General features: G+C 71.8%; 51 protein-coding genes, 3 pseudogenes and 1 riboswitch (1 of these 55 running past the window's edge). Of the genes and pseudogenes, 21 read left to right on the top strand and 33 right to left on the bottom strand.

The annotated features are described in order from the left end of the window. A protein-coding gene (locus B9S58_RS30340; protein WP_018957883.1) for a hypothetical protein crosses the window boundary here: on the top strand, positions 1-201 show its 3' portion. The gene continues 171 nt to the left of window position 1, outside the view; only the last 201 of its 372 coding nucleotides appear in the window; its start codon lies beyond the left edge, outside the window; the stop codon is at positions 199-201. 79 nt (positions 202-280) lie between these two features. Here B9S58_RS30340 and B9S58_RS30335 read toward each other — a convergent pair whose 3' ends face one another. The 4 genes from B9S58_RS30335 to bioB all read right to left on the bottom strand — a co-directional run bounded on the left by B9S58_RS30335 (position 281) and on the right by bioB (position 4423). Next, complete coding sequence (locus B9S58_RS30335) at positions 281-958, bottom strand: class I SAM-dependent methyltransferase (RefSeq protein WP_103535148.1); 678 nt, start codon at positions 956-958, stop codon at positions 281-283. Between the two features lie 110 nt (positions 959-1068). After that, the gene (bioD, locus tag B9S58_RS30330; protein WP_103535147.1) at positions 1069-1761 is read right to left on the bottom strand and encodes a dethiobiotin synthase; all 693 of its coding nucleotides are present in this window, start codon (positions 1759-1761) and stop codon (positions 1069-1071) included. A gap of 6 nt (positions 1762-1767) precedes the next feature. Continuing rightward, entirely contained in the window at positions 1768-3120 is a 1353-nt protein-coding gene (locus B9S58_RS30325) for an adenosylmethionine--8-amino-7-oxononanoate transaminase (protein WP_103535146.1), read from the bottom strand. Continuing rightward, on the bottom strand, positions 3113-4423 hold the full coding sequence (bioB, locus tag B9S58_RS30320) for a biotin synthase BioB (protein ID WP_103535145.1): 1311 nt from the start codon (positions 4421-4423) through the stop codon (positions 3113-3115). Before bioB ends, B9S58_RS30325 begins: the two co-directional genes overlap by 8 nt. Positions 4424-4625: 202 nt before the next feature. On the opposite strand from bioB, the gene B9S58_RS30315 reads away from it, so the two are divergent. Further along, on the top strand, positions 4626-5786 hold the full coding sequence (locus tag B9S58_RS30315) for an 8-amino-7-oxononanoate synthase (protein WP_103535144.1): 1161 nt from the start codon (positions 4626-4628) through the stop codon (positions 5784-5786). Here the strand turns inward: B9S58_RS30315 and B9S58_RS30310 are convergent, their stop codons facing one another. Continuing rightward, complete coding sequence (locus B9S58_RS30310; RefSeq protein WP_103535143.1) at positions 5787-6053, bottom strand: DUF397 domain-containing protein; 267 nt, start codon at positions 6051-6053, stop codon at positions 5787-5789. It lies immediately after the preceding gene. Between the two features lie 56 nt (positions 6054-6109). Then, positions 6110-6967 carry a helix-turn-helix transcriptional regulator gene (locus tag B9S58_RS30305; protein ID WP_103535142.1) on the bottom strand — a complete coding sequence of 286 codons (858 nt, stop codon included), beginning with the start codon at positions 6965-6967 and terminating at the stop codon, positions 6110-6112. Positions 6968-7201: 234 nt separating this feature from the next. On the opposite strand from B9S58_RS30305, the gene B9S58_RS30300 reads away from it, so the two are divergent. Continuing rightward, positions 7202-7633, top strand: a complete 432-nt coding sequence (locus tag B9S58_RS30300) for an ATP-binding protein (protein ID WP_103535141.1) — start codon at positions 7202-7204, stop codon at positions 7631-7633. An 88-nt stretch (positions 7634-7721) separates the two neighbouring features. Here B9S58_RS30300 and B9S58_RS30295 read toward each other — a convergent pair whose 3' ends face one another. After that, on the bottom strand, positions 7722-8663 hold the full coding sequence (locus B9S58_RS30295; RefSeq protein ID WP_103535140.1) for a LysR family transcriptional regulator: 942 nt from the start codon (positions 8661-8663) through the stop codon (positions 7722-7724). 74 nt (positions 8664-8737) lie between these two features. Here B9S58_RS30295 and B9S58_RS30290 point away from each other — a divergent pair, with 74 nt between their 5' ends. Beyond that, positions 8738-9385 carry a LysE family translocator gene (locus tag B9S58_RS30290; RefSeq protein WP_103535139.1) on the top strand — a complete coding sequence of 216 codons (648 nt, stop codon included), beginning with the start codon at positions 8738-8740 and terminating at the stop codon, positions 9383-9385. Between the two features lie 111 nt (positions 9386-9496). On the opposite strand, the gene B9S58_RS30285 is transcribed toward B9S58_RS30290, so the two are convergent. The 3 genes from B9S58_RS30285 to B9S58_RS39620 form a co-directional block, all read right to left on the bottom strand. Continuing rightward, a complete protein-coding gene (locus tag B9S58_RS30285) occupies positions 9497-9967 on the bottom strand; it encodes a C40 family peptidase (protein WP_103535138.1) in 471 nt (156 codons plus the stop codon). 3 nt (positions 9968-9970) lie between these two features. Then, a riboswitch (cyclic di-AMP (ydaO/yuaA leader) is annotated at positions 9971-10154 on the bottom strand. 353 nt (positions 10155-10507) lie between these two features. Continuing rightward, entirely contained in the window at positions 10508-10813 is a 306-nt protein-coding gene (locus tag B9S58_RS30280) for a hypothetical protein (protein ID WP_103535137.1), read from the bottom strand. A 39-nt stretch (positions 10814-10852) separates the two neighbouring features. Continuing rightward, positions 10853-11476, bottom strand: coding sequence for a ClpP family protease (locus B9S58_RS39620; protein WP_103535136.1), 624 nt, complete (start codon positions 11474-11476; stop codon positions 10853-10855). Between the two features lie 136 nt (positions 11477-11612). Here B9S58_RS39620 and B9S58_RS30270 point away from each other — a divergent pair, with 136 nt between their 5' ends. The 7 genes from B9S58_RS30270 to B9S58_RS30240 all read left to right on the top strand — a co-directional run bounded on the left by B9S58_RS30270 (position 11613) and on the right by B9S58_RS30240 (position 17048). After that, a complete protein-coding gene (locus tag B9S58_RS30270) occupies positions 11613-12233 on the top strand; it encodes a TetR/AcrR family transcriptional regulator (protein ID WP_103535135.1) in 621 nt (206 codons plus the stop codon). A gap of 137 nt (positions 12234-12370) precedes the next feature. Beyond that, on the top strand, positions 12371-12673 hold the full coding sequence (locus B9S58_RS30265; RefSeq protein ID WP_096626738.1) for an urease subunit gamma: 303 nt from the start codon (positions 12371-12373) through the stop codon (positions 12671-12673). Positions 12674-12687: 14 nt separating this feature from the next. Next, positions 12688-12999, top strand: a complete 312-nt coding sequence (locus B9S58_RS30260) for an urease subunit beta (protein ID WP_103535134.1) — start codon at positions 12688-12690, stop codon at positions 12997-12999. Next, on the top strand, positions 12992-14713 hold the full coding sequence (locus B9S58_RS30255) for an urease subunit alpha (protein WP_103535133.1): 1722 nt from the start codon (positions 12992-12994) through the stop codon (positions 14711-14713). Before B9S58_RS30260 ends, B9S58_RS30255 begins: the two co-directional genes overlap by 8 nt. Positions 14714-14730: 17 nt before the next feature. Next, a complete protein-coding gene (locus B9S58_RS30250; RefSeq protein ID WP_103535132.1) occupies positions 14731-15393 on the top strand; it encodes an urease accessory protein UreF in 663 nt (220 codons plus the stop codon). A 120-nt stretch (positions 15394-15513) separates the two neighbouring features. Then, positions 15514-16191 carry an urease accessory protein UreG gene (gene ureG, locus B9S58_RS30245; RefSeq protein ID WP_103535131.1) on the top strand — a complete coding sequence of 226 codons (678 nt, stop codon included), beginning with the start codon at positions 15514-15516 and terminating at the stop codon, positions 16189-16191. Next, entirely contained in the window at positions 16188-17048 is an 861-nt protein-coding gene (locus tag B9S58_RS30240; RefSeq protein WP_258045137.1) for an urease accessory protein UreD, read from the top strand. Before ureG ends, B9S58_RS30240 begins: the two co-directional genes overlap by 4 nt. Here the strand turns inward: B9S58_RS30240 and B9S58_RS30235 are convergent. From B9S58_RS30235 to B9S58_RS30210, 7 genes are all read right to left on the bottom strand, one after another. Next, positions 16997-18049: an NAD(P)-dependent oxidoreductase gene (locus B9S58_RS30235; protein ID WP_258045136.1), complete on the bottom strand. Its 1053-nt coding sequence runs from the start codon at positions 18047-18049 to the stop codon at positions 16997-16999. The genes B9S58_RS30240 and B9S58_RS30235 overlap by 52 nt on opposite strands. 64 nt (positions 18050-18113) lie before the next feature. Next, positions 18114-18830 carry a 1-acyl-sn-glycerol-3-phosphate acyltransferase gene (locus B9S58_RS30230; protein WP_103535129.1) on the bottom strand — a complete coding sequence of 239 codons (717 nt, stop codon included), beginning with the start codon at positions 18828-18830 and terminating at the stop codon, positions 18114-18116. A gap of 211 nt (positions 18831-19041) precedes the next feature. Beyond that, positions 19042-19200: a hypothetical protein gene (locus B9S58_RS38275; RefSeq protein ID WP_181009511.1), complete on the bottom strand. Its 159-nt coding sequence runs from the start codon at positions 19198-19200 to the stop codon at positions 19042-19044. A 66-nt stretch (positions 19201-19266) separates the two neighbouring features. Beyond that, positions 19267-20217, bottom strand: coding sequence for a cytochrome c oxidase assembly protein (locus B9S58_RS30225; RefSeq protein ID WP_103535128.1), 951 nt, complete (start codon positions 20215-20217; stop codon positions 19267-19269). A 122-nt stretch (positions 20218-20339) separates the two neighbouring features. Continuing rightward, positions 20340-21365, bottom strand: coding sequence for a 6-phosphofructokinase (locus B9S58_RS30220; protein ID WP_103535127.1), 1026 nt, complete (start codon positions 21363-21365; stop codon positions 20340-20342). 174 nt (positions 21366-21539) lie between these two features. Beyond that, positions 21540-22268: a type 1 glutamine amidotransferase gene (locus B9S58_RS30215; RefSeq protein ID WP_103535126.1), complete on the bottom strand. Its 729-nt coding sequence runs from the start codon at positions 22266-22268 to the stop codon at positions 21540-21542. Between the two features lie 34 nt (positions 22269-22302). Beyond that, positions 22303-23541 carry a MurT ligase domain-containing protein gene (locus B9S58_RS30210; RefSeq protein WP_103535125.1) on the bottom strand — a complete coding sequence of 413 codons (1239 nt, stop codon included), beginning with the start codon at positions 23539-23541 and terminating at the stop codon, positions 22303-22305. Between the two features lie 114 nt (positions 23542-23655). Between B9S58_RS30210 and def the strand changes: the two genes are divergently transcribed. Then, on the top strand, positions 23656-24201 hold the full coding sequence (def, locus tag B9S58_RS30205; protein ID WP_103535124.1) for a peptide deformylase: 546 nt from the start codon (positions 23656-23658) through the stop codon (positions 24199-24201). 48 nt (positions 24202-24249) lie between these two features. On the opposite strand, the gene B9S58_RS30200 is transcribed toward def, so the two are convergent. Continuing rightward, positions 24250-24912 (bottom strand): TetR family transcriptional regulator, encoded by a 663-nt coding sequence (locus tag B9S58_RS30200; RefSeq protein WP_103535123.1) that lies wholly within the window; start codon positions 24910-24912, stop codon positions 24250-24252. 184 nt (positions 24913-25096) lie between these two features. Here B9S58_RS30200 and B9S58_RS30195 point away from each other — a divergent pair, with 184 nt between their 5' ends. Next, a complete protein-coding gene (locus B9S58_RS30195; RefSeq protein WP_103535122.1) occupies positions 25097-26362 on the top strand; it encodes an acyl-CoA dehydrogenase family protein in 1266 nt (421 codons plus the stop codon). A 58-nt stretch (positions 26363-26420) separates the two neighbouring features. Here B9S58_RS30195 and B9S58_RS30190 read toward each other — a convergent pair whose 3' ends face one another. The 5 genes from B9S58_RS30190 to B9S58_RS30170 all read right to left on the bottom strand — a co-directional run bounded on the left by B9S58_RS30190 (position 26421) and on the right by B9S58_RS30170 (position 30339). After that, positions 26421-26909: a glutathione peroxidase gene (locus tag B9S58_RS30190; RefSeq protein WP_103535182.1), complete on the bottom strand. Its 489-nt coding sequence runs from the start codon at positions 26907-26909 to the stop codon at positions 26421-26423. A gap of 50 nt (positions 26910-26959) precedes the next feature. Continuing rightward, positions 26960-27484 (bottom strand): GNAT family N-acetyltransferase, encoded by a 525-nt coding sequence (locus B9S58_RS30185; RefSeq protein WP_103535121.1) that lies wholly within the window; start codon positions 27482-27484, stop codon positions 26960-26962. Between the two features lie 57 nt (positions 27485-27541). After that, positions 27542-28879: a chloride channel protein gene (locus tag B9S58_RS30180; protein ID WP_103535120.1), complete on the bottom strand. Its 1338-nt coding sequence runs from the start codon at positions 28877-28879 to the stop codon at positions 27542-27544. Between the two features lie 140 nt (positions 28880-29019). Continuing rightward, positions 29020-29271 carry a DUF2252 family protein gene (locus tag B9S58_RS40340; RefSeq protein WP_374935720.1) on the bottom strand — a complete coding sequence of 84 codons (252 nt, stop codon included), beginning with the start codon at positions 29269-29271 and terminating at the stop codon, positions 29020-29022. 102 nt (positions 29272-29373) lie between these two features. Further along, complete coding sequence (locus tag B9S58_RS30170) at positions 29374-30339, bottom strand: DUF389 domain-containing protein (protein ID WP_103535119.1); 966 nt, start codon at positions 30337-30339, stop codon at positions 29374-29376. A 227-nt stretch (positions 30340-30566) separates the two neighbouring features. Between B9S58_RS30170 and B9S58_RS30165 the strand changes: the two genes are divergently transcribed. Then, positions 30567-30821, top strand: a complete 255-nt coding sequence (locus B9S58_RS30165; protein WP_181009510.1) for a DUF6011 domain-containing protein — start codon at positions 30567-30569, stop codon at positions 30819-30821. 12 nt (positions 30822-30833) lie between these two features. Here B9S58_RS30165 and B9S58_RS30160 read toward each other — a convergent pair whose 3' ends face one another. Next, positions 30834-31706, bottom strand: a complete 873-nt coding sequence (locus tag B9S58_RS30160; RefSeq protein ID WP_103535118.1) for an acyl-CoA thioesterase II — start codon at positions 31704-31706, stop codon at positions 30834-30836. A gap of 34 nt (positions 31707-31740) precedes the next feature. Further along, positions 31741-34254 (bottom strand): RNA helicase, encoded by a 2514-nt coding sequence (locus B9S58_RS30155; protein WP_103535117.1) that lies wholly within the window; start codon positions 34252-34254, stop codon positions 31741-31743. Positions 34255-34410: 156 nt separating this feature from the next. Between B9S58_RS30155 and B9S58_RS30150 the strand changes: the two genes are divergently transcribed. Together B9S58_RS30150 and B9S58_RS30145 are read left to right on the top strand one after the other, a co-directional pair. Beyond that, entirely contained in the window at positions 34411-35202 is a 792-nt protein-coding gene (locus B9S58_RS30150) for a metal-dependent hydrolase (protein ID WP_103535116.1), read from the top strand. A gap of 56 nt (positions 35203-35258) precedes the next feature. After that, entirely contained in the window at positions 35259-36794 is a 1536-nt protein-coding gene (locus tag B9S58_RS30145) for an ATP-dependent DNA ligase (RefSeq protein WP_103535115.1), read from the top strand. Between the two features lie 45 nt (positions 36795-36839). Here the strand turns inward: B9S58_RS30145 and B9S58_RS30140 are convergent, their stop codons facing one another. Then, on the bottom strand, positions 36840-38201 hold the full coding sequence (locus tag B9S58_RS30140; protein WP_103535114.1) for an NAD(P)/FAD-dependent oxidoreductase: 1362 nt from the start codon (positions 38199-38201) through the stop codon (positions 36840-36842). Positions 38202-38843: 642 nt separating this feature from the next. Between B9S58_RS30140 and B9S58_RS30130 the strand changes: the two genes are divergently transcribed. Next, positions 38844-40400, top strand: a complete 1557-nt coding sequence (locus B9S58_RS30130) for a fused MFS/spermidine synthase (RefSeq protein WP_103535113.1) — start codon at positions 38844-38846, stop codon at positions 40398-40400. Between the two features lie 24 nt (positions 40401-40424). On the opposite strand, the gene B9S58_RS30125 is transcribed toward B9S58_RS30130, so the two are convergent. The 5 genes and pseudogenes from B9S58_RS30125 to B9S58_RS30105 form a co-directional block, all read right to left on the bottom strand. Then, positions 40425-42206: an ABC transporter ATP-binding protein gene (locus B9S58_RS30125; RefSeq protein WP_103535112.1), complete on the bottom strand. Its 1782-nt coding sequence runs from the start codon at positions 42204-42206 to the stop codon at positions 40425-40427. Next, positions 42203-44053: an ABC transporter ATP-binding protein gene (locus tag B9S58_RS30120; RefSeq protein WP_103535111.1), complete on the bottom strand. Its 1851-nt coding sequence runs from the start codon at positions 44051-44053 to the stop codon at positions 42203-42205. The genes B9S58_RS30125 and B9S58_RS30120 overlap by 4 nt, the downstream gene beginning before the upstream one ends. 159 nt (positions 44054-44212) lie before the next feature. Beyond that, positions 44213-45635: pseudogene (locus B9S58_RS30115) on the bottom strand (Gfo/Idh/MocA family protein). Positions 45636-45921: 286 nt separating this feature from the next. Further along, positions 45922-48659, bottom strand: a pseudogene (locus tag B9S58_RS30110) (FAD-binding and (Fe-S)-binding domain-containing protein). A gap of 56 nt (positions 48660-48715) precedes the next feature. Then, positions 48716-49222 carry a MarR family winged helix-turn-helix transcriptional regulator gene (locus B9S58_RS30105; protein WP_181009509.1) on the bottom strand — a complete coding sequence of 169 codons (507 nt, stop codon included), beginning with the start codon at positions 49220-49222 and terminating at the stop codon, positions 48716-48718. Between the two features lie 111 nt (positions 49223-49333). Here B9S58_RS30105 and B9S58_RS30100 point away from each other — a divergent pair, with 111 nt between their 5' ends. The 3 genes and pseudogenes from B9S58_RS30100 to mltG all read left to right on the top strand — a co-directional run bounded on the left by B9S58_RS30100 (position 49334) and on the right by mltG (position 52766). Next, positions 49334-51151, top strand: a complete 1818-nt coding sequence (locus B9S58_RS30100) for an ABC transporter ATP-binding protein (RefSeq protein ID WP_103535109.1) — start codon at positions 49334-49336, stop codon at positions 51149-51151. A gap of 95 nt (positions 51152-51246) precedes the next feature. Then, positions 51247-51494 (top strand): annotated as a pseudogene (locus B9S58_RS39615) (hypothetical protein); the annotation flags it as partial. 411 nt (positions 51495-51905) lie between these two features. Further along, positions 51906-52766 (top strand): endolytic transglycosylase MltG, encoded by an 861-nt coding sequence (mltG, locus tag B9S58_RS30090; RefSeq protein ID WP_103535108.1) that lies wholly within the window; start codon positions 51906-51908, stop codon positions 52764-52766. A gap of 13 nt (positions 52767-52779) precedes the next feature. Here the strand turns inward: mltG and B9S58_RS30085 are convergent, their stop codons facing one another. Next, a complete protein-coding gene (locus B9S58_RS30085; protein ID WP_103535107.1) occupies positions 52780-53910 on the bottom strand; it encodes an NAD(P)-binding domain-containing protein in 1131 nt (376 codons plus the stop codon). Positions 53911-54242: 332 nt separating this feature from the next. On the opposite strand from B9S58_RS30085, the gene B9S58_RS30080 reads away from it, so the two are divergent. Beyond that, positions 54243-54665 (top strand): secondary thiamine-phosphate synthase enzyme YjbQ, encoded by a 423-nt coding sequence (locus tag B9S58_RS30080; RefSeq protein ID WP_103535106.1) that lies wholly within the window; start codon positions 54243-54245, stop codon positions 54663-54665. 77 nt (positions 54666-54742) lie between these two features. Here the strand turns inward: B9S58_RS30080 and B9S58_RS30075 are convergent. Next, the coding region (locus B9S58_RS30075; protein ID WP_103535105.1) for an IS3 family transposase at positions 54743-55646 on the bottom strand (904 nt) is incomplete at its 5' end.

Raw genomic sequence — 55646 nt, 5'->3', positions numbered from 1 at the left:
TTGCAGTTGCTGCTGCATGTGCCCGCACTCGAACACTCCAACGCGATGTTCGCCTCGGCCGTCGCGTACGGCTATCTCGTCGCTTCCGGGCTCAAGGTCATCACCTCGCCCGAGCAGGTCCGCGATCTGGCGCTGCTGGTGAAGCAGGGCAAGGCGGACGTGCGGGCCATCGCCGACGAGCTGCGTCAGTGGAGCGTGTGAGGACCCACCCCCGCACGACCCCCGGGCATCAGTTCCGGCCACGTCCCCCGGCCACGTCCCCCGGCCCGGGGACGCCGGCTCAGTCCTCCGTGAACGGCTTGCGGGCCACGCCCAGGACGCAGGGGGAGGACGGCAGCTGGATGCCAGTCTCCGGGATCCGCAGCCTGCGGTACGTGCCCAGCTCGAAGCCCGCAGCCTCGATCGCGGCCAGCGGGTTCCGGGCGGTGTGACAGCCGCCGAAGAGCAGCGGCCACACGGTCCGGTCGGCCGCCCGCTGAGCCGTGGCGAGTGCCCCGCCCGGCGCCAGCCCGTGCTCGAAGAACCGCAGTTCGCCGCCGGGGCGCAGGACCCGCCTGATCTCGGCGAGCGCCCGGGGCAGATCCCGTACGGTGCACAGGACCAGGGACGCCACCGCCCCGTCGAAGGCCTCGCTCTTGACCGGCAGTGCTTCGGCCGCCCCCGGCACCACGTCCACCGGCACCTCGGCGCGCAGGGCGGATCGGGCGGCGAGCTGCCGCAGCGAGCGTTCCGGCTCCAGCGCCACGACCTCCGATACGGCGCCCGGGTAGTGGGCGAAGTTCAGCCCGTTCCCCGCGCCGATCTCGATGACCCGGCCGGAGAGCCCCGACAGCAGCTCCTCGCGGTACGCGGCGATGCCGCCCTTCAGGTCGGCGGTCACGCTCACGCGTGCGTAGAAGCGGGCGAAGACCGGGTGGTGCACGGCGTCCCGGGGGAGCTTCCTGCTGCGCAGCTGCATGACGGACCTCCGTTGAGGAGTGGACGTGACGCTCCTCCATGATTCTCCCCCGGATCGCCCCGGCGGGAATCTCCCCGAGGACCGCCCGACGCCTTCTGCGGTGCGGTCCGTCAGCGGGGGGCCCAGGTCCCTCCGAGCTCCGGCGCCAGCCAACCCGGCGCGCGTGCCGCGAAGGCGGCGCCCGACAGGGAACCGGCGCCGGCCGGTACCGCGCCCAGCAGCGGCGCACCGGCAGCCTCCGGCAGGTCCTCGATGTTGCAGCGGGCCGCGAGGTCCGGCTCCGCGGGCATGCTGCCGATCACGACGCCCCGGCAGCTCAGCCCCCGGTTCCGCAGCGCCTCGGCGGTCAGCGTGGTGGCGTTCAGCGTGCCCAGGCCCGCGGGGGCCACCACCAGTACCGGCGCGGACAGCAGCCGGGCCGCGTCCGCGAGCGTGCCGCCCTCGTCGTCGAACCGCACGAGCAGCCCGCCCGCACCCTCCACCAGTACGAGGTCGTGCTCGGTGGCCAGCTTCTCCGCCGCCTCGGCGACCTCGTACGGCCGCACGGGCACGAGCCCTGCCCGCCGGGCGGCCGTGGCCGGGGCCAACGGCTCGGGGAACCGGGCCAGTTCGACGGCTGTGGCATGGCTTCCCGCCAGGCGCGCGACTTCGGCCGCGTCCCCCGGCTCCCCGGGGGCGAGCCCGGTCTGCGCGGGCTTGAGCACCGCGACCCGGCAGCCCCGCGCGGCGGCCGCCACCGCGGCGGTCACGACGGTCTTGCCGATCTCCGTGCCCGTGCCGGACACCACCAGAATCGTCGACACGTCGGCTCAGCCCTCCCGCGCCGCTGCGCACACGGCCCGGCAGATCCGTGCCACGTCCTCGTCGCCCGTGACGTACGGCGGCATCGTGTAGACGAGGTCGCGGAACGGCCGCAGCCACACGCCCTCGCGCACGGCCGCACGCGCCGCCGCCGCCATGTCCACCTCGTGGTCGAGCTGGACGACCCCGATCGCGCCCAGGACGCGTACGTCCACCACTCCGGCGATGCCGGAGGCGGGAGCGAGTCCGGCACGCAGGCCCGCGCCGATCCGCGCCACCTCGCCCTCCCAGTCCTGCCCGAGCAGCAGGTCCACGGAGGCCGAGGCCACCGAGGCGGCCAGCGGATTGCCCATGAACGTCGGCCCGTGTGCCAGCACCGGCACCTCGCCGCTGGAGATGCCCTCGGCCACCCGCGTGGTGCACAGCGTCGCGGCCATCGTGAGATAGCCGCCGGTCAGCGCCTTGCCGAGGCACATGACGTCCGGCGAGATCCCGGCGTGCCCGGCGGCGAACAGCTTGCCCGTACGTCCGAAACCGGTCGCGATCTCGTCGAGGACCAGCAGGACGTCGTGCTCGTCGCAGGCCTCGCGCAGCACGCGCAGATAGGCGGGGGAGTGGAACCGCATCCCGCCGGCCCCCTGTACCACCGGTTCCACGATGACCGCCGCGAGCTCGTCGGCGTGCGCGGCGATCAGCTCCCGCAGATGCCGTACGTAGGCGGCGTCCGGCTCGGCGTCGAAGCCGGCCGGCGGGGCTTCGGCGAAGACCTGGCGGGGCAGGGACCCCGACCACAGCTCGTGCATCCCGCCCTCCGGGTCGCACACCGACATCGGCTGCCAGGTGTCCCCGTGGTAGCCCCCGCGCCAGGTCAGCAGCCGTTGCTTGGCCGGACGCCCGGCCGAACGCCAGTACTGGAGGCACATCTTGACCGCGACCTCCACGGAGACGGACCCCGAGTCGGCGAGGAAGACGTGCTGGAGCGGCCCGGGGGTGATCTCCACCAGCCGGGTCGCCAGCCGGACGGCGGGCTCGTGGGTGAGCCCGCCGAACATCACATGGCTCATCCGGTCCAGCTGGCCGCGTGCGGCCTCGTTGAGGACCGGGTGGCTGTAGCCGTGCACCGCCGACCACCAGGAGGACATGCCGTCCACCAACTCGCGCTGCCCCTCGACGGGTTCCGCGAGCCGGAGCCGTACGCCGGAGGCCGACTCCACGATCAGCGGCTCCTGGCGGCCCGGCATCGGTCCGTACGGATGCCAGACGTGCGCGCGGTCCAGCGCCCGTAGTTCGTCGGGCGCGTACGGCTTCGGCGCGGCGGGTCCGGAGTGCCCGGTGGATCCTGTGGTGTGCGGTTCAGGCATTGGGAGCGAGTTCCGTTCCCGCGCCGCGACGGCGGACCGCCACCAGATCCGTACGCGCCGGACCGTTGGCGTCCGTGCGTGAGGCCGTCACGCTCTCCCCGGCGTCCGTGGCGGCCACCGGTTCCTGCTCCGCGTGGCCACCGCACGGCCCGCAGCCCCCGCCGCCACCGTGGGAACCGCAGCCACCGGCTGCGGAAGCCTCCGGCGAACCGTTGTCCCCTGCCCCACCGGTGCCGTGCGATCCGCAGCCGGCCCCCGCCGTGGCGTCCTGCGTACCGCAGCCGCCGGCCAGGGCGTCGGCCCGGTGGCGCGGCAGCGTCGTCGTGCCCGCGCCCTCCACCTCGAAACCGGCGTCCGCGATCATGTCCAGGTCGGTCTGGCCGGCCTGGCCCTCACTCGTGAGGTAGTCGCCCAGGAAGATGGAGTTGACCAGGTGCAGTGCCAGCGGCTGCATCGACCGCAGATGCACCTCACGGCCTCCCGCGAGCCGCACTTCGACATCGGGGCAGACGAAGCGGACCATCGCCAGAATGCGCAGGCAGCGCTGCGGGGTGAGGTTCCACTCCTTGGCGAGCGGCGTTCCCTCGAACGGGATCAGGAAGTTCACCGGCACCGAGTCCGGGTCCAGGTCCCGCAGCGCGAACACCACGTCGACCAGGTCCTTGTCGCTCTCGCCCATCCCGGCGATCAGCCCGGAACACGCCGAGAGTCCGGCGGCCTGGGCCTGCTGCACGGTCTCGACCCGGTCCGCGTACGTGTGCGTGGTGGTGATCGCCCCGTACGTCTCCTCAGACGTGTTGAGGTTGTGGTTGTACGCGTCGGCGCCCGCCGAACGCAGCCGGTCGGCCTGTCCGTCGGTGAGCAGACCGAGGCAGGCACAGACCTCGACGCCGTCGTTCTCCTCCTTGATCGCCTCGATGGTCTTCGAGACCCGGTCGACGTCCCGGTCCGTCGGACCGCGCCCGCTCGCCACCAGGCAGACCCTCTTGGCGCCGCCCGCCACCCCGGCGGCGGCGGCCTTGGACGCCTCGTCCGGCTTCAGCCAGGTGTACTTGAGGATCCCGGCCTTCGAGCCGAGCCGCTGCGAGCAGTAGGAGCAGTCCTCGGGGCAGAGCCCCGACTTCAGGTTGACCAGATAGTTGAGCTTGACGCGCCGCCCGAACCACTGACGGCGCACCTTCCCGGCGGCGGCCACCACGTCGAGCAGCTCGTCGTCGGAGGTCGCCAGTACGGCGAGCGCTTCTTCGCGGGTCGGCAGTTCGCGCCGCAGCCCCTTGTCCACCAGCGTGTTCAGCAGGTCCATGGAAGATGATCCTCGCTTACGGCACCGCCTCCAGCCAAGGAGGAACCAGACAGGAGACCCGGGCAAGGGTGTGTGTATTGCCACACCCTGACCTGCTGCGCACCCGGCTAGGGTCTGTTGGCTGCCTACAAAGGGACCGTCCGTACCGGACCGTCCGCGCGGAGCCGCCCGCCGAGGGCCCGCCTACCCAAGGGACCGCCCCATGTCCTTCGCCCCGTTCGACTGGATCGACGCCGAGGCCTGCCGCCGGGCCGCCGCCGGACTCGTACGCACCCTGCGTCCGCGCGGCGCCGACCCGGAGCTGCTGGACCTCGCGAGCAACGACTACCTGGGCCTCACCCGGCACCCGGAGGTCACCGCCGCCGCGGCCGCCGCCGCCCATCGCTGGGGGGCGGGGGCGACGGGGTCCCGGCTGGTCACCGGCTCCACCGCCCTGCACGCCGAACTGGAACGGGACCTCGCCGCTTTCTGCGGTTTCGAGGCGGCCCTCGTGCTCTCCTCCGGGTACGCGGCCAACCTCGCCGCGCTGACCGCACTGGCCGGGCGCGGCTCGCTCATCGTCTCCGACGCGGGCAACCACGCCTCGATCGTGGACGGTTGCCGGCTCTCCCGCGCCGAGACCGCCGTCGTTCCCCACGCCGACCCGGACGCGGTCGCCAAGGCGCTGGGGGCACACGAAGGGCGGACCCTCGCCGTCACCGACTCGGTCTTCTCCGTCGACGGCGACGCCGCCCCGCTCCCCGCACTGGCCGAGGTCTGCCGCTCCGCGAACGCCGCGCTGCTGGTCGACGACGCCCATGGCCTCGGCGTTCTGGGTGACGGCGGCCGCGGCGCACTCGCCGCGGCCGGGCTGGCGGGCGGCGACGGGGCCGTGGCGACGCTCACCCTCTCCAAGTCCCTGGGCAGCCAGGGCGGAGCGGTCCTGGGGCCCGCCCGGGTCATCGAGCACCTCGTCAACACGGCCCGTACGTTCATCTTCGACACCGGACTCGCCCCGGCGGCGGCCGGTGGTGCGCTCGGCGCCCTCGGGGTGCTGCGCCGGGAGCCCGAACGGGCGGCCCGCGCACGTGAGGTCGCCCGTTTGCTGTACGGAGAGCTCACCGCCGCCGGTCTGACCGCGGTCCGGCCCGACGCGGCCGTCGTCTCCGTCCGCGCACCCTCGGCGGACGCGGCGGTGCGCTGGGCGGCCGACTGCCGCGCGGCCGGAATGGCGGTGGGCTGCTTCCGCCCGCCGTCGGTACCTGACGGCGTCTCCCGGCTGCGGCTGACGGCCCGGGCCGATCTGACCGAGGAGCAGATCACGACCGCGGTGGCCACGATCGTCGCGACCGCTCCCCGGCAGGCGAACGGCCGGGTCGGCTGATCAGCCGACCCGGTGCGGGTCGGCTCCGTGCGGGCCGAGTCCGGTCACGAACGTGCTCCAGGCCGCCGCCGTGAAGCGCAGCGGCGGCCGGTCCACGTCCTTCGAATCGCGTACGGCGAGGAACGCGCCGCCGAGCCGAGCGGTCTCCACGCAGTTGTTCATCCCGGTCGAGCGGCTGCTGCGCCGCCATTGCGGGACGGGCGGCGCCACGAAGGACGGCGGCGGCGCGACGGACGATGTGACGGGCGGTGCGGGACGGTCGGGCATGGTGCCCCCTCGGGCAGTCGGACGGTCCGGCGGAACCCGACCGGACGGCCCGGCTCCTACTGGCCGCGGCTGATCGCGGTGATGTGGTCCAGCGAGCGCTCGGGCGACAGCGCGTGCGCCTGCGAGGTACGGAAGGCCGAGCTGTACGCCTCAAGGTCTTCTTTCCGTTCCAGATAGAGGCTACTCGTCAAGTGGTCAAGAACGACCACATCCAGATCGGAAATGTTCGGGAAGGAGAAGATAACGAAAGGGCCGGTGAGTCCGACGTAGCCGCCGACCGAGAACGGCAGCAACTGCAGTTGTACATGTGGAAGTTGGGACACCTGTCGTAGATGCTGCAACTGATCCCTCATCACCTCCGGTCCGCCCACCTCGCGATGGAGCACCGCCTCGTCCAGCACGGCGGTGAAGCGCAGCGGCGGGCTCGCGCGCAGCACCCGCTGGCGGGTCAGCCGGACCTCGACCAGGGAGTCGAGCCGGCCGTCCGGTAACCCGTCCAAGGAGGCGCGGGTCACGGCCCGTGCGTAACCGGCGGTCTGGAGCAGTCCCGGCACCACCGAGGTCTCCAGCGTCCGGACCGTACTGGCCTGCGACTCCAGACTGATGAAATCGCGGTACTGCGGTGGGATCAGCCCCCGGTAGGCATGCCACCAGCCCGAACCGCCGCCGCCCGCCGACCCCGCGAGGACTTCGAGCAGGTAGCGCAACTGGGAGTCGCGCACCGCGTAGACGTCCAGCAGCCGTGACACGTCGGCAGGCGTCACCCCGCTCGCGCCCGTCTCGATACGGCTCACCTTCGACTGGTGCCAGCCGAGCAGCCGCGCCGCGTCCCGGCTGGTCAGCCCGGAGGCGCGGCGCAGGCTCCGCAGCTCCTCACCGAGCTTGCGCCGCCGGACGACGGGGCCGTGCGGCATGCCGGTCTCCTTCTGCTGTCGGGGAGGGCCGGTCCGTCACCGGAGCGGCCCGCAGAGGGGCCAGTGTGCCGTCCGTCCACGCCGTACGGGTCCCGAATTCACCGCTTCGAGCGACAGATATATGCATATCTTGGCCGAACGTCGTTACAGGGAGCTGCATCAATGGCAATCTGGCGCGAAGCACAATCCTGGCCGACCGCCGGTCGGCCGGGGCGGGAAAGGGGCGGCGTCGCCATGGCAGACCATCAGGAAGCAACCGTCACTCTGCCGAGCGATCCGGTCTCGGTCTCCTCGGCCCGCAGACATGTCGCCAGGACCCTGGCCCAATGGGGCCTGCCCGACGACACCGAGTTCGCCGACACCCTCCGGCTGATCATCTCGGAGCTGGCCACCAACGCCGTCCAGCACACGTTCGGCCAGTCGCCCACCTTCACCGTGGACCTGCGCCTCGAACGCGACGAGGAGCTGTACCTCGGCGTCACGGACAGTCACCCCCGCTGGCCCCAGCGACTGCCCGCCGCCGTACGGCAGGACAACGGCCGGGGCATGGTCATCATCCGGTCGCTGGCCAAGGAGCGCGGCGGGCGGCTCCAGGTCACACCGACCGCCGAGGGTGGCAAGACGGTCTGGATCGTTCTCCCGTGGGTCGTTCCGGTCCAGGGCTGACCCCACAGGTCCGGGGCCGGCCCGCAGGGCTGAACAGCCGGGGAGGATCAGCCCGCTGACATCCTCGGGGCCGGTCCGGTCGGGCGGTTCAGCCCTGCGGGGGCCGGTTCGCGGCCGGGGCCGTGTTCCTCCGGCCGAATCCGCCGCGCAGCAGCGCCAGCAGCGTCGCGGCCGCGGCGGTCGACCGGTCGCCCCGGTGCACGACCGAGATGGTCCGGCGGAACGACGCGGGCTCCAGCCGCCGGACCGCCAGCGGAGCCGCCGCCATCGAGGCGACCATCTCCGGCACCACCGCCACCCCGAGCCCCGCGCTGACCAGCGCGCACACCAGCGCGTACCCCGGCGACTCGCAGACCACCGCGGGGGTCGCCCCGGCCTCGGCGAGCGCGTTCTCGACCCCGCGCCGGGGCGGATGCGTGGGTGCGCTGCTGATCAGCGGTCGCCCGGCCAGTTCGGTGACCGGCAGCCGGCCGGTGCCCTCGGAGAGCCGGTGGCCCACCGAGGTGACCAGCACCAGTTCCTCGACCAGCAGGGGTTCGACGAGCACGCCCACCGGCAAAGGGCCCGCAGTCGCCGGTTCGTAGGCGTGCGTCAGGGCGAGGTCCACCTCGCCCGCGACCACCGCGGCGACCCCGCCGGGCGGTTCGTAGTCGGCGACGGCCAGCTCGACCTCCGGATGGGCCCGCCGGAAAGCGTTCAGGACCGGCGGCAGCAGATGGATCCCGGCCGTCGTGAACGTCCCCACCCGCAGCCTGCCGCCCGAGAGCCCGGCCAGCTGCGCCAGCTCGTGGCGTGCCTGGTCCAGTTCGTCCAGGACTCGCCGGGCCCGGCCCGCCAGCAGCTCGCCCGCAGCCGTCAGACGTGCCCCGCGATGGTGGCGCACCAGCAGCGTCGCCCCGGCCTCCCGTTCCAGCTTGGCCAGCTGCTGGGAGAGCGCGGGCGCCGTGTAGCCCAGGCGGGCGGCGGCCCGGGTGATCGATCCGGCCTCCGCGACCGCCACGAGTGCCGCGAGCCGTGTCGGGTCGTACATGAAAGCGTTCCTTTAGGCAGACCCAGAAGATTGCAAGTACACGCTAAAGGCTCCGCCGGTCCAAGGTGGACCTCATGGACGCACAACTGATCGCCTTCACGGGGGTCGCCGCCGGTATGGTCGCGCTGCCCGGCGCCGATTTCACCGTCGTCGTACGCAACGCCCTGGCCTCGCGCACCGCCGGTCTGGCCACCGCGCTCGGCGTCGCCGGAGGGCTGCTGGTGCACACCGCGCTCGCGGTCGCCGGACTCGCCGCGGTGCTGGTGACGATGCCGGTGCTCTTCCGTACCGTCCAGTTGCTCGGCGGTGCGTACGTGCTCCACCTCGGGATCAGCGCGCTGTGCGCGGTCCGGCGTCGCGGCCCGGAGGACGGCGACGGAACATCCGAGGACGTGCCGGGGCGGCCCGTGCCCAAGGAGTTCGGACGCGCGCTGCGCCAGGGGTTCCTGACCAACGCGCTCAACCCGAAGGCCCCGGTCCTCTTCCTCAGCCTGCTGCCGCAGTTCGTGCCCCACGGGCAGCCGCCGCTGCCCCGGACCCTGCTCCTCGCGGCCCTCGTGGTGGTGCTGGCGCTGATCTGGTTCCCGGCCGTGGCCCTGCTCGTGGACCGGCTGGGCCGGTGGCTGCGCCGCCCGCGCACCGCCCGCGCCATCGAGGGCGGCAGCGGTGTGGCGCTCACCGGTCTGGGTCTCGCGCTGGTCACCGGCCCGCTGCTGCGCTGAGAACGCCGTGGGCGTACCCGGCGGCACCAGCAGACCCGCCGGCCCGGGCAGCCCGGGCTGCCCCGAAGAGGGCCGGGGCCGCCCCAACGGAAAGAGCGTCCGGCCGACGGGTCAGCGGACCCGTCCGTACCAGACGCTCTTGGACCAGATTTTCGCCAGTCGCACCACGTCCCCCGATTTGGGGGAGTGCCAGATCTTCCCGGCCCCGGCGTAGATGCCAACGTGGTAGACGCTGCGCCCCGAATGGAAGAAGACGAGGTCGCCGCGTTTGCGCTGCGACTTCGCGATGTGGCGGGTCTTGTTGTACTGCTGCTGTGCCGTGCGGGGAAGCCTCTTCCCGGCCTTCTTGAACGAATACAGCGTCAGCCCCGAACAGTCGAAGCGACGGGGGCCGGATGCTCCGTACTTGTAGGGAGCCCCCTTCTTCGACGCGGCCACCTTCAGGGCCTTCGTCGAGTGGGTGGCGGCCTCGGCGCCACTCACCAGGCCGGGCGTCAGCATCGTGGACGTCACGGCCAGGGTGAGTACCGAGGCCGTACCGACCCGGGCGAACAGAGACGGGACATGAACCTGCGCAGACATGCGCAACCCTTCGTCAGCCGCCTGTGAAGGATGACCTGTCGGGTTCGGGCTGGCGAAGTTGCCCGGCCGCGTCGCGGCTTCACCCCGAGGGATTCCGGTCTCCCGGTCGGCCCGTTGTGCTCGGGTCCTCCACTCCTGCCGATCCACTTCTGTCGACCAGTCATCCGGGAGGCGGCAGGACTCGGCGTCCGCCCGGACCGCCCCGCCGCGGTGGCGGGGGCTTGTCGTCCCAGGGATCTTGACTCACTCGGTGCCGGATTTCCGAGCTGAAACAGTGGTTTGTGAGTCTCCTCACCACTGATCCATTCAGGTGGACAGGTCGGATTCACGCTCGCCCACGAGCCCGGCGCACACCCTCGTACCAGCGACGAAAGAGCACAATTCGAGTACGCACCGCGTGCCGAACGCAAGTTGAGCCGTCGCTCGCACGGGTGATCGCCTACGCCGGACGAGCGAGGCGAATCGATCGCGGGACCGGGCGTGTCGTGCGCGGGGTCGACCGGCCCGCTCCCGCACGGCGCTCCACGCGCGCCGAGCCGGTCAGTTCGCGGTCGGCGGGATCGCGACCCTGCCCGCCCTGCGCTCCCCGTCCAGGACGCGCAGGGTCCGCGCCAGGGTGGCGGCGTGGATGCGCGACTCGCCGCGCTCGTGCATCAGGGTCAGGGCGTCGCGCAGCGCGGCCGCCCCGGATGCCAGGGCCTGGGCGGCCCGCAGCGCGCTGTAGGTGTCACTGCCGTGGGCCGGGTTGATCCGGCCCAGCTGGTCGAGCACGGCCAGATAGCAGTCGACGAACTCGCCCTCGGCGCGGGTCAGTGCGGGCAGGGGCGGGAACTCGGGTGGCTTCATCGGCGGGTTCACCTCGCGTCGTACGGGCGGCCGGGAGAGTCAGCGGCTCCCCACGACGTGGTCGACCAGCCCGTAGGCGGCGGCGGCCTTCGCGTCGAGGATGGTGTCGCGCTCGATGTCGGTGGTGATGCGCTCCGCGGTCTGGCCGGTATGCCGGACCAGCATGGCTGCGAACATCTCGCGGGTGCGCACCAGTTCGCGCGCGTGGATCTCCAGGTCGGACGGCTGGCCCCGCATCGGCTCCTCCAGCGCGGGCTGCTGAATGACTACCCGCGCGCCGGGCAGTGCATGTCGGCGCCCCTTCGCCCCGGCCGCCGTCACGGCCTCGCGCAGCAGCTGGGAGACGACCGGGCTCGCCGCCGATGCGGTGAGCAGGTGCGGCCCCTGCGGGGTGACGACGACGGCTCCGTATACGGCCCGGTCCTCGATCGCGGCGCGGGCGGCGGCCTCGTCGTCGAAGCGGTGCACCTCGAAGGCGCCGTCGCGCTGCTCGAAGCGCTGCTCCAGTTGCTGGGCGGCCGGTGCCGCGCCCGCCACCCCGACCGGGAGGTCGCGCGGCGCGATCCGGGCGGCGGGCCAGGCGAAGGCCCAGAGGGCGAGCGTCACCATCAGGGGGACCAGCAGGATCACCGCCACCGCGCGGCGGTTGGATGCGGTGGACATGAGGAGGCCTCGATTCGTGGAGTGATGGTTGTGGCGACGGATTCATAGAGAAGGATCGTTCGTTTTATGACCTGGTTCCACTGTCGGCACGCCGTGCTCGATTGTCCAGAAGGAATGTTCGTTCTAGATTGAGGTCATGGCTCGCGTATCCCAGGAACACCTCGACGCTCGTCGCCGTCAGATCCTCGACGGGGCGGCACGCTGCTTCGCCCGCAACGGATTCCACGGCACGTCCATGCAGGACGTCCTCAAGGAGGTGGGGCTGTCCGCCGGAGCGGTCTACCGCTACTTCCCGGGCAAGGAGGACATCATCGCGGCCATCACCGAGGAGACCTTCGCCGTCATTCGCGGGGCCTTCGAGGAGGCGGCCCGCATGACGCCGCCGCCCACCCCGGACGCGCTGCTCGGCCGTGTGCTCGGCGGGGTGCTCGCGGGGGAGGTGCACGGACTGGAGCGGCGGGCCTTCGCCGCGCTCGTCGTCCAGCTCTGGTCGGAGACGCTGCGCGACGAACGGCTCGCCGCGCTGGTCGACGACGGTTACGCGACCATGCGCGTCGTCTGGACGAAGCTCGTCGACACCTACCGCTCCGCCGGGATCCTGGCGAGCGATGTGTCCGGCGACCACGTGGCGCGCACGATGATCGCGACAGCGCAGGGCTTCATCGTGCAGGAGGCGCTCTTCGGGGACGTACACCCCGAAGTGCCGGAGAACGGGTTGCGCGGGCTGATGTCCATGAACCCGCCAAAGGTCAGTTAACGCAACGGAAAAGCTTCCGCCCTAACGTGCAATGCCTGGTCGCGAGGGCCCTTTTCGCGTTCAACGAATTGTTGAACGGGGGTAGGGTCCCGCTGCGTCCGGACCCTGAGCCGGACGGAAGACGATGAGGTGGAAGCGTGCAACTGACCCCGCACGAGCAGGAACGTCTGCTCATCCATGTGGCCGCCGACGTGGCCGAGAAGCGCCGGGCACGCGGGCTGCGGCTCAATCACCCCGAGGCCGTCGCCCTGATCACGGCCCACCTGCTCGAAGGGGCCCGGGACGGCCGCACCGTCACCGAACTCATGGCGTCCGGCCGCAAGCTGCTCACCCGGGACGAGGTCATGGACGGCATCCCCGAGATGCTCCATGACGTCCAGGTCGAGGCCACCTTCCCCGACGGCACGAAGCTCGTCACCGTCCACGACCCGATCGTCTGACGGGGGCGACACCGATGATTCCCGGAGAGATCCTGTACGGGGACGGGGACATCCCCCTCAACGAGGGGCGGGCGGTCACCCGCCTCACCGTCCTCAACGCCGCCGACCGGCCCGTCCAGGTCGGCTCCCACTACCACTTCGCCGAGGCCAACCCCGGACTGCGCTTCGACCGCGTCGGCGCCCGCGGCCTGCGGCTGAACATCGCCGCCGGCACGGCGGTCCGTTTCGAACCCGGCATCCCCGCCGACGTCGAACTCGTCCCCCTCACCGGCCGCCGCGTCGTCCCCGGCCTGCGCGGCGAAACCGGAGGTGCCCTCGATGCCTGACCTTGAGCGAGCCGTCTACGCCGATCTGTTCGGCCCCACCACCGGCGACCGGATCCGGCTCGCCGACACGGGTCTGCTCGTCGAGGTCGAGGAGGACCGCTCGGGAGGCCCCGGACGCGCGGGCGACGAGGCGGTGTTCGGCGGCGGCAAGGTGATCCGGGAGTCCATGGGCCAGGCCCGCACCACCCGGGCCGAAGGCGCGCCGGACACCGTCGTCACCGGGGCCGTCGTCATCGACCACTGGGGCATCGTCAAGGCCGACATCGGCATCCGGGACGGCCGGATCGCCGGCATCGGCAAGGCCGGGAACCCGGACACCATGGACGGCGTCCACCCCGACCTGGTGATCGGCCCCGAGACAGAGATCATCGCGGGCAACGGGAGGCTGCTCACCGCCGGAGCGGTCGACGCCCACGTCCACTTCATCTCGCCCACCCTCGTCGACCAGGCGCTCTCCAGCGGCATCACCACCCTCGTTGGCGGCGGCACCGGACCCGCGGAAGGCACCAAGGCCACCACGATCACGCCCGGACCCTGGCACCTCGCCCGGATGTTCGAGGCGCTGGAGACCTTCCCGGTCAACATCGGGCTGCTCGGCAAGGGCAACACGATGTCGCAGGAGGCCATGGACTCCCAACTGCGCGGCGGTGCGCTGGGATTCAAGATCCACGAGGACTGGGGTGCCACGCCCGCCGCCATCGACGCCTGCCTCACCGTCTGCGAGCGGACAGGCGCGCAGCTCGCCATCCACACGGACACCCTCAACGAGGCCGGGTTCGTCGCCGACACCCTCGCCGCCATCGCCGGCCGGACGATCCACGCGTACCACACCGAGGGAGCGGGCGGCGGTCACGCACCCGACATCATCAGCGTGGTCTCCGAACCGTACGTCCTGCCCAGCTCGACCAACCCCACCCGGCCGCACACCGTCAACACCATCGAGGAACACCTCGACATGCTGATGGTCTGCCACCATCTGAACCCCGCGGTCTCCGAGGACCTGGCGTTCGCGGAGTCCCGTATCCGGCCCTCCACCATCGCGGCCGAGGACATCCTGCACGACCTCGGCGCCATCTCGATCATCTCCTCGGACTCCCAGGCCATGGGCCGCATCGGCGAGGTGATCCTGCGGACCTGGCAGACCGCCCATGTGATGAAGAAGCGGCGCGGCGCCCTGCCCGGGGACGGCCGGGCCGACAACCACCGGGTCCGTCGCTACGTCGCCAAATACACCATCAACCCGGCGGTGGCACAGGGCCTGGACCGGGAGATCGGCTCCGTGGAGACCGGCAAGCTCGCCGACCTCGTCCTCTGGGACCCGGCGTTCTTCGGCGTCAAGCCGCAGACCGTCATCAAGGGCGGTCAGATCGCGTACGCGCAGATGGGTGACGCCAACGCCTCCATCCCGACGCCCCAGCCGGTCCTGCCCCGACTGATGTTCGGCGCCCTGGGGCGGGCGGCCGCCCACAGCTCGTTCAACTTCGTCTCCGCCGCGGCGATCGAGGACGGGCTGCCCGAACGGCTCGCCCTGGACAAGCGGTTCGTGCCGATCACCAGCACCCGGGGGGTCACCAAGGCGGACATGCGGGAGAACGACGCCCTGCCGCGGGTGCACGTCGACCCCGACAGCTTCGCCGTCACCATCGACGGCGACCCGGTCGAGCCCGCACCCGCGGTGGAACTGCCCATGGCCCAGCGTTACTTCCTCTTCTGATCCGGCGGACCGAACCCATGTCACGCGCTGCACTCCTGGTCCTCGCCGACGGCCGGTTCCCCGCCGGGGGGCACGCCCACTCCGGTGGCGCCGAACCGGCCGTCGCCGAGGGCCGGATCCGCGACGCCGCCTCCCTCGCCGACTTCTGCCGGGGCCGTCTGCACACCGCGGGCCTCACCGCAGCCGCCCTCGCCGCGGCGGCCGCCCACAGCCTCGACCCACTCGCCCTCGACGAGGCAGCCGACGCCCGCACACCCTCGCCCGCCCTGCGGACCACCGCGCGCAAGCTGGGCCGGCAGATGATGCGGGCCGCCCGCGCCACCTGGCCGAGCCCCGAACTGGACGCGCTCGCCCTGGCCCGGCCGCGCGGCGCCCACCAGCCCGTCGTCCTCGGGCTCACCGCACGGGCGGCGGGCCTGGACCCCGTGGACGCCGCGCACTGTGTCGCGTACGAGACCGTCAGCGGCCCCGCCACCGCCGTCGTCCGCCTCCTCTCCCTCGACCCCTTCCACGCCACCGCCGTACTCGCCCGGCTCGCCCCCGAGCTGGACCGGGTCGCCGAACAGGCCGCCGAGGCCGCCCGGCAGGGCATCGACGCCCTGCCCGCATCCTCGGCCCCGCTCCTCGACATCACCGCCGAGGCACACGCCGCCTGGCCGGTCCGCCTCTTCGCCTCGTAACCCGCGCCCGCCTGTCGGCCGCACTCAGCCTTCCGCCCCGCACCCAGCCTCCCGCCCCGCACCCACGCTCGCGGCCCCGGACCCCACCTTCCGGCCCGCACGCTTCCGACAGGAGCCCCCATGCACCTCGGCCACTCCCACGACGGCCCCGCCGCCGTCAGCGCCGACGCCACCCGCCCCGACGGCACCCGGCGCGCCTTGCGCATCGGCCTCGGCGGCCCCGTCGGCTCCGGCAAGACGGCCACCGTCGCCGCCCTCTGCCGCGAACTGCGCGACCGGCTCTCCATCGCCGTTGTCACCAACGACATCTACACCCAGGAGGACGCCGACTTCCTGCTCCGGCAGGCGGTCCTGCCGCCCGAACGGATCCAGGCCGTCGAGACCGGCGCCTGCCCGCACACCGCGATCCGCGACGACATCTCCGCCAACCTCGAAGCCGTCGAGGAGCTGGAGGAGACGACCGGCCCGCTCGACCTGATCCTCGTGGAGTCCGGCGGCGACAACCTCACCGCCACCTTCTCCAAGGGACTGGTCGACGCCCAGATCTTCATCATCGACGTGGCCGGCGGCGACGACATCCCCCGCAAGGGCGGCCCCGGCGTCACCACCGCCGACCTCCTCGTCGTCAACAAGACCGACCTCGCCTCCTACGTCGGCTCCGACCTGGAGCGGATGGCCCTGGACGCCAAGAAGCAGCGCGGCGAACTCCCCGTCGCCTTCACCTCCTTGACCTCCGCCGAGGGCGTCGGCCCGGTCGCCGACTGGGTGCGGGTGCGGCTCGCCGCCTGGACAGCATGAACGTCCGAGCGGCGGCCCGGCTCCGCGCCGAGCCCGACGGGCGGGGCGGGACGGCCCTGCCCGTCCTGGAGAGCGACGGGCCGCTCGCCCTGCGCCGCACCCGCTCCCCGCTGGCCACGCACGCCCAGGTCACCGTCGTCGGCGCGATGAGCGCCCCGCTGAACGGCGACCGGCTGGCGATCGAGGCCGACATCGTGGACAGGGCGTGCCTCACCGTGGACTCGGCGGCGGCCACCGTAGCCCTGCCCGCAGCACGGGCGGACGGCGGGCCGTCCACGTACACCGTTGACCTGAGCGTGGGGGAGGGGGCCGTACTGCACTGGCTTCCCGAACAGCACGTCTCCGCCCACGGCAGCGACCTGCGCCTGACCACCCGGGTCCGACTCGCCGCCACCGGGCGGCTGCTGCTGCGCGAGGAGCAGATCCTCGGCCGGCACGGAGAGCCCACCGGCGCGCTCACCACCCGGCTCACCGTCCACCGCGCGGGCCGCCCCCTTCTGGACCAGCAACTGGCCTACGGACCCGGCGCGCCCGGCGCGCCCGGCGGCTGGGACGGCCCCGCCGTCCTCGGCGGCCACCGGGCCGTCGGCCAACTGCTCCTCGCCGACCCGGCCCTCGGGGACGCCCCGCTCCCCGCGCGCCTCCTCGGACCCACCGCCGCACTCAGCCCGTTGGCCGGCCCGGCCGTCCTGGTGACCGCCGTGGCCGCCGACGCCCGCCTGTTGCGCGGAATCCTGGACGACGCGATGCATGAGCTGCTGGACGGGCTCAAGGAGGACCACGACGCGGGCCGGCCCGTCGTCGCTCAACGGCGGCCCCGGTCGTACGCCTCCAGCCAGGCGTCCTCCGCCGCATAGTCGAAGAGCCACTCGCCGTAGTTGGCCAGCATCTTCGGGAACGCCTCCCGCCAGTCGCGCGCCGCCAGCTCCCCGGCGAGCCACGCGACCGTTTCCGGCAGCGACTCGACGTATCCGGTCACCGGGCGGTACCCGAGCTGCTCCTCGGCGGCCGTCATGTCGTAGACCACGGGGTGGGCGCCGCTCCACGGGGTCACCCCGACCTGCCCCTCCGGGGAAGCGCCGTCGACCAGCACCGTCTCCGTCTCCCGCCCGAGCACCGCGTCGATCGCCGACGCGATCTCCGCGACCTGAGGAGCCTCGGGATCGGCCGCGTTCAGCACACGCGATCCCGGCTTCAGGGCGGCCAGCCGGATCAGCTCCGCCGCGTTGGCCACATGCACCGGGTGGAAGCGGCTCTTCCCGCCGTACGCGAGGACCCTGCGCCAGCGCCCGTCGAGCAGCCGCTTCACCACGTACAGCTCGCGCGGTGTCCGGCAGTACGGGCCGTGGACCGCGCCCGCGCGCAGCAGCGTCACCGGCAGCGCCTCGCCCGCCGCCAGCAGCTCCCGCTCCAGCAGGACCTTCCGCGTCCCGTACGTGGCGTCCCCCGGCGCCACCGTGCGCTGGGTCTCCGGCAGTGGCACCGGGTAGCGGGGGAAGCCGTCGGGCGCCGCCTGGGTGTCGAAGCTGTGGCCCCGGTCGTCCTCGTACACCGCCCCGCTGGAGATCACGACGGCCGAGCCGATCCGGCCGGCCAGTCCCGTCAGCTGCCGGGCGTGCGCGCCGCCGAACGCCACCACGTCGACCAGTACGTCACAGCCGTCGCCCAGCGCCCTGCCGAGCGCCCCCTCCTCGTCCCGGTCGAGCGCCACCGCCCGGACTCCGGCATCCCAGCCCTCGTCCCGGCAGCCGCCGCGCGAGGCCGCGGTGACCTCCCAGTCGTCCGCGGCCAGCGCCCGCACCGCGGCCCGCCCGATCTGGCCCGTCGCTCCCAGCACCCATGCGTGTCCCTTGCTCATGGGGCCGACGCTAGGGGAGCGGGCCCGCCCGGACGGGGCCGCTCTGCCGGTGGCGTATTCGCCGTCAGCGTCGCAGCTTCGGGAACTTCCTCGGTGGCGTGGCCTCCTGCTCGGCCGCCTTCACCTTGGCCGCGTACTCGTCGACGTACTCCTGGCCGGAGAGTCCGAGGATCGCGTACATGATCTCGTCCGTCACGGCCCGGATCGCGGCCTTCTGGTTCTCCATGCCCGCGTAGCGGGAGAAGTCCAGCGGTTCACCGAAGCGGATCGCGACCCGCTTGATCTTCGGCACGACCTGGCCGGGCGGCTGGATCTCGAAGGTGCCGACCATGGCACAGGGGATCACCGGCACCTGTGCGGTGATCGCCATCACCGCGACCCCGACCTTCCCTTTGTAGAGCCTGCCGTCGTGCGAGCGGGTGCCCTCCGGGTAGATCCCCAGCAGTTCGCCCTTGCTCAGCACCCCGAGCCCCTCGCAGATGGCCGCCTGCCCGGCGTCCTTGCCGGACCGGTCCACCGGGATCTGGCCGGCGCTGCGGAAGAAGGCCGCCGTGAGCCGGCCCTTGAGCCCCGGGCCCGTGAAGTACTCGGCTTTCGCCAGGAAGGTGATCCGGCGCTTGATGATGGCCGGCATCAGGAAGTGGTCGGAGAAGGAGAGGTGATTGCCCGCGACGATCGCCGCGCCGTTCTCCGGAATGTTCTCCAGGCCTTCGATACGGGGCCGGAACAGCAGCCGCAGCACAGGCCCCAGCACGACATACTTCAGGACGTAATAGAACACCTTGCGGGCGCACCTCGCTCTGCCGGACCGACTCAGGACTGCGTACTACCAGGTCACGGTGGTGTCGGGGCCCCGCACACGTGGGGCCCCGGCACCACCATGCGACCGTAGCGAACCGGTCTCCCGGCTCGTACCCGTCTCCGGGCCCGTCAGGCGTGGTCACACCCGCCCCACGACGGTCAGGTGTCCTCGTGTTCACCCGCCGCGACGGTCAGGTGTCCTGCGTGGCCAGCATGCCGAGGGTGCAGAGACCCAGCACCACCCAGCCGAACCAGAGCCAGCCGCTGCTTCCCAGCGCCACTGTGTACGCGGTCACCGTGACCAGCGCCCCGACGGTCATGTATCCCATGGTCTTCGTCGATCCGGACATGCGCGCACGCTCCTCGTCGGCCGCGCGGCCGTTGTCCCCATGGTCACCCCGGACGCGCCCTCCGCGCTACTGCCCGCGCGCCTGCAAAGACGCGAGATAGGCGTTGTACGCCGCCAGCTCCTTGTCACCGTCGCGGTCCGCCGCCCGGTCCGATCGCCGGGCGGTGCGCTGCTCGGAGCGGTACCACTGGAAGACCAGCGCGATCAACACCAGCACGGAGGGGATCTCGCTGAACGCCCACGCGATGCCGCCCGCCCAGTTCTGGTCGCTCAGGGCATCGATACCCAGCGAGGCGGGCGGGTTCCGGTACGTCTCCACCATCGGCGTCGACGCCATCATCAGCGCGATCCCGAAGAACGCGTGGAACGGCATCCCGGCGAACAGCTCCAGCATCCGCATCAGATAGCCGGGCCGGTGCGGACCCGGGTCCACGCCCATGATCGGCCAGAAGAAGACCAGGCCGACCGCGAGGAAGTGCACCATCATCCCGATGTGACCCGGCTTGGAGCCCATCAGGAAGTCGAAGATCGGCGTGAAGTACAGCGCGTACAGGCTCGCGATGAACAGCGGGATCGTGAACACCGGATGCGTGATGATCTTCATGTACCGGCTGTGCAGCAGCTTCAGCAGCAGTTCGCGCGGCCCGGTCCGCCCCCGGCCGGCTGGCGGCAGCGCGCGCAGCGCCAGCGTCACCGGGGCGCCCAGCAGCAGCAGGATCGGCGACAGCATGCTGATCACCATGTGCTGCACCATGTGCACGCTGAACATGACCATGCCGTAGTCGTTGAGCTTGGTGCACATCACCAGGGCGATGCTCAGCACGCCCATGGTGAAGAACACGATCCGGTTCACCGGCCAGCCGTCCCCGCGCCGACGCAGCCGCACCACGCCGTACCCGTACAGGGCGAGCGCCAGGACGCAGCCGGTCAGGAAGAACGGGTCGACGGAGAGCTCCAGCCCCCGCTCCAGCGTGAACGGCGGCAGATCCATGTTCATGCCGTGCCCGCTGTGATCCATCTGTTCACTCCCGATGGGGACACGTCCCCGTTTCGTGCCGGTTGTCCGGTACAGCGTAGAACTGCCCCCGGCCGCGGTCGCGGCCGGGGGCAGTTCTGGACGACGTGTCCTGACGAGGTGTTCTAGAGCACGCACTCCGCTTCGGCGTACCGCTCGGCCGGGACCGTCTTCAGCGTCTCGACCGCTTTCCCCAGCGGGACCATCACGATGTCGGTGCCGCGCAGCGCGGTCAGCATCCCGAACTCGCTCCGGTGCGCCGCCTCCACCGCGTGCCAGCCGAACCGGGTCGCCAGGACCCGGTCGTACGCGGTCGGGGTGCCGCCGCGCTGGACGTGGCCGAGGATGACCGGGCGGGCCTCCTTGCCGAGCCGCTGCTCCAGCTCCCCGGAGAGCTGTGTGGCCACCCCGGCGAACCGCTCGTGGCCGTAGATGTCCTTGACGCCCTGCTCGAACTGCATGGAGCCCTCACGCGGCTTGGCGCCCTCGGCGACCACCACGATGGCGAACTTCTTGCCGGCCGAGAAACGCTTGCCGACCAGCTCGGTCAGCTCGTCGATGTCGAAGGGGCGCTCGGGCACCACGATGGCGTGGGCGCCGGCGGCCATGCCGGAGTGCAGGGCGATCCAGCCGGTGTGCCGGCCCATGACCTCGACGATCAGCACCCGCTGGTGCGATTCGGCGGTCGTCTTCAGCCGGTCCAGCGCCTCGGTGGCGACGCCGACGGCGGTGTCGAAGCCGAAGGTGACGTCGGTGGAGGCGATGTCGTTGTCGATGGTCTTGGGAACGCCGACGATCGGGAGACCGGCCTCGGACAGGAGGTTCGCGGCCTTGAGGGTGCCCTCGCCGCCGATCGGGATGATGGCGTCGAGGCCGAGGTCCGCGACATGGCCGCGGGCGCGCTCCACACCGTCGCGCAGATGCGCGGGCTGGACGCGGGAGGAACCGAGGATCGTGCCGCCGCGGGCCAGGATGCCGCCCACCGCGTCAAGGTCGAGCTTGCGGTAGTCGCACTCCAGCAGGCCCTTCCAGCCGTCGTGGAAGCCGATGACCTCGTCGCCGTGGTCCACCACCGCGCGGTGCACGATGGAACGGATGACGGCGTTGAGGCCGGGGCAGTCGCCGCCGGAGGTGAGTACGCCAATGCGCATGGCCCGGGAACCTTTGCAACGTGGGTCGACGACCGGACCACGTCGTCCGGTTGGATCCCCGCCACCCTACCGGCGCAGGGTGGCGGGACCGAACCGGCCGTCCGCCTGCTGGACTCCGCTCAGGCGAGCGGAAAACGGCTCAGGCGGACACTGCTCAAGCGAGCGGAAAGTGCCTCAGGCGGGCTGTGTCGCCGAGGCGATCCGCTCGGAACGCAGCGCGTCGTACCAGCGGTCGTCGGTCGGCGGCAGCGCGTTCACGTCGAGGGCCAGCTTGAGCAGCAGGTCGGCGATCTGCGGATTGCGGGCCAGCACCGGACCGTGCATGTACGTCCCGAAGACCGTGTCGTTGTACGCGCCCTCCGTGCCGTCCCCGGTGCCGTTGCCCCGGCCGAACTGCACCCGCGCGAACGGCCGTGCCGTCGGGCCGAGATGGGTGACGCCCTGGTGGTTCTCGAACCCGGTCAGTTGCGGCAGCGCGAGCTGCGGGTCGATGTCCCCCAGTACGTCACCGACGCACCGCGCACCCTCGCCCCGGGTGGAGACCACGTCGAGCAGACCGAGACCGCCCTCGCGCTCGCCGAGGTCGTTGACGAACTCGTGCCCGAGGATCTGGTAGCCCGCGCAGACCGAGAAGATGATCGCGCCGTTGGACGCGGCCCGGCTCAGCCCGCCGTCGCGACGCAGCCGCTCGGCCGCCAGGCGCTGCGGCCGGTCCTCACCGCCGCCGATCAGATAGATGTCGCCGGACGTCGGCACCGGCTGGTCGCTGCGCACGTCGACGCGCTGCACGTCCAGACCGCGCTGCCGGGCCCGCCGCTCCACGACCAGGGCATTGCCCTGGTCGCCGTAGGTGCTGAGCAGGTCGGGGTAGACCCAGACCAGACGCAGACCGTTGTTGCTCATGCTTCGTCCTCTCCGGAGGTGGCCGGGGGCGGGGTCAGTTGCCGACACGACGGCGCAGATCCTGGAAGGCGGTGTAGTTGGCGATGACCTCGATGCGGCCGGGCGGGGCGTACTGCACGGCCTCGTCGAGCGTCTCGCAGACCCGGAATTCGAGACCGGCCACTTCGAGGCGGACCGCGAGGTCCAGCTTCCGGTCGCCGAGCACGAAGATCGGGTGGCCCGCCAGCTGGGTGTAGTCCACGTCCCACAGCCAGGAGGTGTCCGTGCCGTCCGCGCCGCGGGCGTTCACCGAGAGGATCACCGGCGTCGGCGGCGGGTCGATCAGCGAGAACGTCTCCAGCCAGCCGGCCGGGTTCTTCGCCAGCAGCAGGCGCAGCTCACGGTTCTGGAAGGTGACGACGTCGTAGCGTCCGGCCACCGCCTGCACCTGGTACATCCGCTCCAGCGCGACCTGCGGCGGCACGCCGAAGACGGCGGCGACGGCAGCGGAGCTGGTGGCGTTCGCCTTGTTCGCGCGGCCCGGCAGCTGGAGGTGGATGGGCCAGGCCGAACCGTGCGGGTCCAGGACGTAGTCGCCGTTGAGCGCCCAGCTCGGGGCGGGGCGGCGGAAGCCGCACTGCCCGCAGAACCAGTCGTCGCCCGGACGCTGCATCACACCGCCGCAGGACGGGCAGGACCAGGCGTCGTCCTTCCACGCCTGACCGGCCGCCACCCACACCACATTGGCCGAGGAGGAGGCCGCCCAGACGACCAGCGGGTCGTCGGCGTTGGCGATGATCACGGCCTTCGAGCCGGAGAGGCCCTCGCGCCAGTGCTCGGCCATCATCCGGGTCTCGGCCGCGCGGTCCAGCTGGTCGCGGGAGAGGTTGAGCAGCGCGATGGCCTTGGGTGTGGTGTCCCGGGCCACCCCCGCCAGATACTTCTCGTCGACCTCGATCACGCCGAACTTCGCGTCCGAGCCGCCGGCCAGCGCCGAGGTGATGCCCGCGGGCATGTTCGCGCCGAGCGCGTTCGACACGACGGGCCCGGCGGCCCGCAGTGCCTCGGCGATCAGCCGTGTGGTGGTCGTCTTGCCGTTCGTCGCCGACACGAGGATCACGTCCAGGTGCTGCGCCAGCCGCCCCAGCAGGTCGGGGTCGAGCTTGAGCGCCACCCGGCCGCCGATCACCGATCCGCTGCCCCGCCCCGCGGCGCGTGACACCGCCGCCGCGGCCTTGCCCGCCGTCACGGCCAGTTTGGCCCGCGGCGACAACGGCTCCGTGTTGCCTGCCATCGTCCTAGATCCTCCTTGCATCGGTCCGCGCCCAGCCTATCGATGTCCGGCGTGGCGACCGCACCGCGGCACCACGGGAACTCCCCGGCCCCGGCGGAACGTACGCTTGCCGCCATGCGAAACCGCCCGATCCCCGGCAGTTCCGGACTCGTCCGTGAGATGAGTCTGCTCGGTGACCCGTTGCTCCACCGCGCCTGCGAGGACGTCACGGATTTCGGCCCGTCGCTCGCGAGGCTGGTCGAGGACATGTTCGCCACGATGTACGCCGCACAGGGTGTCGGGCTCGCCGCCAACCAGATCGGCGTCCCGCTCAAGGTGTTCGTCTACGACTGCCCGGACGACGACGATGTCCGCCATCTGGGACACGTGGTCAATCCCGAACTGGTCGAGGCGGACGGACTCACCGTACGCGGACCGGAGGGCTGTCTGTCACTTCCCGGCCTGGAAGCGGGCACGGAACGCTTCGACCACGCCGTCGTCGAGGGACTGACGTTGACCGGCGAGCCGGTCCGGATCGCCGGGACGGGGTGGTTCGCCCGGTGCCTCCAGCACGAGTGCGACCACCTGGAGGGCACGGTCTACACCGACCGGCTGACCGGGCTGCGGCGTACCCGGGCACTGCGCGCGGCGCGGCGCGCACCCTGGGCGCGCAAGGGCTGAGCCTGCCGCGGCCCGGCTCCCGGAACCCCGGACCGGCATCCGGAGCGTTCAGAACCCCGGTCCGCCCTGGAGGTCGCCCGCATCCTCGAGCCTGCCCCACAGCAGATCGGCGAGGCTGCTCACCAGCCGTTCACGGGAGCAGGGCCGGTCGGCGAGCCACCAGTCGCCCGCCGCGTGCATCATGCCGACGATCCCGTGCCCCCAGATGCGGGCCATCTGCTCGCTGTCCGGGCCCAGGTCCACGCGCTCGACGATCACCTGGCCCAGCTCCTCGCCGAGGCGGCGCAGCAGCGGGGCGGAGTGCCGGCCGACGTCGAAGCCCTGCTCGGGGGAGGGGGCGGTGTCGGCGGCCGCTCCGTCGGCGGGATGCATCAGGAAGCGGTAGACCTGGGGGCGGGCCTCGATCGCGGCGAGATAGGTGTCGAGCGTGGACTCCACCCGCTCGCGCCGGTCGGCGGGCGCGTCCAGAGCGGCCCGCAGGGCGCTGAGCAGCGCGTCGGTGTGGCGCTTGGCGAGGGCGCGGTAGAGGCCGCCCTTGTCCCCGAAATGGCGGTAGAGGATGGGTTTGGTGATCCCGGCCTCGGCCGCGATGGCGTTCATCGAGGCCCGCGGTCCGTCCCTGAGTACCACCCGGTCCGCCGCTTCCAGCAACTCGCGGCGACGGCGCTCGGCCGCGGTCCGCTGTCGCTCGGCGCTTCGTGCGGTCTCCATGTCGTCTCTCCCACCCCTGGCCAGGCGATGCCGTCGCATCGCTTCTGCACGCCCGCGCAACGTAACACTCCACGGGGAGGCCGCTTGATCGGCTCCGGGGCGGTTGACAGTGGCTACTTGCCAGTAACAGACTGTTGTTACCGCAAGTAACGCACGGTTTCCGCCGCAGTGCCTGGAGGAGAACATGGCCGAGTTCACGCTCGATCTCAACGACGACCAGAAGCAGGTCAGGGATTGGCTCCACGGCTTCGCGGTGGATGTCATCCGCCCCGCCGCCGCAGAGTGGGACGAGCGTGAGGAAACGCCCTGGCCCGTCATCCAGGAAGCGGCCAAGGTCGGCATCTACTCGCTCGACTTCTACGCCCAGCAGTTCTTCGACCCTACGGGGCTCGGCATCCCCATGGCCATGGAAGAGCTCTTCTGGGGCGACGCGGGCATCGGCCTGTCGATCGTCGGTACGGGCCTGGCGGCCGTCGGCGTCCTCGCCAACGGCACCGAGGAGCAGATCGGCACCTGGATCCCGCAGATGTACGGCGACGCCGACGACGTGAAGGTCGCCGCCTTCTGCTCCTCCGAGCCCGACGCCGGATCCGACGTCGCCTCGATGCGCACCCGGGCCGTCTACGACGAGGCCAAGGACGAGTGGGTCCTCAACGGCACCAAGACCTGGGCGACCAACGGCGGCATAGCCAACGTCCACGTGGTCGTCGCCGTCGTCGACCCCGACATCGGCTCCAAGGGCCACGCCTCCTTCATCCTGCCGCCGAACACGCCCGGCCTCTCCCAGGGCCAGAAGTTCAAGAAGCACGGCATCCGCGCCTCCCACACCGCCGAGGTGGTCCTGGAGGACGCCCGCGTCCCCGGACACTGCCTGCTCGGCGGCAAGGAGAAGCTCGACGAGCGCCTCGCCCGCGCCCACGAGCGCGCCAAGTCCGGTGGCGAACGGAGTGAGGTGGGGGTCCCCCCGGCCGGAGGCCGGGGGAGGGTCAAGAACGCGGCGATGGCCACTTTCGAGGCCTCCCGCCCGGCCGTCGGCGCGATGGCCGTGGGCACCGCCCGCGCCGCCTACGAGGTCGCCCTCGACTACGCGAAGACCCGCAGCCAGTTCGGCCGCCCGATCATCGACAACCAGGGGATCGCCTTCCAGCTCGCCGACATGCGCACCCGCATCGACGCGGCGCGGCTGCTGGTCTGGCGCGCCTCCTGGATGGCCACCACCGGAAAGCCGTTCACCTCGGCCGAGGGCTCCATGTCGAAGCTGTACGCGAGCGAGACCGCCAGGGACGTCACCGCGCAGGCCATCCAGATCCTCGGCGGCAACGGCTTCACCCGCGAGTACCCGGTCGAGCGCATGCACCGCGACGCGGCCATCTACACCATCTTCGAGGGCACCAGCGAGATCCAGCGCCTGGTGATCGCCCGCACGCTCTCGGGCATGCCGATCCGCTGACGGCGACAGGAGGGGGGCGGTCCGGGACACGTGTCCCGGACCGCCCCCCTCCCCGTACTCAGGCCGGCAGCTGCGCCTCGATCGCCGCCACGACCTCCGTGGCCTCGGGCTCCGAGCGCGGCCGGATCCGGGCCACCGGCTCACCGGCCGGCGAGATGAGGAACTTCTCGAAGTTCCACTGGACGTCCCCGGCCTCCCCGTCCGCGTCCGCCAGCTTCGTCAGCTCCACGTACAGCGGGTGCCGGTCCGCGCCGTTCACGTCGATCTTCTGCAGCAGCGGGAAGGTGACTCCGTACGTGGTCGAGCAGAAGGTCTGGATCTCCTCCGCGCTGCCCGGCTCCTGCCCGGCGAACTGGTTGCACGGGACGCCGAGCACGGTCAGGCCCCGGTCCCCGTAGTTCTGCTGCAGCCGCTCCAGGCCCTCGTACTGCGGGGTGAGCCCGCACTTGGAGGCCACGTTCACCAGCAGGACGGCCCGGCCGCTGTACGCGCCCAGCGTGGTCGGCTCGCCCGTGAGGGTGCGCAGCGGAATGTCGTGCAGCGTCATGAAGCTCTCCCTGATCATTGCGTGGTGGTGCACATTGTGCCGCCCGCCGCTCATGGAGCGGCGAGCTCCTTGTAGTAGAAGGTCGTCGGCTTGAGGATGCCCGCCGGATCCGCCGCGTATCCCGGCACGCTCCCGACCTTCGTCCACCCCGCCCCGCGGTAGACCTGCTCGGCCAGGCTGCCGCTCTCGGTGTCCAGGATCAGCAGCGTGATGCCCTCGGTCGCCGCGTACGCCTCGACGGCGGCCAGCAGCGCCCCGCCGAGCCCCTGGCCGCGGGCGGAGGGACGGACCATCAGCTTGGCGACCTCCGCGCGGTGCCGGGCGTTCGGCAGCGGAGCGCGGACCAGGGCGATCGTTCCGGAGACCCGCCCGCCCTCCCGCGCGATCCAGATCCCGATGGTCCCCGCCTCCACGGCGGCGGCCCGCTCCCGCCACCAGATGGCGGCCGCCTCCCGGTCCAGCGGGGCCAGGAAACCCACCGAGGACCCCTCGTCGACGGTCTCGACCAGGAGGCCGGCCAGGTCGTCGGCGTAGGTGACCAGCTCGGGGGCGGACACGTGGACGATCTCGGTCATGGGGAGGGTCCTTTCACGAAACAGGAGCAGGAGCCGGGAGGAAACCCACGGAGACGATCACACCTCCTTCGGCCCCGCCCTGTCCACCGGCGCCGGCGTCAGCCGGAGCGTGACCACGTACGCCACCACCACCGCCACGATCACCAGGGGCATCACGGTGAGCCCGTCCCTGCCCAGCAGGAGCGTCGCCAGGAGCACCGACGTCATCGGCAGCCGCAGCATCGCCACGCACATGGCTCCGATACCCATCGCGAACCCCGCGGTGAGATGCAGCCCCGGCAGATGGGACAGCGCGATGCCGCCCACCGCGCCCACGAACATCGCGGGGAAGACGGGACCGCCCCGGAAACAGCTCAACGAGGCACAGTAGGCGAGCGACTTGCAGACGATGAGCAGCACCAGCGCGCCGACCGAGTACTCCGCGCTCCCGGACAGGAGATGGCCCAGCTCGTGTTCGCCCGAGTACAGCACCTCGGACGCGTCCTTGCCCGACGTCTCGGCGTACACCAGCGCGAGAGCGCCGACGACCAGCCCCATCGCCGCCGTGGCCACCACCGTCCGCCGCTCCACGCGTTCCTGCAGAGCCAGCGACAGCCGGCGGATGCCCGCACCGGCGAAGGCCGCCGCGACACCGAGAACCAGCGCCCACCCGAACCCGGCGAGGCCGGGGGCCGCCGCCGGCGGAACCTCGCCCAACGTCAGGGAGTAGGTGCCCAGACCCGTCCAGGAACCCAGCCCCGTGAAGATCAGCGCGCCGATCCCCGCGGAGAGCAGCCCGGGCACCAGGACCACGCCCAGCATCGGCCCGGCCAGCCCCGACACCTCCATCAGCAGGAACGCGCCCAGCAGCGGTGATCCCAGCAGGGCGCTCACCGCGGCGAAACTTCCCGAGGCCCCGACCAGGGCCCGCCCGTCCGGCGCCAGGTCCCGCCTGACGCGGCCCGCAGCCCAGACGGCCAGCCCGCCGCCCAGCGCGATCAGGGGCGCCTCCGGGCCGAGCACGGCACCCACGCCCAGGGAGACCAGCGCCGCGAGAACGATGCCCGGCAGGTCCGCCGGGGCCGGTGCTCCGGTGGACACCAGCCCCTCCGCAGGCCGGTGCCCGCCCCCGCCCGGCAGTCGGCGGACGGTGAGTCCGACCAGGAGACCGGCGGCGCCGAGCAGCGGGACTGGCCACCACGACGGCGTCTCCTCGAAGCCCATCGCCCTCGGCAGCTCCGTGTACGTCAGTGACTGGAGCTCCGAGACCAGGGCGAGGAAGCCGAACGCGACCGCGGAGACGGGCACTCCGAGGAGCGCCGCCATCACCAGCAGCCCCGTGTACCCGCGCGTGCGGACCGGCGCGTACGGGTCCTGCGGTGCGGTGACGGGTGTGCCCGAAGGTGTGGCCGGCATGATCTCGACTCCTCGGCGTGACGACCCCGGGAAGGGGAGGTGTCCCCGGGGAGGTGTCCCCACGGGTTCACGCCGGAATACCACGCACCGGCGGACCCGGCGCCTCCCCGCCGCCGGGACACGCCCTGCGGTGCGGAAGGTCAGCCGCCCGGCCCCGGAGGGCCGTTCGCGGCGCCGCCCGCGTGACCGGCCCAGCCGTCCGCCGGCGGACGGCCCGACGCCACCCGCTCGCCGTCCCTGTCGAGCAGCAGGATGATCCAGCACCGGGTGCCGGCACCGCCCACACCGACGGCCTTCCGGGCCACGTCCACCAGCGCGAAGTCCTCCGGTGGACCGCGCCAGCCGGACGGCAGGCTTTCGGCGTGACCCGCGATGATGAGGCCGGCCGCCATCAGCGCGGCCGCGCCCCGATGGAAGCGGAAGGGGACTCGGCCATCCGGCCGTAGCGGATCGGGACCCGCTCGGGAACCCGCTCCGCGGACTGCGGGAGTGCGTCAGGCCCCTTCGGCGAGCCGGCGGTCACGGTCGCGCCGGAGGCCGACCTGCTGCCAGATCGCCCGCTGGGCCTTGAGCGAGGCGGTGCCCACCACGATCAGCACCAGGATGTTCACCACGAGCTGGATGGCCGAGCCCCGCACATCGGACCAGCTGGTGAACGCGGTGGAGACGGCGATGTCCGCGGCGGCCGGGATCGTCGTCACGGAGATGAACACCCCGAGCAGGGCGCTCGTCCTGGCCTCGGTGAGCGACACGATCCCGACGATCCCGGCCAGGGTGGCGACGGCGACCGAGAAGAAGCCCGGCGTGTTGATGAGGTGGGAGACGGGGCGCAGACCCCGGTCGAAGGCCTCCGACTGCAGCCCGAAACCGCGGATGAGGAGGGCGAAGAGAAAGGTGACGACCACGGTGAGGAGAAGACCCGCGCCCAGAGCGGCCAGTCCGCCGCGCACCATGGCAGGGTGGCGCCGGTCGAACCCCAGCGCCACGCTGACGATGGCGCCGTACTCCGGCCCGACGACCATCGCCGCCACGATCAGGATCTGCGAGTTGGTGACGATGCCGACCGAACCGATCAGGCCGGCGACGACCAGGTAGAGGTAGAAGCTCGGCGGGTACCGCCCCCCGGACCTGATGCGTGCCTCGACCTGCTCCCAGACCGGCGCCCGGCTCAACGGACCGAGCTCGCGCCGCCCCCCTTCGGTGGCCCTGCCGGAGAACGCCATGTCGACCGGCTCGATGACGAGGGAGCCCCGCTGGTCGAGCTGGACGGCGCGCAGGCGGTGCAGCACGTCGTTCGCCGCCCCCGTCAGCACGTCGCACGCGATGGAGTCGCCGTCCGGATTGCGCGCGGCGTCGCGCTGGACGATGAGATTGAGTACGCAGGGGTCGCCCGACAGCCGGCCGACGACCTCGTCGGTCAGGTCCGGCGGGCTCACCGCGCGGATGTGGATCATGTCCATCCCGGCACCTCCGCGGCTCCCTGCTCGGTCGGACGGAGCTCCGCCCGGCGGCCCGGGGGACCACTCCAGTAACGCGGCCCCGGCTCCGTTCGGCAAACCGGACGCCCGGCCCCGGGCCCGGCAGGGCACCGCGCCCTGGACGAGGCGCTCGACCGGGAACGGGACCGCGGCACCTGAGACCGGCCGCCCCGAGGGCAGCCACGGAGCCGAGCTGGGAGGATCGAGGGGTGGATACTCCCGATGCCTCTCCCCAACCGCTGCCCGGGGCCGACGGAGCCCCCGCCCGGGACGCGGCGGCCGACAGCGGGCAGCCTCAAGGCCGCCGCCTCGTCCGCTGCCGCCTCTGCGGCCGGCCCCTCACCGGGACCGACTCGCGCCGGGCCGGTCTCGGTCCGTCCTGCGACGCCAAGCTGCACCCCGCGCCGCCGGACATCCGCACCCGCCGCCACGAGGTGGAGCAGGACCCGCTGCCCGGCACCTGAGCCGGAACGTCCCTACTGCTCCAGCCGCCGGAACAGCCCCTCCTGCACCACCGACACCAGCAGTTGCCCCGCCCGGTCGTAGATCCGGCCCCGCGCCAGGCCCCGGCCGCCCGTGGCGATCGGCGACTCCTGGTCGTACAGGAACCACTCGTCCGCCCGGAACGGCCGGTGGAACCACATGGCGTGGTCCAGCGAGGCCATGTCGAAGCCGCGCGGGCCCCACAGCGGCTCCACCGGGATGCGGACCGCGTCCAGCAGCGTCATGTCGCTCGCGTACGTCAGCGCGCAGGTGTGCACCAGCGGGTCGTCGCCCAGCGGGCCCACCGCCCGCATCCACACCGCGCTCCGCGGATCCGCGTCCTTGATCTCGTCGTGCGTCCAGCGCAGCCGGTCGACGTAACGGATGTCGAAGGGCTGCCGCCGGGCCATCCGCTCCAGCGCCTCCGGCAGCGCGCCCAGGTGCTCGCGCACCTCCTCGGCGACCGTCGGCAGCTCCTCCGGGTCCGGGACGATCCGGGCCGGCGGCAACTGGTGCTCGAAGCCCGCCTCCTCGGGGCGGTGGAAGGACGCCGTCAGGTTGAAGATCGTCCGGCCCTCCTGGACGGCAGTCACCCGGCGGGTGGTGAAGGACCGGCCGTCCCGCACCCGCTCCACCTGATAGACGATCGGTACCCCGGGACGCCCCGGCCGCAGGAAGTAGGCGTGCAGCGAATGCACCGGCCGCTCCCCGTCGGTCGTCCGGCCCGCCGCCACCAGCGCCTGGCCCGCGACCTGCCCGCCGAAGACCCGTTGCAGGGACTCCTCGGGGCTGCGGCCGCGGAAGATGTTGACCTCGATCCGCTCCAGGTCGAGCAGGTCGACCAGGCGCTCCGCCGGATTCGTCATGCCGCACCTCTCCACTTCCGCGTCGGCGGCCGGTTCACAGCTGGCCGACCTCGGTGACCCGGACGATCGCCCGGCCCTCCTCGTCGGACGCCGCGAGATCGACCTCGGCCTTGATGCCCCAGTCGTGATCGCCCGCCGGGTCGGCGAACGCCTGCCAGACCCGCCACAGTCCGTGCGCCGGATCCTCCTCGATCTTCAGCAGCTTCGGACCGCGCGCGTCGGGACCGGTGCCGATCTCCTCGTGCGCGTCCCAGTACGCGTCCATCGCCTCGCCCCAGGCGTCCTCGTCCCACCCGGCGTCGCCGTCCAGCTCGCCCAGGTCCCGGACCCGGTCCAGCGCGGCCAGCTCCACCCGGCGGAACATCGCGTTGCGCACCAGCACCCGGAAGGCGCGGGGGTTGGCCGTGACCGGCTTGACCTCGTCCGCCCGCTCCTGGGCCTGCTCGGCGGTCTCCACCTCGGGGTTGGCCAGCTGCTCCCACTCGTCCAGCAGACTGGAGTCCACCTGGCGCACCATCTCGCCGAGCCAGGAGATCAGGTCCTGGAGGTCCTCCGACTTCACGTCGTCCGGGATCGTGTGCTCCAGCGCCTTGTACGCGTTCGCCAGATACCGCAGCACGATGCCCTCGGTCCGGGCCAGCTCGTAGTGCGAGGTGAACTCCGTGAAGGTCATGGCCCGTTCGAACATGTCCCGGATCACCGACTTCGGCGACACCGGGTGGTCGTTCACCCACGGGTGGCTCGTGCGGTACACGTCGTACGCGTGCCACAGCAGCTCGCTCAGCGGCTTCGGGTACGTGACGTCCTGGAGCCGCTCCATCCGCTCCTCGTACTCGACCCCGTCCGCCTTCATCTGCCCGACGGCCTCGCCGCGCGCCTTGTTCTGCTGGGCGGCCAGGATCTGCCGGGGATCGTCCAGCGTCGACTCGACGACCGAGACCATGTCCAGCGCGTACGAAGGGGATTCGGCGTCCAGCAGGTCGAACGCGGCCAGCGCGAACGTGGAGAGCGGCTGGTTCAGCGCGAAGTCCTGCTGGAGGTCGACCGTCAGCCGCACGATCCGGCCCTCGGCGTCCGGCGTCTCCAACCGCTCCACCACCCCGCCGTCCAGCAGCGAGCGGTAGATGGCGATGGCCCGCCGGATGTGCCGCAGCTGCGCCCGGCGCGGCTCGTGGTTGTCCTCCAGCAGATGCCGCATCGCCTCGAAGGCGTTGCCGGGGCGGGCGATGACCGCGAGCAGCATCGTGTGCGTGACCCGGAAGCGGGAGTTCAGCGGCTCGGGCTCGGAGGTGATCAGCTTGTCGAAGGTGGTCTCCGACCAGGCGACGAAGCCCTCCGGGGCCTTCTTGCGGACGACCTTGCGCTTCTTCTTCGGGTCGTCGCCCGCCTTCTTGACGGCCTTCTCGTTCTCGATGACATGCTCGGGTGCCTGCGCCACGACGAAGCCGGCCGTGTCGAACCCGGCCCGCCCGGCCCGGCCCGCGATCTGGTGGAACTCCCGCGCGCGCAGGGTCCGTACCCGGGTGCCGTCGTACTTGGTGAGCGCCGTGAACAGCACCGTACGGATGGGTACGTTGACGCCGACGCCGAGCGTGTCCGTACCGCAGATCACCTTCAGCAGACCCGCCTGGGCCAGCTTCTCCACCAGGCGGCGGTACTTGGGCAGCATCCCCGCGTGGTGCACCCCGATGCCGTGGCGTACATAACGGGAGAGGTTCTGGCCGAACTTGGTGGTGAAACGGAAGGCGCCGATCAGGTCGGCGATCTTCTCCTTCTCCTCCTTCGTGCACATGTTGATGCTCATCAGGGACTGCGCCCGCTCGACGGCCGCCGCCTGTGTGAAGTGCACGATGTAGACGGGCGACTGCCGGGTGTCCAGCAGCTCGGTGAGCGTCTCGGTGATCGGCGTGAAGCGGTACTCGTAGCTCAGCGGCACCGGACGGGTCGCGGAGCGCACCACGGAGGTCGGGCGGCCGGTACGCCGGGTCAGGTCCTTCTCGAACATCGCGACGTCGCCGAGCGTCGCCGACATCAGCACGAACTGGGCCTGCGGCAGCTCCAGCAGCGGGATCTGCCACGCCCAGCCCCGGTCCGGCTCGGCGTAGAAGTGGAACTCGTCCATCACGACCTGGCCGATGTCGGCGTACTTGCCGTCGCGCAGCGCGATGGAGGCCAGCACCTCGGCCGTACAGCAGATCACCGGGGCGTCCGCGTTGACCGAGGCGTCGCCGGTGAGCATGCCGACGTTCTCGGTGCCGAAGAGCTTGCACAGGTCGAAGAACTTCTCCGACACCAGCGCCTTGATCGGCGCCGTGTAGAAGGTGACCTTGTCCTGCGCCAGCGCCGTGAAGTGCGCGGCGGCCGCCACCAGGCTCTTTCCCGAGCCGGTCGGGGTGGAAAGGATCACGTTCGCCCCGGAGACCACCTCGATCAGCGCCTCCTCCTGAGCCGGATAAAGGGTGATGCCCTGGGTCTCGGTCCATGACGAGAAGGCCTCGAAGAGGGCGTCCGGGTCGGGGGTCTTAGGCAGCTGGTCGATGAGGGTCACGCCCCCATCTTGCCTGTCTTCCGCCCGGATGAGGGAACCGGCGGACGGCACGAAGATCACGGACGATACGCTGCGGTCTCAAACTGCCCGCGCCGCACCGGTGATGGGCACACGAAGCACACGAAGCACACGAAGCACTGGGGGCGGGAAAAGACCATGATGGGACCGGCACACTCTCTGTCAGGGGCAGCGGCCTGGCTGGGGGTGGGTGCGGCGGCCGCCGCCGCGGGCCACACGATGCCCTGGCCCGTCCTCGTCGTCGGGGCGCTGATCTGCGCGGGCGCCGCGCTCGCCCCCGACCTCGACCACAAGTCCGCGACCATCTCGCGCGCCTTCGGACCCGTCTCCAGAACCCTCTGCGAGATCGTCGACAAGCTCTCCTCCGCCGTCTACAAGGCCACCAGGAGCGCCGGCGACCCCCGCCGCAACGGTGGCCACCGGACGCTGACACACACCTGGCTCTGGGCCGTCCTGATCGGCGGCGGCTGTTCCGCCGCGGCGGTCTTCGGCGGACGCTGGGCCGTTCTCGCGATCCTCTTCGTCCACCTGGTGCTCGCGGTCGAGGGCCTGCTGTGGCGGGCCGCCCGGGTCTCCAGCGACATCCTCGTCTGGCTGCTCGGCGCCACCAGCGCCTGGATTCTCGCCGGCGTCCTGGACCAGCCGGGCCATGGGGCCGACTGGCTCTTCGACGCCCCCGGCCAGGAGTACCTGTGGCTCGGCCTGCCCATCGTGCTCGGCGCCCTGGTCCACGACATCGGCGACGCCCTGACCGTCTCGGGCTGCCCGATCCTGTGGCCCATCCCGATCGGCCGCAAGCGCTGGTATCCGATCGGCCCGCCGAAGGCCATGCGCTTCCGGGCCGGCAGCTGGGTGGAGATGAAGGTGCTCATGCCCGCCTTCATGGTCCTCGGGGGAGTGGGCGGAGCAGCCGCCCTCAACTACATATGACGCCCCGCCCGGGGCATGGACGGGCGGCACGCTCCGCCCCGTAGCACCATGGCAGCATGCTGCTCGCCGAGCTCGCCCAGGTGTCGCTCGAAGTCGCCGCCACCTCCGCCCGGTCCCGGAAGGTGGCGCTCCTCGCCGGCCTCTTCCGGGACGCCGGACCCGAGAACGTCCCCGTCGTCATCCCCTACCTCGCCGGACGGCTGCCCCAGGGCCGCATCGGCGTCGGCCGGCGGAGCCTGGGCGACCCCGTGGAACCCGCCTCCGAGCCCACGCTCACCGTCACCGGTGTCGACGCCGAACTGACCGCCCTCGCCGCCACCTCCGGCCCCGGATCCCAGGCGCTGCGCCGGAGGCGCCTGCGCGCCCTGTTCGCCGCCGCCACCGCCGACGAGCAGCGCTTCCTGTGGGCCCTGCTCACCGGCGAGGTACGCCAGGGGGCCCTGGACGCCGTCGCCGCCGACGGCCTGGCCCGCGCCGCCGGAGCGCCGCCCGCCGACGTCCGGCGCGCCGTGATGCTCGCCGGATCGCTCCAGGACGTCGCCGGGGTCCTCCTCGCGGAAGGACCCGGAGCGCTCGCCGCCTTCCGCCTCACGGCCGGGCGGCCCGTCCAGCCGATGCTCGCGCACACGGCCGCCTCGGTCGGCGAGGCACTCGAGAAGCTGGGCCCGTGCGCCGTCGAGGAGAAGCTCGACGGGATCCGGGTGCAGGCACACCGGGACGGCGACCGGATCCGCGCCTACACCCGGACCCTCGACGACATCACCGACCGGCTGCCCGAGCTCACTGCCGCCGTCGCCGCCCTCCCGGCGGACCGCTTCGTCCTCGACGGCGAGCTGATCGCCCTGGGGGAGGACGGCAGGCCCCGGCCGTTCCAGGAGACCTCCTCCCGGGTGGGCTCCCGGCGGGACGTGGCCGGAGCCGCGGCGCACGTGCCGGTCGTCCCGGTCTTCTTCGACGCACTTCTCGTCGACGACGAGGACCTGCTCGACCGGCCCCTCACCGACCGTCACACCGCCCTGGCCCGACTTCTCCCCGAGAGCCTGCGGGTCCGGCGCATCCTCGTCGCCGACCCGGACGACTCCAAGGCCCGCGCGGCCGCCGACGCGTTCTTCGCCGACACCCTGGAACGCGGCCACGAGGGCGTCGTCGTCAAGGACCTGGCCGCCGCCTACAGCGCGGGACGCCGGGGCGCGTCCTGGCTGAAGGCGAAGCCGGTGCACACCCTGGACCTGGTGGTGCTGGCCGTCGAGCGGGGAAGCGGCCGGCGCACCGGCAAGCTCTCCAACCTGCACCTGGGCGCCCGCAGGCCCGACGGCACGTTCGCGATGCTGGGCAAGACCTTCAAGGGACTCACGGACGCCCTGCTGGACTGGCAGACCGAGCGGCTGGGGGAGCTGGCGACCGACGACGACGGCCATGTCGTCACCGTGCGCCCGGAACTGGTCGTCGAGATCGCCTACGACGGACTCCAGCGCTCCACCCGCTACCCCGCCGGGGTCACGCTCCGGTTCGCCCGTGTCCTGCGCTACCGGGAGGACAAGACCGCGCAGCAGGCGGACACCGTGGAGACGGTCCTGTCCCGGCAGCCGTGAGCGCGCCCCGCGGACCCGGGGCGCGCTCGGGCGCTGCTCGGCTGCTCAGTGCTCGATGACCGTCGCCGCCGTGTGCTCCCTGACCTGCTCGGGCGTCAGATAGGCGCCCGTGTACTCGAAGTCCCGCAGCGTCGCCGGTTTGCGGGACTGGAACCCGGTCCGTACGAAGTCGTCACCGGCGACCGCGTTCAGCATCCAGTTCGTCATGACGCGGGTCTTGGCGACGTTCGTCCGCAGCGCCGACCAGTGGTACCCGCGTGCCACCGCCTGCGCGGGCAGCCCGCGCAGCTCGATGCCCAGCGGCTTGGACACGGCGTCCTTGCCGCCCAGGTCCACGACGAGCCCTAGGTCCTTGTGCACGTAGTCCTTGAGCGGCTGGTGCCGCAGCGAGGCGATCAGGTTGTCGGCCAGCACGCGGCCCTGGCGCATCGCGTGCTGCGCGGTGGGCGGGCAGACCGCCCCGTCGCCCTTCGCCAGGTCGGGCACCGCGGCCGCGTCGCCGAGCGAGAACACCCCGTCCGCGTCCGGCAGCCGCAGCTGCGGGGTCACCGCGAGTCGGCCGCGCACCGTCTCCGCGCCGAGGGTGGCGATCAGCGGGCTGGCGGCCACCCCGGCGGTCCAGATCAGGGTCCGGCAGGGCAGCACCCGGCCGTCGGTGAACGTGACCTCCTCCGCCCCGGCCTCGGCGATGGAGACCCCGAGCGACACCTCGATGTTCCGCTTGCGGAGCACCTCCAGAGCGGCCTGCCCCAGCTTGTCACCCAGCTCCGGCATCAGCTTGGGCGCGATGTCGATCAGATGCCACTTGATCAGCCTCGGGTCCAGCCGCGGATAGTGCCTGACCGCGCTGGTGGTGAGGCGCTGGAGGCAGGCGGCCGTCTCGGTGCCCGCGTAGCCGCCGCCGACCACCACGAACTGGAGCCGGGAGGCACGCTCCGCCTCGTTGTGACTGGCGTCCGCCAGATCCAGCTGGGCGATCACGTGGTCGCGGACGTACGCGGCCTCGGCCAGCGTCTTCATCCCCCGGGCATGGTCCAGCAGCCCGGGGATGTCGAAGGTCCGGGTGACGCTGCCCGCAGCCAGCACGATGTAGTCGTACGGCTCGTTCACGATCTCGTCCGTGATCTTCCGGATCACACAGACCTTCGCCTGCGTGTCCACGCCGATCGCCCCGCCCGGCACGATCCTGGTCCGGTGTCGGCGGCTGCGGCGCAGCGACACCGCGACGGACTGGGGTGTGAGCACCCCGGAGGCCACCTGGGGGAGCAGCGGCAGGTACAGCTGGTAGGAGAACGGTGTGACGAGCGTGATCCGGGCCTCTCCCGGAGCGAGCCTGCGCTCCAGGCGGCGTACGCACTCCACGCCTGCGAAGCCTGCGCCGACGACGAGAATCCTGGGTGGTGCCACGGTCTGCGTCCCTTCTCGGGCTTGCGTGGTTCTGCGCTCGCCTGCCCCGTTAACCGGGTGATTCACCCCTCATCCTTAACCGGACTCCCCGGCATCCGCCTCCTGATAGGGGTGAACGGGGGCCCGCTCCGCGGCGCGAGCCGCCATGCCGGGCGCACCGCACGGCGCAGGCGGGCCGCCGTGGCGCCCCCGCCGGTCCACGGCTCCGGACAGGCGTCCCGCAGCCCGGGCGGCACCTCGCGGCCGCAGGGCCCCCGGTGCCGGGCGGAACCGCCTTGAACCACACGGGCGTCCACCCCGCGACGGTCAGCCGCGCCAGCACCGCCCCGGGAAGCAGGCGCACCGTGCGGGGCCCGTCCCCCCCTGCCGGCCCGTGGGCGGCGAGGCCCCCGGTCACCCGGTCGAGGGACCCGGCTCGCCGGGCCGGGTCCTCCCAAGGAACCACGGCAACCGGAAAGCGCCCCGGCCCCCGGTCACGCTCTCTTCGTCGCTGCGCACCGGCTCATCGGCTCACCGGGCGGGGCCAGGACGTACCGCGCTTTCCGGAGTCCCTTGTCCCCGGGGTGCGGGACCCGGTGTTCCCGCCCCTACCCCCTTCGGAACAGCGGGAGTTCGGCCGCCGCCCCGTGCGAGGATGCTGCGGTGACCACATCGCCCCCCTCGCCCGTGGCCGACGACTCTCCCGAGGGCGACGGCCCTCCCCGCGACCGGGGCCTGGGACCCCGTGCCGCCGCGGTCCTCGTGTTCGGATCGTCGGCCGCGGTCCTGGTGGTCGAGATCGTCGCCCTGCGGCTCCTGGCCCCGTACCTCGGCCTCACCCTGGAAACCAGCACGATGGTGATCGGCATCGCCCTCACCGCCATCGCGCTGGGCTCCTGGCTGGGCGGACGCATCGCGGACCAGGTCGATCCGTACCGGCTCATCGGCCCGGCGCTCGGGGTGTCGGGCGTGGTCGTCGCGCTCACCCCGCTGCTGCTGCGCACCACCGCGGAGTGGTCGCCGGCGCTGCTCCTGCTGGTCGCGTCGGCGACGCTCCTGGTACCCGGCGCGCTGCTCTCCGCGGTGACCCCGTTCGTGACGAAGCTGCGGCTCACCAGCCTCGCCGAGACCGGGACGGTCGTCGGGCGGCTGTCGGGCGTGGGCACCTTCGGCGCCATCGTCGGCACCGTCCTCACCGGATTCGTCCTGGTCTCGCGGCTGCCCGTCAGCACCATCCTGATCGGCCTCGGAACGCTGCTGGTGCTCGGGGCCGCCCTGGTCGGACGGCGGGCCCGGCGCTGGCGGCGCGCCTCGGCCGTCGCGCTCGCCACCGTCGTCGCGGGCTCCCTCGCCACCGCGTTCGCCCCCGGCGGCTGCGACGCGGAGACCCGCTACCACTGCGCGCAGGTCGTCGCGGACCCCGACCGGGAAAACGGCCGCACCCTTGTCCTGGACGGCCTGAGCCACTCCTACGTCGACGTCGAGGACCCGGCGCATCTGAAGTTCGCCTACGTGCGCGCCATCGCCTCGGTGGTCGACACCGCCTTCCCCGAGGGCGAGCCGCTGACCGCCCACCACATCGGGGGCGGCGGCCTCACGCTCCCCCGCTACCTCGCGGCCGCACGCCCCGGAACCCGCAGCCTCGTCTCCGAGATCGACGGCGGAGTCGTGCGCCTCGACCGCGACCGGTTCGGCCTGGGGGCGTCCACCGGTATCGACGTACGCGTGGAGGACGGCCGACTGGGCCTGCGCAGGCTGGCGGCGGGCAGCCACGACCTGGTCGTCGGCGACGCCTTCGGGGGCGTCAGCGTGCCGTGGCACCTCACGACGTCACAGGCCCTGGGCGACGTACGCCGGGCGCTCGACGAGGACGGCCTGTACGTCGCCAACCTCATCGACCACGGCGAGCTGGCCTTCGCCCGCGCCGAGGTCGCCACCCTCGCCGCGACCTTCGAGCACGTCGCGCTTCTCGGGAAGCCCGGGGACATCGGGCTGGATCCGACCGCGTCCACCACGGGCGGCAATGTGGTGGTGGTCGCCGGCGGCCGGCCGGTCGACGCCCCCGCGATCCAGGAAGCCCTGGACGCCCGGGACGTCGGCTGGAAGATCAGCACCGGCGACGACCTCGCCACCTGGACCGGGAACGCCCGGGTGCTCACCGACGACCACGCGCCCGTCGACCAGCTCCTCCAGCCCGACCGCACCCGAACGGCCGGGTGATCCCCGGGCCGTCTCTCGGGTGTCTCACCCGTGCCAGGACCGCCACAGGGACGCGTACGCGCCGTCCGCCGCCACCAGCTCGTCATGGCTGCCCAGCTCGCTGATCCGGCCGTCCTCCACGACCGCGATCACATCCGCGTCGTGCGCGGTGTGCAGCCGGTGCGCGATGGCCACGACCGTGCGGCCCTCCAGCACCCGGGCCAGTGAACGCTCCAGGTGGCGGGCGGCTCGCGGGTCCAGCAGCGAGGTCGCCTCGTCCAGCACCAGCGTGTGCGGATCGGCCAGCACGAGACGGGCCAGCGCGATCTGCTGGGCCTGCGCCGGGGTCAGCGCGAACCCGCCCGAGCCGACCTCCGTGTCCAGCCCCTCCTCCAGGGCCATCGCCCAGCCGTCCGCGTCGACCGCGGCCAGCGACGCCCACAGCTCCGGGTCCTTCGCCCCGTCGCGGGCCAGCAGCAGGTTGTCCCGGAGCGAACCCACGAAGACGTGGTGCTCCTGGTTGACCAGGGCCACATGCTCGCGGACCCGTTCCGCCGTCATCCGCGACAGCTCCGCCCCGCCGAGCGTCACCTCACCGGTGCGCGGCGCGTAGATCCCCGCCAGCAGGCGGCCCAGCGTCGACTTGCCCGCGCCGGAGGGTCCGACGAGAGCGATCCGGGTGCCCGGAGCCACGTCGAGCGACACCTTGTGCAGGACGTCGACGCCCTCCCGGTACCCGAAGCGGACCTCGTCCGCCCGCACGTCCCGGCCGTCCGGACCGACCCCGGCGTCGCCCGCGTCCGGCTCGATCTCCCGGACGCCGACCAGCCGGGCCAGCGACACCTGGGCGACCTGGAGCTCGTCGTACCAGCGCAGGATCAGACCGATCGGATCGACCATCATCTGGGCCAGCAGCGCCCCCGTCGTCAGCTGCCCGACCGTGATCCAGCCCTCCAGCACGAACCAGCCGCCGAGCAGCAGGACCGCGCCGAGGATCGTCACGTACGTCGCGTTGATCACGGGGAACAGCACCGAGCGCAGGAACAGCGTGTACCGCTCCCAGGCCGTCCACTGAGTGATCCGCCGGTCCGACAGCGCCACCCGGCGGCCGCCGAGGCGGTGCGCCTCCACGGTCCGCCCGGCGTCCACGGTCTCCGCGAGCATCGCGGCGACGGCGGCGTAGCCGGCGGCCTCCGAGCGGTACGCCGATGGGGCCCGGCGGAAGTACCAGCGGCAGCCCACGATCAGCACCGGCAGCGCGACCAGCACGGCCAGGGCCAGCGGGGGAGCGGTCACCGTCATCGCGCCGAGCAGCAGCCCGGCCCACACGACGCCGATCGCCAACTGCGGCACGGCTTCCCGCATCGCGTTCGCCAGCCGGTCGATGTCCGTGGTGATCCGGGACAGCAGATCGCCCGTCCCGGCCCGCTCCAGAACCCCGGGCGGCAGCCCGACGGACCGTACGAGGAAGTCCTCACGCAGGTCCGCGAGCATCTCCTCGCCCAGCATCGCCCCGCGCAGCCGCATGCTGCGGGTGAACACGGTCTGGACGACCAGCGCGACCGCGAAGATCGCGGCGGTGCGCTCCAGGTGCAGGTCGGTGACGCCGTTGGACAGGTCCTCGACCAGCCCGCCCAACAGATACGGCCCGGTGATCGAGGCGATCACCGCCACCGCGTTGACCGCGATCAGGATGACGAACGCCCTGCGGTGCCGGCGGAGCAGACTCCGTACGTAGCTCCGCACGGTCGTCGGCGTGCCCACGGGCAGCGTCGTCGCCGACTCCGGGGCCGCGGGGTCGTACGCCGGGGGTGCGACGCCGATCATGCCCTCTCCTCGATTTTCTGGATGCTCTTCATGGCGGGGACGGCCTCGATGTCCGTCACGGTGTCCGGTGCGGACACCGCCGCCTCGTCGTCGGTCTCCCGGGTGACGACCGCCCGGTAGCGCGGTTCGGTGCGCAGCAGGTCGCGGTGGTCCCCCACGGCGACCACGGTGCCCGCGTGGACGAGGACCACCCGGTCGGCGGCGTCGAGCAGCAGCGGCGACGAGGCGAACGCCACCGTCGTGCGGCCCCGGCGCAGCTTCGCGATCCCGGCGGCGACCCGCGCCTCGGTGTGCGAGTCGACCGCCGAGGTCGGCTCGTCGAGCACCAGCGCCTCCGGGTCGGTGACCAGCGACCGGGCCAGCGCGAGGCGCTGGCGCTGGCCGCCGGACAGGGACCGGCCGCGCTCGGTGATCCGGGTCCGCATCGGGTCCCCGTCCTTGTCGGGGGAGGCCTGTGCCAGGGCGCTCAGCACATCGCCGCACTGGGCCGCCTCCAACGCCGCCTCGGCGGTGACCAGGCCCGAGGACGGTATGTCCAGCAGCTCCTGGAGCGTGCCGGACAGCAGCACCGGGTCCTTGTCCTGAACCAGCACCGCGGCCCGTGCGGCGTCCAGCGGGATCTCGTCCAGGGCGACCGCGCCGAGCAGGACCGACGGCACCTTCGCCGAAGCCTTCTCGCCGTCCTCCTCGCCGGTCTCCGCGTGCCCGCCGAGCCGTTCGGCCAGCAGGCCCGCCTCGTCCGGATCGCCGCAGACGATGGCGGTGAACTGCCCGCGGGGGGCCATCAGACCGGTCGCCGGGTCGTACAGATCGCCCGAGGGCGTCACACCCTCGACGGTGGCCTCCCGCGAACTGCGGCGCAGCGACAGCACCCGCACCGCACGCTGGGCGGAGGGCCGCGAGAAGGAGTAGGCCATCGCGATCTCCTCGAAGTGACGGAGAGGGAACAGCATCAGGGTGGCGGCGCTGTAGACGGTGACGAGCTGGCCGACGTCGATGTGGCCGTCCCGGGCCAGCGTCGCCCCGTACCAGACCAGGGAGATCAGCAGGATCCCCGGCAGCAGCACCTGCACCGCCGAGATCAGCGCCCACATCCTGGCGCTGCGCACGGCTGCCCCGCGTACCTCCTGGGAGGCGCGCCGGTAGCGGCCGAGGAACAGCTGCTCGCCGCCGATGCCGCGCAGCACGCGCAGCCCGGCGACCGTGTCCGAGGCCAGCTCGGTGGCCTTCCCGGCCTTCTCGCGCTGCTCGTCGGCGCGCCGGGTGGCGCGCGGCAGCAACGGCAGCACGGCCAGGGCGAGCACCGGCATGGCGAGCGCCACCATCACACCGAGGGACGGGAGGTAGAAGGCCAGCCCCACGCAGATCACCACGAGGGCGATGGCGGCCGCCGCGAAGCGGGAGAGCGCCTCGACGAACCAGCCGATCTTCTCCACGTCGCCGGTCGACACGGCGACGACCTCACCGGCCGCGACCCGCCGCGTCAGCGCCGAGCCCAGCTCGGCGGTCTTCCGGGCGAGCAGCTGCTGGACCCGGGCGGCGGCGGTGATCCAGTTGGTCACGGCGGTCCGGTGGAGCATGGTGTCGCCGACGGCGATCAGGATTCCGAGGGCCACGATGAGGCCACCGGCCAGGGCGAGCCGCGCCCCGGAGCGGTCGATGACGGCCTGCACGGCGAGACCCACGGTGACCGGGAGACCGGCTATGCCCAGCTGGTGCAGCAGCCCCCAGGAGAGGGACTTCAGCTGTCCCGCGAGCTGGTTGCGCCCGAGCCAGTACAGGAATCGTGGGCCTGAACGGACATCGGGGTCGCCGGGATCCGAATACGGAAGGTCGCGAATCTGCATGAGGTCCCAGGGCTTGTGAAACGGAGATCCGAAAGGACCTCGAAGAACGGGGTGACGTGCAAGGTTCCCTGTTCGTCCCGGTCCGGGGCAACCGGTTTTCCGGCCCGATCCGCTGCCCTGCGGGGTCCCGCGCCCGGTCGGCCCGGGACCCCGGGGGCGTCACTCCGCGGGCTTCTCGGAGTCCATGCCGGACCGGGCCTTCCTCCACTCGCCCCGGGTGAAGTCCGGGATCGGCAGCGGCGCTCCCTTGGCCTTGACGGAGAGATGGCTCAGCGGCACCGGAGCCGTCCAGGTCGCCGCGTCGTACACGTCGAAGTCGGGGACCAGGCCGCATGCACTGCATCAGCCGGAAGACCATCATGTAGTCCATGCCGCCGTGGCCGCCCGGCGGGTTCGCGTGCTCCTTCCACAGCCCCAGGTAGATCCGCTCCGGATAGTCCTCGAACACCCCCCCCGCGTACCGCCGAGGCTGTTGGTACGGGAGTACGGGTGCGGGCTCGACACATCGTGCTCCAGCCGGATCACCCGGCCCTTGGCCGTCTGCACGAGGCTGATCGTCCGGTCGGCCCCGATGTACGACTCCTTCCAGCTGGGGTCGCCGGGCGGCATGTGCTCCTTGCGGTACGCGGCGAGCCCCAGGGCCGGCGTGCCGATGCTCGTGATGCTCACGGCCCGGTCGCCCCGGTTGACGTCCATGTAGTTGGCGACCGGGCCGAACCCGTGGTTGGGGTAGAGGTCACCGCGCAGCCGGGTGTGCCACAGCCGCCGCCACGGGCCCCTCGTAGTAGTCGGGGTCGAACATCAGCCCGCGCAGGTCGTGGTTGTAGGCCCCCGCCCCGTGCAGCAGGTCGCCGAAGAGACCCGCGTGCGCCATGCGCAGCACCCGCATCTCGTTCTTGCCGTAGCAGCAGTTCTCCAGCTGCATGCAGTGCCGTCGGGTCCGCTCGGAGAGGCCCACCAGCTGCCAGAGCTCTTCCAGCCGCATGGCGATCGGGCACTCCACGCCGACGTGCTTCCCGTTCAGCATCGCCGCCTTCGCCATCGGGAAGTGCAGCTCCCAGGGCGTCGCCACATAGACGAAGTCGATGTCGCCGCGCCGGCAGAGGTTCTCGTAGTCGTCCTCGTCCTTGGCGTAGACGGTGGGGGCGGGCTGACCGGCGGCCGTCACCTTCGCGGCGGCCTTCTCCGCCTTGTCCCGGACCGGGTCGCAGACCGCCTTCACCCGGACGCCCGGGACGGCGAGGAAGAGGTCGATCATGCTGTTGCCCCGGTTGCCGAGGCCCACGATGCCGACCCGGACCGTGGAGCGCCCCTCGAAGCGGACGCCCGCCATGGTGCGGCCCTGCCGGGCAGGAGCGGCGGCGGCCGCTTCCGCGGCGGTGACGGCTGCCGGGACGGTCGCCCCGGCAGCCGATGCGGTCCCCCCGCCCAGTGCGCCGAGGCCGAGTCCGGCACCGGCCGCTCCCGCCGTGGTCCACAGCACCGAACGGCGGCTGGGATCCTGCCGCGCCGCCTCGTCGGCCGCGCCGGTGTGCGGGGGTATGTCCTGCGGTTCCGGTGCGGGCCGGGCGTCGTCGTTCATCGAGCCTCCAGGTGCGGTTGGGGGTTCAGACGGTGCGCGAGCGCGTTCGGTCACCGTACGGATGGCGAGCGCGGGGACCGGGTCTCGGTAAGGACCCTGGAGGGTGAGGCTGATGGTGCGCAAGGGAGGTATTTGGACTCTCGTCCTCAAACCTTGGACTTTCCTCACGGCGCGCGAAAGCCCCGGCTGGTTCAACCAATCGGGGCCTCGGAACGCTCAGTTGTGCACCCTCTTCCAGGTGCTCGCCGGGAGGGCGGCCGGAGTGTTCGCGCCTGCCGCCAGAGGCTCAGCGGACGGTTGGCCGGGTGGCGTGCTCCAGCTCGATCAGTGTCGAACGATAGGGGTGTCCGGTGGCGCGTTCCATGCCGATCTCGCACATCCGGTTCGCCGACAGATAGGCGTCGTAGGGGAGGCGGCCGACCTCGGCCGCCTCCTTGGCCGTCGCCGAATCGGTCAACTCCTTGTGCAGCATGCCCCGGTCGCCCGCGAAAGCGCAGCACCCCGCGCCGTCCGGCACCACCACCTCGTCGGCGCAGGCCTCGGCCAGCGCGCGCAACTGCCCCACGTCACCCAGGTGCTCCATCGAACAGGTCGGATGCACGACGGCCGACCCGACGGTACGGAACACCGTCAGCTCCGGCAGCAGTTCGTCGGCCGCCCACACCAGCGAGTCCACGACGGTCAGTTCGCTGTGCAGCGCCCGGTTGTCCCCGGAGAGGTAGGGCACCACCTCCTCGGCGATGCCGAGGGTGCACGAGGACGCGTCCACGACCAGGGGCAGCGTGCCGCCCGCCGTCCAGGCCCAGGCGGCCTCCACGATGCGGTTCGCCATAATCCTGTTGCCCGCGTCGTACCCCTTGGAGTGCCAGATCGTCGCGCAGCACGTCCCAGCGACGTCCTCGGGGATCCACACCGGCTTCCCGGCCCGCCCGGACACGGTGACGACCGCCTCGGCCAGGGCAAGGCCCGGGCGGCTGTCCGGCCCGGCGAAGATACGGTTGACGCAGGCCGGGTAGTAGACCGCGGTCGCCCCGACACGGTCGGTGCGCGGCAGCCGCCGGGCCGCCGCGCCGGGGATCTGCGGCAGCCACTCCGGTACGAGGTCGGGACGGACGGCCTTGCGGGCGAGCCTTGTCACGGCCTGGAGCGGGCGGTCGCCCACTCGCGTCCCGACTGTGTCGGCCGCCGCCACGGCGAGCCGTGCCGAGGCCTCCACCACCCGGAAGTTCTTCGCGGTGAGCGCGGCGATCCGTTCCTCGCGCGGTGTGTGCCTGCGATGCCGGAAACCCTTCATCATCGCCCCGGTGTCGATGCCGACCGGGCAGGCGAGCTTGCAGGTGGAGTCCCCGGCGCAGGTGTCCACGGCGTCGTACCCGTAGGCGTCCAGGAGGCCGGTCTCCACCGGCGAACCGTCCGCCTGGCGCATCATCTCCCGGCGCAGCACGATCCGCTGGCGCGGAGTGGTCGTCAGATCCTGGCTGGGGCAGGCCGGTTCGCAGAAGCCGCACTCGATGCACGGGTCGGCGACCGCCTCCACCTTCGGAATGGTCTTCAGGCCTCGCAGATGGGCCTGCGGATCCCGGTCCAGGACGATGCGCGGAGCGAGTACCCCTGCGGGATCGATGACCTGCTTCGTCCGCCACATCAGCTCGGTGGCGCGCGGCCCCCACTCGCGCTCCAGGAACGGCGCGATATTGCGTCCGGTGGCGTGCTCCGCCTTGAGCGACCCGTCGAAACGGTCCACGACCAGCGCGCAGAACTCCTGCATGAACGCGTCGTACCGCTCGACGTCGGCCGGTTTCCCCGCGTCGAACGCGAGCAGGAAGTGCAGATTGCCGTGCGCGGCATGACCGGCCACGGCGGCGTCGAAACCGTGGCGCGACTGGAGTTCCAGCAGCGCCTCGCAGGCGTCCGCCAACCGAGCGGGCGGCACCGCGAAGTCCTCCGTGATCAGAGTGGTGCCCGAGGGTCGGGACCCGCCGACCGCCGTGACGAACGCCTTGCGGGCCTTCCAGTACCCGGCGATCGTCCCGGCGTCCCGGGTGAACGCGTTGGTCACCGAAGCGGCCGGGACGAGGTCCAGACCGGCGACGACGGCGTCGGCCGACCGTTCGAACGCCTCCAGGCCCGCCTCGTCGGCCGCCCTGAACTCCACCAGCAGCGCGGTCGTGGTCCGGGGCAGGGCCGCCCAGTCCGCCGGAACGCCCGGCACGCTGACGGAGGCGCGCAGGGTGTTGCCGTCCATCAGCTCCACGGCGATGGCCCCCGTCTCGTTGAACCGGGGCACGGCGGCTGCTGCGGCGGTGAGGGAGGAGAAGAGCAGCAGGGCGCTGGAGATCCGCCGGTCCAGTGGCAGGGTGTCGAAGACGACCTCGGAGATGAAGCCGAACGTCCCCTCGGAGCCGACCATCAGCCCCCGCAGGATCCGCACCGGCGTCGCCCCGTCGAGGAAGGCGTCCAGACGGTAGCCGTTGGTGTTCTTGATCGTGTACTTGGCGCGGATCCGGGCGGCCAGCTCCCCGTCCGCCTCGATCTCCGCCTTCAGCTCCATCAGTCCCGCAGCCTGCCGTGCCGGGCGAGGGTGATGTTGGCCCGCAGCACCGTCGTCCCCGGCCGGATCCGGGCCCGTGCCCCGTCGTCCAGCACCTCGACGCCGGTCCAGTGGCGGCGTACGTCGACGAGGATGTCCTCGCCCTGCGCCTGGCCGTTGAGACTGGTGCCAGCGGCCCGGAAGACCACGTCACGGCCCTTGCCGTGGGCGTACGACAGGATCGCGGAGACGTCGTCGAGGTCCTCGGGGACCAGCACGACCTTGGGGAGGAAGCGGTAGGGGCTGGCGTCGGAGGCGTACCGCACGAGGTCGGAGATCTTCCAGAGCACCTTGTCCGCGCCGAGCAGCGCCGTCAGCTCGCCGCGCAGCGGCTCCGGGGTGCCCTCGGCGCTGCGGTCGGTGACCCGGTCGGGGGCGGGTTCCCGTGCCATTCCGGGGCGCAGGGCTTCCGGGTCGGGCTCCAGCAGCGGCATGTCGGCCATCTCCTCGGCGGCTCGGCGCGGTGCTCGGCAGTGGCGCGCCGGCGCGCTCAGCAGTGGCGTTCCGGCATGCCGTCGACCAGAGCGGACAGCAGTCCACCGAGCACCTCGCGCTGATCGGTGGTCAATGGAGCCAGGATCTCTTCTGCGGCCGCCCGGCGCGCGCTGCGCAGGGACCGCAGCGTGGCGCGCCCCTCGTCCGTGATCTCGATGCGGACCACCCGGCGGCTGTCGGGATCCGGGGCGCGGCGGACCCGGCCGCTCGCCTCCAGCGCGTCCACCAGCGTCGTCACGGCTCGCGGAACGACATCCAGGCGCCGGGCGAGATCCGCCATCCGGGGGGCTGCTTCGTAGCTCGCGACCGTCCGCAGCAGTCGGAACTGGGCCGGAGTGATGTCGATCGGCTCCAGTTGGCGGCTCTGAATGCGGTGCAGCCGACGGGTCAGCCGCAGCAACTGCTCGGCGAGCATGCCGTCGGTATCGGGGGAGCCGGGGGAGTCCGGAGAGCCGTGAGAGCTCGGGGAGCCGGGCGGGCCGGGGGAATCTGGGGCGTCCATACGGGAACAATATCAGGACCTTGTTCATTGTGAGTATAGGTAACAATGAGCTAGGATCTCCATGTGTGGCCGGGACTGCCCAGCCATGCCTCACGCCCGACGAAGGAGCCCATGAAACCCGACGAACCCACGTGGGCGCCCCCACCCGATGCCCACGCCGCCGCCGACCGGCCGCCTGCCGAGGTGCGCCGCATCCTCCGCCTCTTCCACCCCTACCGCGGCCGCCTCGCTGTCGTCGGCCTGCTGGTCGGCGCCTCCTCCCTGGTATCGGTCGCCTCCCCGTTCCTGCTGCGCGAGATCCTGGATACCGCCATCCCGCAGGGGCGCACGGGCCTGCTGACCCTGCTGGCGCTCGGCATGATCCTCACCGCTGTGATGACCAGCGTCTTCGGCGTGCTCCAGACCCTGATCTCGACCACCGTCGGTCAGCGCGTCATGCATGACCTGCGCACCGCCGTCTACACCCAGCTCCAGCGGATGCCGCTCGCCTTCTTCACCCGCACCCGCACGGGCGAGGTCCAGTCCCGTATCGCCAACGACATCGGCGGCATGCAGGCGACGGTCACCTCCACCGCGACCTCGCTGGTCTCCAACCTCACGGCGGTCATCGCGACCGTCGTCGCCATGCTCGCCCTCGACTGGCGGCTCACCGTCGTCTCGCTGCTCCTGCTGCCGGTCTTCGTCGCGATCAGCCGCCGCGTCGGCCGGGAGCGCAAGAAGATCACCACCCAGCGCCAGAGGCAGATGGCCGCGATGGCCGCCACGGTCACCGAGTCCCTCTCGGTCAGCGGCATCCTCCTCGGCCGCACGATGGGCCGCTCCGACTCCCTCACCCAGGGCTTCGCCGAGGAGTCCGAGCGCCTGGTCGACCTCGAAGTACGCTCCAGCATGGCCGGCCGCTGGCGGATGTCCACGATCGGCATCGTGATGGCCGCCATGCCCGCCGTCATCTACTGGGCGGCCGGTCTCACCTTCGCGTCCGGAGCCGCCGCCGTCTCCATCGGCACACTGGTCGCCTTCGTCACGCTCCAGCAGGGGCTGTTCCGCCCGGCGGTCAGCCTGCTCTCCACCGGTGTGCAGATGCAGACCTCCCTCGCCCTCTTCCAGCGCATCTTCGAATACCTCGACCTCACGGTGGACATCACCGAACCGGAGAAGCCGGTCCGCCTGGAGAAGATCCGCGGTGAGATCGCCTTCGAGGACGTCGACTTCAGCTACGACGAGAAGAGCGGGCCGACGCTGACGGGCATCGACGTGGCCGTACCCGCGGGCGGCAGCCTCGCGATCGTCGGATCCACCGGTTCCGGCAAGTCCACCCTGAGCTACCTCGTGCCCAGGCTGTACGACGTCACCGGCGGCCGGGTCACGCTCGACGGGGTCGACGTCCGCGACCTGGACTTCGACACCCTCGCCCGAGCGGTCGGCGTCGTCTCCCAGGAGACCTACCTCTTCCACGCCTCGGTCGCCGACAACCTGCGTTTCGCCAAGCCGGACGCCACCGAGGAGGAGATCGAGGCCGCGGCCCGCGCCGCGCAGATCCACGACCACATCGCCTCCCTGTCCGACGGCTACGACACCCTCGTCGGTGAGCGCGGCTACCGTTTCTCGGGCGGCGAGAAGCAGCGCCTCGCCATCGCCCGCACCATCCTGCGCGACCCGCCGGTGCTGATCCTCGACGAGGCGACCAGCGCGCTCGACACCCGTACGGAACAGGCCGTGCAGGGAGCGATCGACGGCCTGTCCGCCGGACGGACCACGCTCACCATCGCGCACCGGCTCTCCACCGTCCGCGACGCGGACCAGATCGTCGTCCTGGAGGACGGCCGGGCCGTCGAGCGCGGTACGCACGAGGAGCTGCTCGACCGCGACGGCCGCTACGCCGCCCTGATCCGCCGCGACTCCCACCCGGCCCCGGTGCCGGCCCCCTGACCGCCCGGCCAGAACCGGCCCCTGAATGTCAACGGCCCCGAATGTCGCTGGTCCTTCAGGTCACCGGTCCCTGGCGTTGACCGATGCGGGGGCGCATGGGGGAAGCCGTGGTGCTGGCCAAGCTCGGCCCCGACCGGTACTTCCGGCCGCGCCCCTACGCCTCCGAGGCTCAGGGCGGCTGCCCTTCCACGCGGCAGACCAGGCCCAGTGGGACACGGACTTCCCGGACCACCCTCTCACCCGGGTCCGCCGGACGCCGGACGTCCTCGCGACGGCGGTGACGGCCGCATCCGGCTTCACCGCACTGCCGCCCTTCGCCGGACCGGCCGCAGCGAGCGGATGAGCTGGCCAGTTCCGTACATGTGAACGCAGCGGCGCCGCCGCTCCCGTGGGACGGGGAGCGACGGCGCCGGGTGGAGCGATGGTCAGACGAGCCAACCCACGAAGTGGACGACGCCAGCAAGCAGGTTGGTCAGGAAGTTCATCTGGTCTTTCTCCTTGTACATGGTGCATCTGTGGGACTGTGCAGTAGCGGTCTGCAGCCCGTTGACTGCGCTCCGCAATCATCGCGCCCCGGTCGAGTGAACAGCAACGAATCCCCTGACGATCACACGTTCAAGCGAACACCCGATCCCGTGTTCGCGTGTTCTGGGATTCGCGTGTTCCGGTCACCCGCTACGGCGTTCGTGTCGCCCGGGCCGACGCCGTGGCCGGGCTACCGGCAGCGGCTCACACCCCGGGTTAACGTGCCCGCATGGTGAACGAGTCCCCGGACGCCCGCCCCCGCCGCAGGCTCCGCCCGACCCGCCGGGGAAAGATCGTCCTGGTCGTCGGCGCACTGCTCGTCGTGTCGGCCGCCGTCCTGATCCCGCTGGCCCTGACCGGACCGGACGAGCGGCAGAAAGAGGAGGAGAGCCCGCAGAGCACCCTGATGATCCCCGAGGGCCGTCGTGCCTCGCAGGTGTACGAGGCCGTCGACCGGGCGCTGGACCTGAAGCCCGGCAGTACGCGGAAGGCCGCGTCGACGGTGGACCTGGCTCTGCCTGCCGAGGCCGCGGGCAACCCCGAGGGATACCTCTTTCCGGCCACGTATCCGGTCGACGCCGAGACCGAGCCCGCCGGCCTGCTGCGCTACATGGCCGACACGGCCCGCAAGCACTTCGGCGCCGACCACATCACGGCGGGCGCCCAACGCAACAACGTGTCCGTCTACGACACGATCACGATCGCCAGCATCGTCCAGGCCGAGGCCGACACCGCGTCCGACATGGGCAAGGTGGCCCGGGTCGTCTACAACCGGCTGCTCAAGGACATGCCGCTGCAGATGGACTCCACCATCAACTACGCGCTCAAGCGCTCCACCCTGGACACGACGACCGCCGACACCCAGCTGGACAGCCCGTACAACAGCTACCGGATCAAGGGCCTGCCGCCGACGCCCATCGGCAACCCGGGGGAGGAGGCGCTGCGCGCGGCTGTCAGTCCCACGCCTGGCCCCTGGCTGTACTTCGTCACGGTCGGCCCCGGCGACACCCGGTTCACCGAAAGCTACGACGAGCAGCGGAGGAACGTCGAGGAGTTCAACCGCAACCGCGGCTCCGCGACCACGAGCTGACCGACGGAGGAGTTCACACCCCTGCGGCGCGGGCGCCGACGGCCGCACCGGATTCCCGGTCGGTCCGCTCGCCACCGGTCTCCTTCAGCAGCCGCATGACCGACCGGACTGCCGCGCGGCCCGCGCGGTTGGCGCCGATGGTGCTGGCGGACGGGCCGTACCCGACGAGGTGCACGCGCCCGTCGCGGACAGCGCGGGTGTCCTCGGCCCGGATGCCGCCACCGGGCTCGCGCAGCTTCAGCGGCGCCAGATGTTCCACAGCGGGCCGGAACCCGGTAGCCCACAGGATCACATCGGCCTCGACAGCGCGGCCGTCGTCCCAGGCCACGCCGCTCGGCGTGATCCGGTCGAACATCGGCAGCCGGTCCAGCACCCCCTCCTCCCGGGCCCGCCGCACCGCATCGGTCATCGGCAGCCCGGTCACGCTGACCACGCTGCGTGGCGGCAGCCCGTTGCGTACCCGCTCCTCCACCATCGCCACGGCCGCCCGTCCCCACTCCTCGGTGAACGGCCCCTCGTGGAAGACCGGTTCGCTGCGGGTCACCCAGAAGGTGTCGGCCGTGTGCTCGGCGATCTCCATCAGATGCTGCGTACCGGAGGCACCTCCCCCGACCACGATGACGCGCTGCCCCGCGAACTCCTCGGGCCCCGGATAGTTCGCCGTGTGCAACTGCCGCCCATGGAAAGTCTCCTGGCCCGGGTAGCGCGGCCAGAACGGCCGGTCCCAGGTGCCGGTCGCGTTGATCAGGGTCCGCGGAGCGTACGTCCCCTCGGACGTCTCCACGAGCAGCCGCCCGCCGCTCCCCTCCCGTACGGCGCTCACCTCCACCGGGCGGTGGACCCGCAGGTCGAAGCGCTCCTCGTACGCGGCGAAATACGCGCCGATCACCTCCGACGAGGGTCGGTCGGGGTCGGCGCCGGTCAGCTCCATGCCCGGCAGCGCGTGCATCCCGTGGACCTTGCCGTACGTCAGTGAGGGCCAGCGGAACTGCCACGCCCCGCCCGGCCGTGGCGCATGGTCCAGCACCACGAAGCCGCCGTCCGGCTCCAGTCCGACGCGGCGCAGGTGGTGTGCGGCGGACAGCCCCGCCTGCCCCGCGCCGATCACGACCACGTCCAGCTCGCGCACACCAGAAATGTTCACGCTTCTACTAACTGCGAGAGGTGCCGGGATCTTCCCGTACGGAGAGGGGAGGGCCCGGAGCCCCGGCATCGTCCACGACGCGGCGGCAGGTCTCAGCGGCCCCTCGCGAGCAGCAGCAGTGGCGCCCCGCGCCCGAGCCGGGGCGGCTCTCGGCTCCCGGTCGCGTCCAGCAGCGGCCAGGCGGGAACGGCGGCAGCAGATCGATGTGACCGCGCGAAGTGAGCGGAGCTGATCGGAACACGGCGCTGAACGTGGTCATCCGGTCCGGACACGGTCAATGGCGTCTCGGAGCGTGGACGCGTCATCTCGCCGCTGTGGGTGAAGATAGAGGCATGTCCGATTCCTTCATCACTACGGTCCTGAACATCACCACGGGAACGGCCGAGAGCGTCACGGATCTGACACGCGCCTGCGAAGAGTTCCTCACCCGCACAGCGCCCGGCCGCGACGGCCTGCTCAACGTCTTCGTCCCCCACGCCACGGCCGGAATCGCCGTACTGGAGACCGGCGCGGGCAGCGACGACGACCTCCTGGCCGCCCTCCACCACCTTCTCCCCGCCGACGACCGCTGGCAGCACCGCCACGGCAGCCCCGGCCATGGCCGCGACCATGTACTCCCCGCCCTGGTCCCGCCGCACGCCACGCTGCCGGTGATCGGCGGCCGGCTGGAGCTGGGGACCTGGCAGTCGGTCTGCCTGGTGGACACGAACATCTCTAAAGACAACCGTCAGGTTCGTCTGAGTTTCCTCGGCTGACCAAGAGCGTTCAGCGGGGGCGTGGCCCCCGATTCTGAGGGGCCTCGCGCTTTTCGGACAGGCTTCGGCCGTTGATTTCACGCGGCGATTCGCAACTTCTGATGCTCGGCGTGTACTTCGCGCGGAGGACGGTAGCCAACTGCCGAGTGAAGGCGTTTGTGATTGTACCAGAATTCGATGTAGCGGGTGATGTCCTGCCGGGCTGCCTCGCGGGTCAGGTAAGTCATCCGTGATACACGTTCGTTCTTCAGGACACTGAAGAACGACTCGGCCATGGCGTTGTCGAAACAGATTCCGGTGCGGCCGGCTGATTTGCGGAGCCCGAGCTGACCCAGCGTCTTCCCGAACTCGGCTGACATGTAGTTACTTCCACGATCGGAGTGGAATATTGCACCTGGCGTGAACTTTCTGTTCCGTGCCGCATTGCGGATGGCCCGGGATATGAGAGGGGTTTGATAGTGGTCGCCCATCGCGTACCCGATGACTTCCTTGGTGCAGCAGTCGATGACGGTCGCCAGATACAGCCACCCCTCTCCGGTCGAAATGTAGGTGATATCATCGACAAGTTTCACTCCCGGCGCGTCGGCAGTGAAGTTCCGGCCGACGAGATCCGGTACCGGGCCGGGTGCGTGCTGGGTGAGGCCGAAGCGTTTCGGCTTCGGCTTCGGCTGGCAGGGCTCAAGGCCCAGCTCGCGCATGAGCCGGCGGACCAGCTCCAGGCCCGCGGTATGGCCCCAGCGGTGCAGCTGGGCGTGGACGCGCCGGTAGCCGTACGTGCTGTCAGCATCGTCGAATGCCTTACGGATGAGCAGCTTCACATTGTCGCGCCGCTGGGCCGTCGCGGATTCCGGGCGGCCGCGCCAGCTGTAGTAGCCGGATCTGGACACGTCGAGGTGATCGCACATGAACTCGACGCTATATGCGTACTCCACCGTGTCGAGCCGCATCTCATCGATGAACTCGTACTTGCTTGCTACCGGG

The organism is Streptomyces sp. SM11 (assembly GCF_002910905.1).
In the GTDB taxonomy this organism is placed as follows: domain Bacteria; phylum Actinomycetota; class Actinomycetes; order Streptomycetales; family Streptomycetaceae; genus Streptomyces.
Note: the sequence above shows the minus strand (reverse complement) of the source record. Positions and strands in the feature narration are given on the sequence as shown.

What these genes read in the sequence shown, in the direction of transcription:
- B9S58_RS30335 (WP_103535148.1), bottom strand. Translation starts at nt 958, where the DNA reads ATGCAGCTGCGCAGCAGGAAGCTCCCCCGGGACGCCGTGCACCACCCG.
- B9S58_RS30325 (WP_103535146.1), bottom strand. Translation starts at nt 3,120, where the DNA reads ATGCCTGAACCGCACACCACAGGATCCACCGGGCACTCCGGACCCGCC.
- bioB (WP_103535145.1), bottom strand. Translation starts at nt 4,423, where the DNA reads ATGGACCTGCTGAACACGCTGGTGGACAAGGGGCTGCGGCGCGAACTG.
- B9S58_RS30315 (WP_103535144.1), top strand. Translation starts at nt 4,626, where the DNA reads ATGTCCTTCGCCCCGTTCGACTGGATCGACGCCGAGGCCTGCCGCCGG.
- B9S58_RS30310 (WP_103535143.1), bottom strand. Translation starts at nt 6,053, where the DNA reads ATGCCCGACCGTCCCGCACCGCCCGTCACATCGTCCGTCGCGCCGCCG.
- B9S58_RS30305 (WP_103535142.1), bottom strand. Translation starts at nt 6,967, where the DNA reads ATGCCGCACGGCCCCGTCGTCCGGCGGCGCAAGCTCGGTGAGGAGCTG.
- B9S58_RS30300 (WP_103535141.1), top strand. Translation starts at nt 7,202, where the DNA reads ATGGCAGACCATCAGGAAGCAACCGTCACTCTGCCGAGCGATCCGGTC.
- B9S58_RS30295 (WP_103535140.1), bottom strand. Translation starts at nt 8,663, where the DNA reads ATGTACGACCCGACACGGCTCGCGGCACTCGTGGCGGTCGCGGAGGCC.
- B9S58_RS30290 (WP_103535139.1), top strand. Translation starts at nt 8,738, where the DNA reads ATGGACGCACAACTGATCGCCTTCACGGGGGTCGCCGCCGGTATGGTC.
- B9S58_RS30285 (WP_103535138.1), bottom strand. Translation starts at nt 9,967, where the DNA reads ATGTCTGCGCAGGTTCATGTCCCGTCTCTGTTCGCCCGGGTCGGTACG.
- B9S58_RS30280 (WP_103535137.1), bottom strand. Translation starts at nt 10,813, where the DNA reads ATGAAGCCACCCGAGTTCCCGCCCCTGCCCGCACTGACCCGCGCCGAG.
- B9S58_RS39620 (WP_103535136.1), bottom strand. Translation starts at nt 11,476, where the DNA reads ATGTCCACCGCATCCAACCGCCGCGCGGTGGCGGTGATCCTGCTGGTC.
- B9S58_RS30270 (WP_103535135.1), top strand. Translation starts at nt 11,613, where the DNA reads ATGGCTCGCGTATCCCAGGAACACCTCGACGCTCGTCGCCGTCAGATC.
- B9S58_RS30260 (WP_103535134.1), top strand. Translation starts at nt 12,688, where the DNA reads ATGATTCCCGGAGAGATCCTGTACGGGGACGGGGACATCCCCCTCAAC.
- B9S58_RS30255 (WP_103535133.1), top strand. Translation starts at nt 12,992, where the DNA reads ATGCCTGACCTTGAGCGAGCCGTCTACGCCGATCTGTTCGGCCCCACC.
- B9S58_RS30250 (WP_103535132.1), top strand. Translation starts at nt 14,731, where the DNA reads ATGTCACGCGCTGCACTCCTGGTCCTCGCCGACGGCCGGTTCCCCGCC.
- ureG (WP_103535131.1), top strand. Translation starts at nt 15,514, where the DNA reads ATGCACCTCGGCCACTCCCACGACGGCCCCGCCGCCGTCAGCGCCGAC.
- B9S58_RS30240 (WP_258045137.1), top strand. Translation starts at nt 16,188, where the DNA reads ATGAACGTCCGAGCGGCGGCCCGGCTCCGCGCCGAGCCCGACGGGCGG.
- B9S58_RS30235 (WP_258045136.1), bottom strand. Translation starts at nt 18,049, where the DNA reads ATGAGCAAGGGACACGCATGGGTGCTGGGAGCGACGGGCCAGATCGGG.
- B9S58_RS38275 (WP_181009511.1), bottom strand. Translation starts at nt 19,200, where the DNA reads ATGTCCGGATCGACGAAGACCATGGGATACATGACCGTCGGGGCGCTG.
- B9S58_RS30225 (WP_103535128.1), bottom strand. Translation starts at nt 20,217, where the DNA reads ATGGATCACAGCGGGCACGGCATGAACATGGATCTGCCGCCGTTCACG.
- B9S58_RS30220 (WP_103535127.1), bottom strand. Translation starts at nt 21,365, where the DNA reads ATGCGCATTGGCGTACTCACCTCCGGCGGCGACTGCCCCGGCCTCAAC.
- B9S58_RS30215 (WP_103535126.1), bottom strand. Translation starts at nt 22,268, where the DNA reads ATGAGCAACAACGGTCTGCGTCTGGTCTGGGTCTACCCCGACCTGCTC.
- B9S58_RS30210 (WP_103535125.1), bottom strand. Translation starts at nt 23,541, where the DNA reads ATGGCAGGCAACACGGAGCCGTTGTCGCCGCGGGCCAAACTGGCCGTG.
- def (WP_103535124.1), top strand. Translation starts at nt 23,656, where the DNA reads ATGCGAAACCGCCCGATCCCCGGCAGTTCCGGACTCGTCCGTGAGATG.
- B9S58_RS30200 (WP_103535123.1), bottom strand. Translation starts at nt 24,912, where the DNA reads ATGGAGACCGCACGAAGCGCCGAGCGACAGCGGACCGCGGCCGAGCGC.
- B9S58_RS30195 (WP_103535122.1), top strand. Translation starts at nt 25,097, where the DNA reads ATGGCCGAGTTCACGCTCGATCTCAACGACGACCAGAAGCAGGTCAGG.
- B9S58_RS30190 (WP_103535182.1), bottom strand. Translation starts at nt 26,909, where the DNA reads ATGACGCTGCACGACATTCCGCTGCGCACCCTCACGGGCGAGCCGACC.
- B9S58_RS30185 (WP_103535121.1), bottom strand. Translation starts at nt 27,484, where the DNA reads ATGACCGAGATCGTCCACGTGTCCGCCCCCGAGCTGGTCACCTACGCC.
- B9S58_RS30180 (WP_103535120.1), bottom strand. Translation starts at nt 28,879, where the DNA reads ATGCCGGCCACACCTTCGGGCACACCCGTCACCGCACCGCAGGACCCG.
- B9S58_RS40340 (WP_374935720.1), bottom strand. Translation starts at nt 29,271, where the DNA reads ATGGCGGCCGGCCTCATCATCGCGGGTCACGCCGAAAGCCTGCCGTCC.
- B9S58_RS30170 (WP_103535119.1), bottom strand. Translation starts at nt 30,339, where the DNA reads ATGGACATGATCCACATCCGCGCGGTGAGCCCGCCGGACCTGACCGAC.
- B9S58_RS30160 (WP_103535118.1), bottom strand. Translation starts at nt 31,706, where the DNA reads ATGACGAATCCGGCGGAGCGCCTGGTCGACCTGCTCGACCTGGAGCGG.
- B9S58_RS30150 (WP_103535116.1), top strand. Translation starts at nt 34,411, where the DNA reads ATGATGGGACCGGCACACTCTCTGTCAGGGGCAGCGGCCTGGCTGGGG.
- B9S58_RS30145 (WP_103535115.1), top strand. Translation starts at nt 35,259, where the DNA reads ATGCTGCTCGCCGAGCTCGCCCAGGTGTCGCTCGAAGTCGCCGCCACC.
- B9S58_RS30125 (WP_103535112.1), bottom strand. Translation starts at nt 42,206, where the DNA reads ATGATCGGCGTCGCACCCCCGGCGTACGACCCCGCGGCCCCGGAGTCG.
- B9S58_RS30120 (WP_103535111.1), bottom strand. Translation starts at nt 44,053, where the DNA reads ATGCAGATTCGCGACCTTCCGTATTCGGATCCCGGCGACCCCGATGTC.
- B9S58_RS30105 (WP_181009509.1), bottom strand. Translation starts at nt 49,222, where the DNA reads ATGGACGCCCCAGATTCCCCCGGCCCGCCCGGCTCCCCGAGCTCTCAC.
- B9S58_RS30100 (WP_103535109.1), top strand. Translation starts at nt 49,334, where the DNA reads ATGAAACCCGACGAACCCACGTGGGCGCCCCCACCCGATGCCCACGCC.
- mltG (WP_103535108.1), top strand. Translation starts at nt 51,906, where the DNA reads ATGGTGAACGAGTCCCCGGACGCCCGCCCCCGCCGCAGGCTCCGCCCG.
- B9S58_RS30080 (WP_103535106.1), top strand. Translation starts at nt 54,243, where the DNA reads ATGTCCGATTCCTTCATCACTACGGTCCTGAACATCACCACGGGAACG.